Genomic DNA, 57,671 nt, shown 5'->3' with positions numbered 1-57,671 from the left:
TACGAGTATAAAAATGTCGGCTGCAATTATCATTTGCGTATAACATAATACCGGGCTGGTATGGTGTACCTGCAGTAAATGTAAAGCATTGATAAAAATAACTGATGCGGCAATAAAGTGAAGCACACGGGCACTGCGTTTTAATAATTCAAAGGCAGGATGTACAATTTGCAGGGAGTATTGGGTTGTTGGCATAACAGTAGGTTTTTTACTGGGATGCAGGAGTTTTAGAATTCCATAAAGAAAGCCCAGGAGTTTAGGAGTTTAGGGTTGAGAGGTTTAGGAGTTTAGCTGGTGGAGGCAAAATTGATTGAATGAGGTTTCATCAATGCCATAACTCTCCGGCATTATTTCCACCTGTACCAGGTGATTATTTTTAAGATCGACAGAGAGCAGATGATCTTTTAAAACTACGTTTTCTACCTCCGCCCAGCTGTATTGCTTTTTAAATAATGACCTGGAAACAATAATACTGCCTGTTGCAAAAACAGCCGTACTTTTCTTTTTTACTACCAGGTAACTAAACACAATCACTGCTATTACAACAATAGCCGGTAACCACGCTGATTGTAATGGCCAGAAGATAGCCATTAACACAAACAGCAGCAGCTGGTAATTATGCAGTTTGAATTTATTTTTAAAAAGGTAGAAAATAGCTGTAAGCAAAAGGAACCCTGTAAAAATTCCGATAGCAAAATATTTTTGCTGCTGGTTATTGGTATTGATGATAATTACTGATGCTGCAATTAAATGGAGAAAGTATAAGAACCAGAAAAAAGAATTGAACGCTTTTTGAGTAGTATCTTTTAAAATGAAAGTAAACTGCTGCATCAATACATAAATTAACTATTCGCTGTCATCAGCATATTGCACAATTTGAATAAACACCTTGCCCCAACATTTTCATCATACTCGCTGTGGCTTACTCCCACTTCTACTAAATCGAAACCAATTAAACTGCGGCCGCTCTGTTTTATTTTTTTAAAGAGATAAAAAACCTGTTCGGTTTCAAAACCACCTTGAACCGGTGTACCCGTATGCGGACAAAGTTTTGGGTCCAGGCCGTCAATATCAAAGCTGATATGCACATTCTGTGGCAGGTGGCTGATGATCTCATCAGTAATAGTCTTCCAGCTTTCTCCTTCGTACTGGCGTTCCTTAATATTCTTATCGAAATAGGTGATTATTCTTTCGCCGCTGCTCACCATATAATCAAACTCTTCATCACAAAAATCCCTCACTCCCACCTGCACCAGTTTTTTTAATTGCGGAATTTCTTCCAGTGCATTGTACATGATGGAGGCATGAGAATATTTAAATCCTTCGTAGCCTTTTCTTAAATCGCAATGGGCATCAATGTGCAGAATACCAAAATCGCCATGCTTTTCGCCAATGGCTTTGTAAAAACCGAATGGAGTGCTATGATCGCCGCCTAAAAGCCCTACCAGTTTTCCCTCGTGCAATAATTCTTTGGTTTGTTCATACACCCAGGTGTTTAAAAAATTACTTCCCTCATTAATTTCTTTAAGGGTTTTGCACATGAACTTATTCTCCGCCACTATCTCGCCCTGGGCAATGTAGTTAATGTATAGCTCGGCTTCTTTACGCAGGTAATCACTCTTCATCAAAACCTTTTTATCGCAAGGCCTTAAGTAGTAGCCCTGCTTCCAGGCATCCCTGTAATCAGGATCAAACAGGTCTACCTGCAGGCTGGCATTTAAAACATGTTCCGGGGCCCTTGCTGTGCCGGCGATATAGCTCACCGTAACTTCCCACGGTACAGGCAGGATCACCAGCTTTGCATCTTCTTCAGGAAAAGGTAAACTGAATATATTATTGTTGGGGTTACCAACAGAATTAGGATCAAACTGAGAGAGGTCGGTCATTGCTAATTTTTAAAAAGGTGTGCAAAGATAGTAGTAGCAGACCAAAGAATTTTAGTTGCTTTAAAAAAGAAATTAGTCTGTTAAATAACATGGACAAGGGTTTTACGGGAATCTTTTATGCAGTGGTTTAAAGGCTGCACCTGACCAAAGTTGGCTAAACCTGTTATAATCAGGCCTAAACCTGCTTAAAATCACTTAATAATAACGATAGCAGAAGCGTTTTTGTTTTACCTTTGCCAATAAATTTAGAACTATGAAAAAAACGCATATTTTCATACTGGTTGGAATTGCAGTTGCCATTGTAGCATTAATTGTTTTTGGCTTCCCTTCTTCTGATTTTTCAACCTATGATACCATCAGTTCGGCAAAGGCCAAACAAGGCAAGTATGTTCATTTAATTGCCAAACTGGATAAGTCCCAGCCCATTCAATACGACCCTATTAAAGACCCTAACTATTTAAGTTTTAGTATTGTAGATAGCCTGGGTTCTCAAACAAAAGTAGTTTACCACGATAGCAAACCTACGGAACTGGAACAGAGTGAGAGAGTGGTGTTACAGGGCAAAATGCAGGGTGATGTTTTTGAGTGCAAGAGTATTACTTTAAAATGCCCCAGCAAGTATAAAGACGATAAGAAGCAACTTGAAAAAACAGTAACCGGCAGCGAGGCGCAAAACACGGCTTATCCTGCAGCAACAAATAATGCTTACCCTGCCAAAGATTCCATAGGAATAAAATAACTTTTTTAGACAAGAGAAAAAACGATTATGAAGTTTGACGGTGAACACTTATTACCAGGACAGATAGGACATTTTTTTGTGATTCTTGCTTTTGTGGCTTCTATTATTGCAACGATCGCTTATTTTAAAGCCAGCTTTGTAAAGGATAGTATCGAAAAACAATCCTGGATACGTTTTGCAAGGATTGCTTTTATTACACAGTTGGTTTCTGCCTTCGTTATCTTCGCTGTTATTTTTTATATCTGCTCTCATCATTATTTTGAATACATGTATGCTTACAAGCATGCTGCCAAAGAATTAGAATCAAAATATTTATTAGCCTGTATCTGGGAAGGCCAGGAAGGTAGTTTTTTGTTATGGACGATATGGCACAGCATTATCGGCCTCTTTATAATCACCAAAAGTAAAAAACCATTGCTGGAAGGCTGGGAAGCCCCGGTAATGACGGTAATAAGTTTTGCCCAGTTTTTCCTGGGTATGATGATACTGGGTATTTACTTTTTTAATGTAAAGATCGGCAACAGCCCTTTTACATTAACCCGTAATGAAATTGATCTGAATGGCCCCGCATTTATTGATATACAAACCGGCTTGCTGAAAAAAGATTACCTGGCATTGATACAGGATGGTGTAGGCTTAAATGTACTACTGCGCAATTACTGGATGGTAATTCACCCTCCGGTTTTGTTTTTAGGTTTTGCATCTACCATTGTTCCTTTTGCATTTGCCTATGCAGGCATACAAACCAAACGCTTTGGCGACTGGGTAAAACCAGCCATCCCTTTTGCACTATTCTGTGCCTGTGTTTTAGGTGTTGGTATTATGATGGGAGGAAAATGGGCCTACGAATCTTTATCTTTTGGTGGCTATTGGGCATGGGACCCTGTAGAAAATGCTTCGCTGGTGCCCTGGTTAATTTTAATTGCAGGATTGCATACTATGGTTATTTATAAAGCCACCGGGCAATCTTTAAGAGCCAGTTATTTATTTGCCATTCTTGCTTTTGCATTTATTTTATATTCCACCTTTTTAACCCGTACAGGTGTGTTGGGCGATACATCAGTGCATGCTTTTACAGATGCAGGCGCAGCAATTAATATTATGCTCATCGTTTTTATGGCTGCATTCACTTTACCGGGCCTGGTATTGTTTTTTAAAAACTATAGCAAAATACCTTCCATAGAAAAAGAAGAAAGAACAGACTCCAGGGAATTCTGGATGTTTATTGGTTCCATAGTTTTCTTTTTATCTGCCATATTCATCAGCGGCAAAACATCTGTGCCTGTTTTTAATAAAATATTCGGCACCAGGATAGCGCCCCCTGAAGATGTTGAATTTTCCTATAACAAAGTAATGGTGCTGGTGGCTTTTATCATTGGTATTTTAACCGCCATCTCTCAATATTTTAAATACAAGAACACTCCTGCCGCCTATATTTTAAAAAAGATTGCCGTGCCTACATTACTGGCTGCCTTAGTTACTGCAGCAATGGCCATCTTCTATCCTATTACCTATTATAAACAAGGAGCAGGATTTTTAGGGGCTATTTACATAGCATTGTTTGCAGCTATTTACGCTGTATTTGCCAATGCGTTTTATATATGGTCTGGATTGAATGGTAAATTAAAAGCTGCCGGCGCCTCTGTGGCGCATCTGGGTTTTGCAATTATGTTATTGGGTATGCTGATTGCTTCGGGTAATAAAAAAACCATCAGTGATAATACGGTTACCGGCATTAATATTCCTTTTGGTAAAGAGAGTAAGGAAAACCCTTTGGAAAATCTTACGATGATAAGAGATATTCCAACAAGGATGCTTGACTATAGCGTAACCTACAGCGGCGACTCGGCCGGTAATGAGAACGGAAGGATATTTCACAAACTGATTTTTGTAAAAAAAGATTCCAGCGAAAAATTTGAATTAACACCGGATGTGTACGTAGGCAAAAATGAACTGAAGAGCAGTAACCCCGGCACCAAACGTTATCTTACCAAAGACATTTACACGTATATCTCCAGCATTAACCCCGATGGCAGCAGGAATGATACTGCAAAATTTAAAATCAAAGAACTGGCTGTAGGCGACACCGCTTACTACAATAAAGGATATATGATCCTGAATAAAGTGGTGAGTAATCCTGACAATGAAAGGTTTCATTATAAATCTACTGACGCTGCTTTAATGGCCGATATCACATTGGTGAATAAAGACGGAATGCATTACAAAGGCTATCCCATCATCCAGGTAAATATAAACGGGCAGGATTCATCAGCCATCAATATTGATGATACTGTGTATGCACAGAATTTGTATTTAAAATTTGCCGGTGTTACCAACGACCGTAAAATAAAATTAGGTATCAAGGAATCTGATAAGATCATTGACTTTATCACACTTAAGGCCTATCTCTTTCCCTACATTAATTTAGTTTGGCTGGGGCTTGTAATTATGGCCATTGGTTTAGTGATGAGTATGATCAACAGGGCAAAGCTTACACCACTGTATGCTGTGGCAATATTAGCTTTTGTAATTGTGGCGTTGTCGTATATGTTTTTTGTGGCAGGGGGATAGGAAGTTGCAAGGGAGAAACTAATACTATTCTATACTTTTTTATACAGAATAGTAAGCCATAAAATAACTAGAGGAAGTAATGAACTGCCTTTGCAGCTTTTCCCCTCGTTGCTTCTCCCCTTTTTTACTCACTCGGCTTCAATCCATGCACCGGTAACCACATCGTTTTCCACTTCTACATAAATGTGTTCGTCTAAGGTGGTAGAAACAGAAAGGCCAACATAATCTACATCCACAGGAAAAGTTTTGTGGGTACGTTCTACCAATGCCAGTGTTTGTATCTTTTTAGGATATTGTTCCAGCAAGGGTTTTAAAGCATACAGCATGGTTCTGCCGCTGTTGGCCACATCATCTATCAATACAATTACTTTATCATTAAAATCCATTGCAGCACTTAAAGTAACAGCTGCAGGATGTTTTTTATCGATACCTAATTCCATCACCAGTACTTCGCCTTTAAAATTAGTTGCCAGGTAATCACGTATTTTTTTAGCGATCACAGTGCCATGGTCTTTAATACCAATTAATACCAGTTGGGGTTCATTATAATTGCGTTCGGCAATTTCCAAAGCCATACGGCGTAACTTCTTTTCCGCTACTGTGGCATTTAATATATATTTCTTGTCGCTCATATTATTTGTACTAATCAGGATAAAATTACACGAATTACAGCAATTATTTGTTTCCCAAAATACAGTAAAAAACATTCCTCAAATTCGATTTCGTATAACTTGTGGAATTCTTTTCATTTACTAATAAAAATGCCGTCACGAAATTCGTGTAATTAGTGCAATTCGTTTAATTTGTGTACAAACATTGCTTATGCATATTTTCTTTCAAATAGTTTTTGTTGCCTGTGCAGGCTTTGCCAGTTGGTTATTTGCAAAAAACATCATGCAGATACGCCGTAATATTTTATTGGGCAAAGATGAAGACCTTTCTGATAACAAACCACTTCGTTGGAGAAACCTGGTATTGCTGGCCCTGGGGCAAAAAAAGATGTTTAAAAATCCATTGGTGGCAGTAATGCACCTGGTGATCTATGCCGGCTTTATCATCATTAATATTGAAGTGCTGGAAATTATCCTGGATGGTATTCTTGGTACACATCGTTTGTTCTTTCCATTCCTGGGCGGCTTTTATACCTTCCTCATTAATTTTTTTGAAATACTGGCGGCAGGTGTATTACTGGTTTGTATTATTTTTTTAGTAAGAAGAAATATCATCAAACTAAAACGCTTTATCAGTAAAGACCTGAACGGCTGGCCACGCAGTGATGCCAATTATATTTTACTGACCGAAATTATTTTGATGACGCTTTTCGTTACCATGAATGGCGCAGACAGGGCTTTGCAATTATCCGGCAGCGAACATTATCACGATACCGGTAATTTTATTTTTTCCGGCATGATCGCTCCTCTCTTTAATGGTGTAAGCGAAAGCAGTTTAATTATAATTGAAAGAAGTTGCTGGTGGCTGCACATCATTGGTATTTTAGCTTTCTTAAATTATTTGCCTTACAGTAAACACCTGCATATTATGCTGGCATTCCCTAATGCCTATTATGCAAGGCTGAATGTACAAGGCAAAATACACAATATGCAAAATGTACAGAATGAAGTAAAGTACATGATGCAACCCGAGCTTGCGCCGGCCGGGGAAGCAGCACCGCAAAAGTTTGGTGCTAAAGATATTTTTGACCTGAGCTGGAAAAATTTACTGGATGCTTATAGTTGTACTGAATGTGGCAGATGCAGTGCCGCTTGTCCAGCTAACCAAACAGGCAAATTATTAAGCCCGAGAAAAATAATGATGAGTACCCGTGACCGCCTGGAAGCGGTTGGAAAAAACATCAACGCCAATGGCGAATACAAAGATGACGGCAAACAATTACTGAACGATTATATTACCGTGGAAGAATTGCGTGCCTGCACCACCTGTAATGCCTGTGTGGAAGAATGCCCTGTTTCCATTTCTCCTTTAGATATCATTATTGAACTGCGCCGCTCTTTAATTATGGAAGACAGTAATGCGCCACAGGAATGGAACGCCATGTTCAGCAATATTGAAAATAATTTTGCCCCCTGGAAATTCAGTCCTGATGACAGGGATAAATGGGTAGAGGAAATGAAATGAGTTTTAAATAAACCCCGCTGCCATGACGATCATTACCTGGAATTGCAATATGGCTTTCAGAAAAAAGGCCGCGGTTATTTTACAGCACCAGCCTGATATTGTAGTGGTACAGGAATGCGAACATCCTGATAAATTAAAATTTACCGATGATTCCATAAAACCAAAAAGTATTTTATGGATCGGTGAAAATAAAAACAAGGGGCTGGGCATATTTTCTTATTCTGATTTTAAATTAAAGCTACACAAAAGCTATAACCCCGATTTAAAACTTATTGCGCCGGTGAGTATTTCCAACGGGCAAACAAAATTCATGCTGTATGCTATCTGGGCCAATAACCCCGGGGATAAAGACGGGCAATATGTAACACAGGTATGGAAAGCTTTAAAACATTATAACAAGCTTATCAGAAAAAAAAACACTATCCTGGCAGGTGATTTTAACAGCAATACCATTTGGGACAAACCCAGGCGTGAAGGCAATCATTCTACTGTTGTACAACATTTGGCAGCAAAAAATATTTATAGTGTGTACCACACCTATTTTTTACAGGAGCAGGGAAAGGAATCACATCCCACCCATTATTTATACCGGCACCAAAACAAACCTTATCACCTGGATTATTGCTTTGTTTCAGGCAATATGCTGAATAATCTGCAATCAGTTGAAGTAGGAGATTATAAATTCTGGAAACAATACAGCGATCATGTACCTGTGATTATTCATTTCTCCGAACCTGAAAATTAAATGCTGCACGCAAATCTGAAATTACAGATTCATTTAGCAGAAGCTGCAGGAGTTTTGTATATTTATAAACCAACACTGCATTAAACACTTTCAAAATGATCTTAAAAGAATTCCTTCCCGATCCGGCATTCAGGGATTTTGTACGGTGGTACAGGATCGTTCATTTTGAATTTGATAAGAAAGCAGCGCTACCTTTTAAAGCTTTTCCGCCCAAACCAGAAGTATGTTTACATTTTTTTTTGCGTGAAGGCGAAGCTATTGCATTATTGAACAGCCCTAAAAAAGACCACCAGTTTCCAATGGTATTAACAGGCCAGCAAACAGGGGTAATGAATCGATATTCCGGCAGAAATTTCCTGAATTTCCAGGTAGTGTTTCAACCAACAGGCTTGCATCTTTTAACAGGTATTCCTGCAGAAGAGCTCACCAATAAATACATTGATGCCACCACTGTTTTACCCGGTAATATCCGTTTTACGTACGATGCATTGCAACATGCAACAGACTATGCTGCAATGTTATTAATTGCAGACAGCTATATTGCTGAGCTTGTTAAAAAACAAAAAAAACAAATGCATCTGCTGGATGCTGTAAGCAAATTAATGTTACGTAACGACAGTAATGGTACGCTCGATTGGCTGGCTAAGGAAAGCTGCCTTTGCACAAAGCAATTCAAAAGAAAATTTAACGAGCGTACAGGTGTGAATCCAAAAACCTATGCCAGGATCGTAAGGTTCACTAAAGCATTCAATACCAAAAATGCGTTCCCCCATTTTGATTGGCTGCGGATCGCATTGGAGTGCGGCTATTTTGATTACCAGCATTTGGTAAAAGACTATAAAGATTTTACAGGATTAACACCGGTTGAATTGCATTTGCTGGAAAATAATTCTCCTGAAAGCAGGCTGGGACTAACGGGTGAATTGTATAAAAACCGTCATCGTATGCAGGCATTATAAAATGTCCCTTTTTTACCACCGCCTGCCATGGTATACGTTTTAGCTTTGTGCAACACAACTAACTTTTATGAAACGTATCATCAGCTTATTCATTTTAATTTTCAGTATGACAACAAACAGTTTTTCACAATCCGCCAGTAAAACATACATCCTTGTTCACGGTGCATGGTATGGTGGCTGGTGCTGGTATAAAGTAGTACCGCTTTTAGAAGCCAAAGGATATCATGTTATAGCCGTTGACCTGCCGGGCTATGGCAATGATACAACAGCTGCCGCAGCTGTTACACTTAATGATTATGTACAAAAAGTTGCAGCAGCGGCCAATACAGTGAAAGATAAGGTAGTACTTGTAGGGCACTCTATGGGTGGTGCCGTTATTTCTCAGACTGCAGAATTATTAGGCCCGGGTAAAGTGGAAAAACTTGTATTCCTGGATGCATTCTTTTTGAGAAACGGCGAATCTATATTTGCGCAGGTAGCCCAGATAAATGAAGCTGGTAAAACCGTCACCGATTTTAAAGTTGAGCATCCGGCATCAGAATACCTTATTTTTTCTGACGATAAGAAGACCGCTTTAATGAATCCACTTATGATCAAAGATGTATTTTGCCACGATTGTGCCGCCGCAGATATTGCACTGGCGCAGGAAAAGCTCCGTTGGCAGCCGGTTGCCTGCCTTGCAACGCCTATAACTGTAACGGATAGCCGTTATGGTGCTATCCCCAAATACTATATCCGTTGCACAAAATCCAGGGACCTGGACAGGAGAAGTATTTTACACAATATGCCCTGTAAGAAGATATATGAACTTCCCAGCAGTCATTCTGTATTCTTTTCAATGCCAGAAAAGCTGGTCGACATTTTAGCCGAGATATATTAACTCCATTTTATTAAATATTGCAGCAGTGAGCCCATGGCCAACTGCTGCAATATTTTTATTGTTTAATAAAAACAGCCGGTTCTTTGCTGCCTTCTTTTAATACTGAAACATAGTACATCCCATTTGCCAGGTTACCGATATTTACCTGCAATTTATTGATACCCCTGGCCATATTTTTTGTTTGTGTTGCAACTAACCGCCCTGTTGCATCAGTGATAATAATATTACAGGATTCATTTTTAGCAGCCACCATCTCTATGGTTACTGAAGTATTGCTAACGGCCGGGTATAATTTTATCTTTGCCTGGTTATCCTTAAATGATACAGAGATGATCGTACTTAATTCTTCGTTACCATTTATCTCAACCATTACCAAACGATACCAGCATTTAGCGGCAGGTTGCCTGTCTGTAAACTGGTACGCTTTTGTACTGCTGCTATTGCCTGCTGCTGCTACGCTTCCTATTGCAGTAAATGCAATGCCATCCAATGATCGCTCCACTATATATTCTTTACTATTAATTTCATCTGCAGATTGCCAGAGCAGCACATTACCATCATGGCTATGTACACCGGTAAAGGAAATAATTTTTATGGGCAGTGGACCTGCAGATGGTAATATTTTTGATGTAGCTATCCATAATTGTGCATGCGACGTAGCCGAATTAGGAACAATATAAGAAAACTGCCCTGCAAACAAATAATCATCATTGCCCCACACCAGGATATCATTTGCCTTGTCTCCCTTTGCATCGCCAAATGTTTTACTCCATATGATATTGCCGTTTGACGGATCTGTTTTTACTAGCCAGGCATCAGATACACCGGCATTGCTTATGATATCTCCATCGGTGCTGCTGGTTTCTCCTGCCGCTAGCAGGTTACCATCCTGTGTAAGTGTGAGCGCATAAAACATATCGTTACCTGTGCCGCCAAAAGTCTTTGCCCATACAATATTAAGGTCTGCATCTGTTTTTACTATCCATCCATCGTAAGCGCCTTTCAGGCCGGTTACATCTCCGTTATTAGCATTTACTCTTGCTGCCATTGCAAATCCGCCAGGTAACACTACCATTCCATTTCCAATATCCTGCCCGGTACTGCCAAAACATTTTTGTTTTATCAACACCCAGCTGGCATCTAATTTTAATACCCATGCATCTGTTGCACCATGATTACCCGTAACATCTCCATTGATACTACCGGTACTTCCTGTAAGCACCCAATTATCATTACCATATTTTTTTACATCAAATACATCGTCTTCGGAACTGCCACCAAAATTTTTGGTACGCATAATAGTACCCGTAGCAGAAATCTGTATCATCCAGATATCCCTGCCGCCTTTTCCGCCAACAAGGTCCTTATTATTGCCATTAGAGTAGCATCCTAAAACATAACTGCCATCGGCCATAAGTGTAATTGACCGGCCACCATCTAATAATGTGGTACCGTAATTCTGGTGCCATTCTAAATTTCCGTTGGCATCATATTTTGCTACTACAATATCTTCTCCTCCTTTATTGTTGGTGATATTACCATCTGTACTACCGCTGCGACCTGTTGCAATTGCACCGCCATCGGGCGTTGCTTTTACATCAAAAAATTCATCGGGATTGGTGCCGCCAAAACATTTCTGCCATACTATATTGCCAAACTTATTATACTTTACTATCCATGCATCGGGGGATAAAATATCAGGCCCGGGATATTGCATTACAAAATCGCCGGTGCGGCTGCGGATAAAACCGGCAGCAAACATATTGCCATCTGTACTGCTGTCTACTGCGTTGGCATATTCAGTATCGGTGCCACCGATTTTGGTTTGCCAGCTAACGGGTGATTGTGCAAAAACATGTACGCTGATCGCTACGCACAAAAGAGTAAATATTTTTTTCATAATTTAGTTGATTGAGTTTTTAAGAAATGATACGGCTATTTTTAATTGTAGTGCAAATATTTATTGCCAGGTGCTTTAAAAATGTACAGACTGCAATGAATTGTAGTTTAGCTTTAATGAATTGCACAATAATTTAAAAAATTGAAAAAAAGGACCGGTAATAGTCACTCTCCTACCTTTAACTACTGATAATTACTTTACCTATGCAGCAACTTTTATCCCATATAAAAAATTACGCTCCCTTAAGTGAAGCAGCACAAAATGCGCTGGAAGATTGTTTTGAAAAGATCACTTTATCAAAAAATGAATTCCTGCTTACACAGGGCCAGGTGTGCAGGCATTTGTATTTTGTAGAAAAAGGTGCATTACGAGGATTTTATAATTCAGATGGTAAAGAAGTTACGCATTGGTTTGGTTTTGAAAATGACTTTGTCACTTCTTTTCACAGTTTTATTACACGAGAACCTGCTGTAGAAAATATCCAGTTATTAGAGGGCAGTATTTTATGGTGCATTGCAAAAGAAACATTAACTGCATTATTTAACGAGTATCACGAAATTGAAAGATTAATGCGGATTGCTTACGAAAAATATTATATCCGGCTGGAGGAGCGTTTTGTAAATGCCCAGTTTAAAACTGCCGGTGAACGCTACGAAAATTTACTTTTGCAAACGCCGCATATTATAGAAAGAGTGCCGTTAGGCTATATCGCTTCCTACCTCGGCATCAGCCAGGAAACACTGAGCAGGATACGGAGCAGGTTTTAGGTTTTGCCACGGATAAACACGGATGATTTTCCCGCAGTTTAAAGGCCTTATGCCCTTTCGTGAATTTCCGGTAAATCTATTTTGTACTATTAAACCGTATAATCCCTGGTACGCTTTTTAACATTTACTATTCTGCTTTTTGACAATTGTCAAAAATTACCACAACCAATGCTGATAGTTTTGTTGCATAAAAAAAATCATTATGGAACAAAAACAAATTCAACCTCCGTCGGCAGCTTTTATAGCGGCATCATGGCTGGCCTTATGTATTGGTATAATTGCATTCAATACCGGCTTATGGAACGCCGGTATGCAGCTGAATGAAAAAGGCTATTACTTTACCGTATTAATGTTTGGTTTATTTGCTGCCATCTCGGTGCAGAAAGCGGTACGTGACCAACTGGAAGGCATACCCGTAACCAACCTGTATTATGGCATAGCCTGGTTCTCTACCCTGCTTTCTATTGTATTACTCACTGTAGGTTTATGGAATGCCGACCTGGAGAAAAGTGAAAAAGGATTTTATGCAATGTCTTTTGTATTGAGTTTGTTTGCAGCAATTGCAGTACAAAAAAACACCCGGGATATGAAAGCATCCAAATCCTCAGAACTATTGTAATAAATCAGCTATAAAACAAAAAAGCTGTTTCATATTTTGAAACAGCTTTTTAAATATCCTATACCGTAATTATTCATCAAAGTATTCAACGCCTTCTGCATTAACATAACCCATCTTTCCGGTTGCAGCAGTTTTTACCAGTAAATAGTTACTGCCTCTGATGGACCTTACCTCGCTGTATTTTGGAGCAATGAATTTTTTATCCAGGTAATAGTACCCCCTGGTATTGTCTGCCCCGGTTAGCACAAAGCCACGGTTCTCATCATATACAATATCAGAAAAATTAGCATTGATAATATCCTGTTGATTGGCATCTTTTAATTTAGTCATGCCATCTTTCGATTCAATAAAATACGCAGTACCTGTTCTTGGAACAATGTACGATAGCTTAGCCTGTTCCACCGGTATAAAAGCTGTACCATTGCCACTAAACATGCCATGCAGATTATTTTTTGATGCCAGCAAAAACGTAATTCCGTTTACCTCAATTTTTTTTAGGGAATCATATTCAAATGGCACCAACACATCAAAAGTATTATTGATCAGACCATAGCGATTGTTTTTTAAACCAATGTAATAAGTGTGCTCATCTCCTGGTAATTTGTAATCGTCGGTTATCTTATCATATACACCGGTATTTGCACCAAGGCTATATTCCTTCTGCCGGGTAATAGTAACCAATTCTTCATTGTTACCCGGCCTGTTTTCATTAATGGCAGGGCATTTAGACATTACCAATCCTCTTGTATCAATACACACTTCGGCCCCGTTTGGTTTTAACGAAGCACCTGCAAATAATACCGTGTCTTTATTTTTAATAAGCTTACCCCCGGCAGTATGTTTTCCTTTATCATCAAAGTAGCCATAGGTAAATGGCTTAGCCGAATAGAACTTAAAGGGTATCACCAGTTTACCCGTCTTGTTAATATAACCATACTTGTTGCCCTTTTTAACAACTGCATACCCTGCAACAAACCAGTTGGTTTCGTTATAAATGGGTTTGATGGCAATACTTTTGTCGGGATTGGCGTACCCCCACAGATCGCCATGACGGTATGGTATTAAAGAGGGATCGAATTGCTGTGAAAAGGCTGTAAAAGTTGCGGCAGTAAAAATGGCCGCAAAAAAGAATCGTAGTTTCATAATACTTGTTTTTTAACTAGTAGGCAAAATCCTCTCCAAAGTAACAACAAACGGTAAAAAAACGCAATTGTATAATGATCAATAGTTTTTAAAGATTTTCGAATTTAAATAAATCATTGTTTAAAATCAATGCAATCGGTTGTATAAAGCTTAAAGCCCTGCATAATATTTATTCATTTCATTAGAATAAAACGAATTACAAAATAATCGATGTTTGTTAAACAGAGTTTAATTTATAATTTCAACAGGATTTTAACCGCTTTAAATACATATTCTATAACTACATATTTAATCTGTTTATGAAAATTGGTGTTCCGAAGGAAATCAAGAACAATGAGAGCCGTGTGGGCATAACCCCGGCCGGCGTATTTGAATTGGTAAAGAACAACCATACTGTTTACGTGCAAGCAGGCGCCGGAGAAGGCAGTGGCTTTACTGATGAAGATTATACTACTGCAGGCGCTACCCTTGTTGCTTCAAATACCGAAGTATATGGCCTTAGTGAAATGATTGTAAAGGTGAAAGAACCTGTACAGGAAGAATATGCCCTGGTAAAAGAAGACCAGGTTTTATTTACGTACTTTCATTTTGCATCCAGTAAAGAACTTACACAGGCTATGATTGCCAGTAAAGCCGTTTGTATTGCTTACGAAACTGTTGAAGATGAAGATGGAACCCTGCCTTTGTTAACCCCCATGTCTGAAGTAGCAGGAAGAATGGCCATACAGCAAGGTGCCAAATATTTAGAAAAACCAATCAAAGGAAAAGGCATACTACTGGGTGGCGTACCCGGTGTGCCTCCCGGCAGGGTATTGGTTTTAGGCGCAGGTGTTGTAGGTTACCAGGCCGCAAAAATGGCTGCAGGCCTTGGTGCCCATGTAACTATTTTAGATATCAATATGAAAAGGCTGCGTTATGTAAATGATGTAATGCCCAGCCATGTGGTAACAGAATTTTCAAGCGAATACAATATCAGGCGGCATATTAAAACGCATGACCTTATTGTGGGCGCTGTTTTGGTGACCGGTGGCAAGGCTCCTAAATTAATTACCAGGAGCATGCTGAAAGAAATGCACCCGGGAACTGTAATGGTAGATGTAGCGGTTGACCAGGGCGGCTGTTTTGAAACCACCAAACCCACCACACACGAACATCCCACTTATATTATTGATGATGTGGTACATTACTGTGTTACCAATATGCCTGGTGCTGTGCCCTACACTTCCACATTGGCATTAACGAATGTTACTTTACCTTATGTACTTAAAATTGCAGGCATGGGCTGGCAAAAAGCCTGCGAATTAAACAAGGACCTGGAAAAAGGATTGAATATTGTTCATGGTTCAATTGTGCACGAAGGTATCCCGAAGCCTTAGTTTATTTTGCTCCTACTAATTGTCCTTTAGCTATCACACCATCGGTGCCGCTTATACGATATGTGTACATGCCCGGTGGCAGATTACCTGTTTTGATCTGCGTTGAATTGCCTGCTATCTTTTGGGTAAATGCCATTCTTCCATCAGCATCAAACAATTCTATCCATATGTTTTGTGAGGCCGGTTGTTTGGCAAATGTAATTACCAGGTAACTATTAAACGGATTAGGATAAATACTGACTGCAACAAGTTTATCGTTGTTATTTTTTACAGGTTGCAAAGCAGGCGCAACTGCAATTGATGGCGCTTTAACAACTGAAGTAAATGAAGACGCACTTAAAACCGGAGTTTTCATTACCAGGTTAACACCCTGGCCCTGTAAAGGCAATTGTTTTTCTGCTACCAATGGTTTTAATGCTGTTCCCTCTTCCTCTTCTGACAGTTTATTCAATTGCACAACACGTATGTCGTCGTCATCCCAGGTATTGGTATTGTTAATGCAGTAAGCCAAAACAGAACCGTCGCCATTTAAGCAGGGTTGCAGGCTTGCCTTGGTTACATTTAATTTGGCAGGTAATTCGTAGGCTAATTTAAACGCACTGTTTTTATCTTCACGTTTAAAGCAATACAATTTTTCAATTTGATCAGAAATATTTTTAAGGCTGCAATAATAGGTTAAGCCATCTTTCCCTAACTGACCTGGCCCTATAACGGTATTATCCGGCGCCACCAATTTTTCTTTCCTGATAAAGATACCGGCTGCATTTTTCACGTACCTGATCGTACCATCGGATCTTTGGGATTTAATATCTTTTTCCCCTGTACAATCAATAACCATCAGTTCGCTGCCATCGGCAGATATACCCGGAGCATAGAGCATGCGGTCTTTTAATTCTTCTATCAGCTTTGGTGTACTGAAATTTTCGCTCGTGCTTTTTCTTGTAGCAATATATAAGGTATAGCCTTCCAGTGTCAGTACCATGGTGAGCTCATCTGCAGTAAGCGATACGGCGTAATATTTATTTTCCAGGGCAGGGAAAGCTTTATGCGGTGTTTCAAAGGGCTGGTCTGCCGAAGAACGTTGAGAAAAATAAATATTTCCATGCCCGCCATCACGGTTAGAATTAAAATACAGGCGCAGACCATCTGAAGATATCCATGGATAGGCATCACATTTATCAGCATTATTTATAGCCTTTGCCAGAGCGCAATCAGGCTTTGGCGATGCATTAATAGCACCTTCAAATAAAATATTACCCGGGATGGACTTCTCCGGTTTTGAGTTCACCCTGGCAAAGACTGTACTGTCGTCTGCTGGTTCATCCACTCTTATTGATAAGCAATGCGGCACAGCTGTCTTTAGTTTTACTGAAGAACGCCTGGTGGCGGTTCGCTGGGCAAAGGTTTCTGTTGAAATAGCTGCTAAAAGAAAAAAACACATGGCGAAGGTGGAGAGTTTGCTCATATTATTTCAGTTAAGTGGTGGTTACAAAATACAAAGCCAGATCAAAATGAATTGTTAATTGTATGTATCTGTAATATTGTTAAGATTCAACAACCAGCCTTTTTGCATAAATCTTTTTTTTATTTCTCCATCGCCAACCTTACAACCTGTTATTTAAGCCTCTGCAATAAATTTATTACCTTCGCCCACTTTAATTAAACAGCAATACCATGAGTTTTGAAAGAGAACTACAGAAAAGGAGTAACAATATTTGTGAATTGTGTGGTTCTGACGAAGCCAGCATTGATTTTGCTGTTCCCTCCAGCCCGGGCAATAAGTTAGAACATCATATATGGATATGCCCTGCCTGTAACGATCAAATGGAAAATATTGAAACCGCAGATGCCAATCACTGGCGTTGCCTGAATGATAGCATCTGGAGTGAAACACCTGCTGTAAAAGTAGTTTCGTGGCGTATGCTGCATAAATTAAAACAGCTGGATTGGGTGCCCGACCTGTTAGATATTGCATACCTGGATGACGACACCCTGGAATGGGCCAAAGCCTCCGGCGATGATGTGAACCCCGATGACCTGGTAAAACATGTTGATTGCTTTGGAGCCGTATTGCAAAACGGAGATAACGTAGTGCTTACCAAAACCCTCAATGTAAAAGGAGCCACATTTAACGCCCCGGTGGGTACCATAGTACGTAAAATACATTTAGTGGCTGATAATGCCGAACAGATAGAAGGCAAAGTAAATGGTTCAACAATTGTGATACTGACAAAGTATGTGAAAAAATCAAGCAACTGATTGGCTTAGTTCTTCCCGGCCCAGTTCACTTTAATATTATGCTTTGCTGCGTACAATTTGCCAGCTGCAATCAGTTTGTTGTATAGTACTTCGTATTGTGCAAAATATTTTTCATGAATGTTTTTCGCCTGCACTATCACCTGCTCTTTTGCAGCACCATTATCATACGCTGTTGCCAGTTGTGTATATTCATTTTTATATACCGGCAGTACCAGGTTGTATAAAGCCTTTGAACTTTGCAAGATATCTTTCGCATCTTCTGTTTCTTCCAGTGCCTTTATTTTTTTGTAACTCTCTTCTATATATTGGATCTTAGCATTAAGTTCTTCGGTTCTTTTAGCGGCAACCACCTGGCCTTTGTCATCCATTTTTGCAGAAGGAGATTCCATTTGCCTTAATTGTCCTTCACTTGCAAAACCACTCAGCATATTACTGTTTAACACAGCCTGGTCAAAATATTTTTCGGGTGTTGCGGTATTGCAGGCTGTAAAGAAACAGCTGCAAAATACAATTGCTGCTGAAGCGATATATTTTTTCATTGTATTTATTTGCCGGCGAAAATAGTATGAAGAGCGCCAAAGTAAATGTTGCAGTTTACAAACGGCGGCTGTTTTTTATTTAACGGCTAAAATTTTAACCCGATCCCGTTTTTTATTATGTAATGGTGTATAAAACTGCATCCTGATAATCATAAACAAAAACTAATGCCAAAATACTCCAGGTTTACTAAAGCACTCACGCTTTTTAGTTTTACATTTTTAATCTCTGCTTTTTTATTATATCGCTCCGGTAATTTTGATACATATTTCTCAGCTAATGGAGCCAGCCTGCAAACCAGTCATTATGGTGGCACCATCAAGGCAGCAATGCTGGATTCAGTATTACATGTTGCCATGGATTCCTCGGAAAGATTAATGCTGTACTCTTCCAAGTCGATGGTATTGTTGAAACCAAGAGTAAATTATTACGATAGCATAAAAAAGAAGAAAAAAGTGCAGGAACTGCCAACCCCACCTGTAATGATGAGCAGCTCAAAGTCGGGTATGATATTTACACCAAAGGAAACCAAACTTTTTATTGATACCACCAGATTTGATATCAAAAAATTTAAACGACTTAAAAATTAAGCCATGTCATTTTTAAATTTATTATTAGCTACAGGTGCCAGTTTATTATTTCTTGTTTTGGTATTTATTCCAATGGAAAAAGTATTTCCTGCAAAACCCGGTCAAAAAATATTCCGCAGGCATTGGGTATTGGACCTCTGCTATTTTTTTGGGCAATATTTAGTGTGGAGTGGATTGGTGTTAACCCTGTTGAATTATTTCAGCTTTTGGTTAAATGATCTTATTGATCCCAATTTAAGGGCATTAATACAAAAACAACCTTTGTGGCTGCAATCTGTTGAAGTATTAGTACTGAGTGATATATTAATTTACTGGGCACATCGCCTGCAGCATAAAGTAGATTTTTTATGGCGCTTTCATAAAGTGCACCATAGCGCCGAACATTTGGATTGGCTGGCGGCACACCGTGAGCACCCGCTCGATTCTATTTACACCGTTGGCCTGATCAATCTTCCTGCCTTTATTATGGGCTTCCGGCTAGAAGCACTGGCTGCCATTGTAGCTTTCCGTGGTATATGGGCTATTTATATTCACTCTAATGTAAGGTTACCGCTGGGACCTTTAAAAATATTGATCGGTTCACCCGAATTACATCACTGGCATCACGATATAGAAAGAGATGCCGGAAATTATGCCAACATTTCTCCTATCATGGATAAACTTTTTGGCACTTATATTTGCCCGCCACAGGAACCTGATAATTTTGGGATAAAAGAAAATTTTCCAAAAAATTATATCGGGCAATTATTAAAGCCGGTATTACCCGATGTGGTTTGGAAAAAAATTGTGCTTAAAAAAATGAAACCCGATCTTTGAATCAACAGGATAATAATTGAAAACGGGTGCAAACAATTACAAAAGAAAAATGAAATTTAGTTTTACCATATGCCTGGTGTTCCAGAGCCTGTTCTCCTTTTCGCAAACCGGAAAGATAAAACTTGATGTTACCATTACAGATACCAGCAAACCCTGTTCTTTAGAAATATACGTCAACAGAAAATCGGCGATTGTAAAAAGACTCACAGTAAATGAAAGCGGAACTTATCAAATCAATGAACTTGAGGAAGGATATTACAGCCTGAAACTTTTTTCATTTTATTCAACAGCTCATAGCTTAACCATTGACAGTGTATATATTTACAAAGACTCGTTAATAAACCTTACGGCAACATACCCAGTACCATGCAGGTATAATTATCCCAAAAACCACATACCCAAATGCCCCTATAATCACGTTGATAAGATTGTACGGATAGTGTATGGCAAGCCCGGCAGGGAAATGATTAAAAAAGCCGAAAAAGGCGAGATTCATTTAGGCGGTTGCCTTGTCTCGGGCTGCGACCCCCATTTTTATTGCACCATTCATAAACTGGAATTGTAAGTGCCGGAATTTATTATTCTTCAAACCATTCATTATGCTGTTCCTGCACCCGTATAAATGTGGTACGCTTGGTCAATTCTTTTAAATACGAAGCGCCTACGTAAGTACAGGTGGAACGTAAACCACCTAGTATATCCAGTATGGTTTCTGTTACCGGCCCACGGTAAGGCATCTTAATTGTTTTTCCTTCTGACGCCCTGTATTCGGCTACACCACCGGCATATTTATTCATGGCTGTTTCTGAGCTCATGCCATAAAACAATTTGAATTGTTTGCCGTGTTCGTCCTCCACCAATTCGCCGCCACTTTCTGTATGGCCGGCCAGCATACCACCCAGCATAACAAAATCGGCACCACCACCAAAGGCTTTGGCAATATCACCCGGTACTTTACAACCACCATCAGAAATAATTTGTCCGCCTAAGCCATGCGCTGCATCGGCACATTCAATAATGGCAGATAACTGCGGGTAGCCCACACCGGTTTTAACACGTGTGGTACAAACAGAGCCCGGGCCGATGCCTACTTTAATAATATCTGCACCGGACAATAATAATTCTTCCACCATCTCGCCGGTTACCACATTGCCGGCAATAATTATTTTATCAGGATAAGTTTCTCTTGCCCATTTTACAAAACCCACAAAATGTTCGGAGTAACCATTGGCCACATCGATACAAATAAAACGTAACGAGGGACAGGCTGTAACAACCTGGTGCAATTTTTCCTTATCTGCCTTTGTGGTTCCAGTACTTACGCAGATATAGTTTATTATTTCTGCAGGAGATGATTCTATAAATGTTTTCCATTGCTCTACACTATAATGTTTATGTACTGCAGTAACAAGCTGGTGTTGCGCCAGCACAGTGGCCATTTCAAAAGTACCCACAGTATCCATGTTGGCAGCAATGACAGGTATCCCCTCCCATTGATTACCGCTATGCCTGAAATGAAATTTTCTTACCAAAGAAACTTCTGCACGTGATTTAAGGGTAGAACGTTTGGGACGTATCATTACATCTTTAAAGCCAAGTTTAATATCATTTTCTATACGCATCCTTAAAAATATTTTAGAATAAGTAAGTTAAGTAAAACATTAATGTACCTGCAAAAGAGTTTTCAACCAAAGTAAAATACATCCATCAGCTTTAAAAAATTACTAATAAATGACAATAGCATCAATTTAAAAAAAGTACACTGATACAAGGCATTATTACCAATGACAGGAGTCACTACAACAGCTTTTCTTCTTTGATAACTTGGGCCACTTATTAATTAACCCTAAATAAAAAGCAAGATGAAAAGTTTAATTGTAATATTCGGTAGTACCATATTTTTAGTAACTGCACCTGCATTTACCCGGCATAGCGAAGACCCCTGGAAAGTGCCTGAAAAGTATAAGAACATGAAGAACCCGGTTACTGCTGATAAAGCCTCTGTTATGGCAGGCAAAGAAGTGTATATGTCTTACTGCATTTCCTGCCATGGAGAAAATGGTAAAGGGGGTGGTAAACGTTCAATCAACCTGGATATACCTCCGGCCGACTTCACTTCTGCTGAATTTCAAAGCCAGACCGATGGGGCATTACTTTATAAAGTTTATTTCGGTCACAAGGAAATGCCGGGATTTAAAAAAAGACTTCCGGGGCAAGTAGGTATTAATGAAGAAAGTTTTGGAAAAACGAGAATACCGGGTGACCTGATTAATTTTCTGCGGAGCTTTGCTAAAAAATAAAGTAACAGAAACATGTTGCTGCAACTTCAGTTGCAAGGTTTACAGGAAGCACCATATTCCTGGTTTTGCCCGACGTAATTTTATACAATAGCAGGTAAGTATTTTTATTTACCTGCTATTTTTTTCTCTTCCCGCCCTGTACATTTTCATTTTTTCCCCAGCTTAAGTATTTTCCTGTAGGTAAACTACCTGGGAAAACTACGATAATGAAGGTTTATTTTTACCACTGCCGCCAATAAGGGGAATGTGGCAAAATATTTGCTCCTGTTTATGTGCAACCGCCTTATCCAATATCTATGACAAGAACTACTATCCCCATTAGATCTGTTTTGTCGTTAGTCTTTTTCCTGTTAAGTCTTCAACCCATGGCGCAGCCGAATAGCTGGCTGCCCCGTGGCGTTGGTGGTGGTGGCAGTATGTTTTACCCCACTATTAATCCAGCCAATGATAATGAGTTTTATGTAACCTGTGATATGAGCCAGCTCTTTCACAGTACAGATTATGGCGCTACTTACACACAAGTACCATTTACAAAATTACAAACCGGCAATATTTCTACCTATGAATTTACCAGTAACAGTAACACGGCATACTGTATTGCAAACGATGGCAACATCAATTATGCTGTACGCACTGTAGATGGTGGCAACACCTGGAATGCAGTACCCGGCAATCCATTGGCAGGCGAAGATGTATATGCGTTTAAAGCAGATTACAATAACCCCGGCCGTGTTATTATTGGTTATTACGGTGCGCTGTATATTTCCAATGATTACGGGGTAACTTTTTCTTTGATAAAAAATGCCGCCAACAGCGGAGCAGGCATCACCATTGCCGGTGTATTTTTTGATGGCAGCAATATTTATATTGGAACCAACGAAGGCATTTTATATTCTTCCAACGGCGGCACCTCATTTTCTTTTCTTGCCACCACCGGCATGCCCGCTGCCGAAACCATTTTTTCTTTTGCAGGTGCAAAAGTGGGTGCCGTAACAAGATTTTTTTGCATCACTGCAAATACAGCAGATGTATACAACGGCATTTTTCCATGGGATTATTATGGCTTTGCCAAAGGAGTATATGCATTGGATGCCGGTACCAATGTATGGACATCAAAAATGACAGGCATTAATATCGCCGGCGATTTTGTGATGTATGTGAGCATGGCAAGAAACGACATCAATACCGTATACCTTGGCGGCAGTGATGATAATACAGGTGGTAACCTGGTTATGAAAACAACTAATGCAGGCGCATCATGGAGCAAGGTTTTTATAACTGCCAATAATCAAAATATAAAAACCGGCTGGTCGGGCCAGGGTGGCGACAGGGGCTGGGGCTATGGAGAAACCTGCTTTGGAATCAGCGTTGCACCCAATAATGCCAATAAAGTATTATTTGGCGATTTTGGTTTTGTACATAAAACCAGTGATGGCGGTAGCACCTGGCAACAGGCGTATGTAAATGCTGCAGATGAACATCCGGCCAATGCCCCCACACCTCCCAAACAGTACTACAGAAGTATAGGGTTAGAAAATACCACCTCATGGCAGGTGTACTGGCAGGATGCCAATAATATGTTCAGCGCATTTTCTGATATCAATGGTATCAGGAGTACCAATGGCGGCACATCGTGGAGCTTTGATTTTACAGGGCATACCGCCAATAGCATGTACCGCATAGCAAAGCATAGCAGCAACAGCACCATGTTTGCAGGTACATCGGGCATACATGATATGTACCAGAGTACAAGATTGCAGGATGCTATTTTAGATGCAGCTGATGCAGGAGGAAAAATAATATACTCTACCAACAACGGCGCTGCATGGCAATTGCTGCATTTGTTTAACCACCCCGTGTTTTGGGTGGCCACAGACCCTAACAATATAAATCGTATGTACGCCAGCGTTATACACTATGGTGCAGGCGCAGGCCAGGGTGGAATATGGATGACGAACGATTTAAATAACCTGGCCGCTTCTGCATGGACTAAATTAGCCAACCCTCCACGTACAGAAGGGCACCCTGCAAGTATTGTGGTATTGAATGATGGCAAGATGGTGTGTACCTACTCGGGCAGAAGAAATGCCGGCGGTACGTTTACAGCAAGCTCCGGTGTTTTTATTTATGATCCTGTTGGCAATTCATGGACGGATGTCTCGCATGCCGATATGCAATACTGGACAAAAGATATTATTATCGATCCTGCTGACCCTACACAAAATACCTGGTATGTTTGCGTATTCAGTGGCTGGGGCGGCGCTCCCAATGGCAGGGGTGGATTATTCAGAACCACCAACCGTGGTGCATCATGGACAAAATTAACGGGCACACAATTCGACAGGGTTACGTCCGTTACTTTTAATCCTGCACAATTAACACAGGCTTATCTTACTACCGAAACACAGGGCCTTTGGCTGAGTAATAATATGAACGCCGCAACACCCACCTGGTCGTTGGTAACAGCCTATCCGTTCCGCCAGCCGGAAAGGGTTTTCTTTAACCCGTTTAATGCAAATGAAATATGGGTGAGCAGTTTTGGCAATGGTTTAAAAATGGGATTACTCAGCGGACCGCTTGCCATAAAATTGCTGTCCTTTAATGGCAATCGTAATAATGATATCAGTCAATTGCAATGGCTGACTGCCAACCAAAGCAGTGGCGATAAGTTTGAAATTGAAAGAAGCAGTGATGGTATCCATTTTAACACAACAGGAACAATACATGCCGGCAGTAATACACAATACCATTTCATTGATACTGTTATTGCAACAGTATTATATTATCGTATTAAAATGATCGCATCCAACGGCACCATCACCTACAGCAATACTATTTTATTTAAAAGCAGTACTGCGTTGCAGAATGACATTGTGTTGCTGAGTAATCCTGTAAGAAATAATACTATCGAAATAAAAATAACCAGCACTACTGCAGGTAAACTACAACTGCTGGTAACAGACATGAGTGGTAAAAAAATATTATTACAGGATGTCACCATTATGCAGGGCATAAATCAATTGACCATCCCGTTACCCGCCACCACAGCAAAAGGAATTTACACAATGCAGATAGTGGGTACAAATGTGGCAAAAACATTCCGTCTGCTGCACTAATGGCGCCTGCTGCAAAACTTCTTTTAAAGCCTTACAGAAGGTTTATATTTGCATCCTTAACTACTATAAATGGATGCAACACCCGAGGATATCGCAATACAATTCAGTAATTCCTGGACGGAAACCGTACAATTTTACAATGGACTGATTGATGACAATCCTGCCTTTGATATGCTTATCCCCTTTACAATTTTTATCCGCAAATTAAAAAGAAAAGACACTGATAAATTTTTCAGGCTGGGACGCTCTATGCAGGACCTTATCTTTTCCCGTTCGATAGCACCCGGACTGCGGCCGGAACAAAAGTTTGTTGCCGTGCAGGCCATACGCAACTCATTTGTAGTTTCTTTAAGAGATGGCAAAAAATTGTACAAGGAGTATACAATCAAAGACCTGGAGGATGAAAGGCTAAACGAATTATTACAGGTTTTAAAAGATATTGCAATTGATTAATTGTATACAATGATTAAATCACAAACACAGGTTAACTTTTGATCATCGCTATTATTGAAGAATAAAATACTGCAGCCTTACTCGGTCACGATCCTTTTCAAATAAAATCCTGCAGCATCAATCACCGGGGGAAATGTGCTTTTGATCTTTATCTTTTTTTCTTTCACCAGCATGTGTTGTGCTCCTGCATCCGTTAAAATATCAATCGGCAATTCCATCGGCAGGTTTTTAAACTGTACCATGTATTCATTATAGCCGGTGCTTGAAATGGCGATATCAAGTTTTTCAGTTGTACGAAGATAAAAGTCAAATAAAGGCTTCAGCTCTTTTTTTGATTCCTTGCTGAAAAGTTGTTCCACATCATCAGTAGTAACAAAATGATGGTAGGTATAATTGGTATCTGTGGCCAGTTTTTTTAATGTTGGAAAAAATATTTCGTCGCCGATCACATGCCTTAACGTATGCATAAAAAATGCCCCCTTGGTATAAATATCACCGGTGTAAGTATCGGCTGTATTTACTGCATCACCCTGTACTATCGGTTTTTTATTGGCAATACTTAATTTAAAACGATTGATCACGGAATCATAGGCACGCTCTCCTGCCACTTCCCTGAAGAATAATGCTTCTGCATAGGTATTAATGCCTTCCTGTATCCACATATGCGCCCAATCTTTATTGGTCACTTTATTGGCCCACCATTCGTGGCCAAATTCATGGTAAAGATTATCAGAATAATCCTGCCCGTTTACATTTTTATAAGTAAACCTGTCACCATAGGAGATCATTGTCTGGTGTTCCATTCCCGGATTGGGTACATATACAATGCCCATTTTTTCTTTTATCCATGGATATTCACCAAAATATTTTTCCAGGATATGGCAGTCCCTGGCCCGTATTTCCAGTACATGAGCAGCTTTTGCAGTATCCGCTTCCAATACATAAAACTGTATGGGCACTTTATTACCATTAACGGTGGTATAGGTGCTGTTGTAAATTTTGTATTTAGCAATATTAAAAAGTATGCAATAGTTGCTGATGGTATAATTTGTTTTCCAATGAAAAGTCTGCTTATTGTTTTTGGGTTTACTTACAGATTGCAATAACCCCGGCCCTGCTACAGTTAGCCCTGCAGGAACAGTAATGATAAGGTCCGCTCCTTCATCAGGTTCATCACTGGGATGATCTTTACAGGGATAATATACTTTGCCGCCTTCCAGCTGGCAGTTAATGGCCACCCAGGGATTACCATTGGTATCTTTTGTAAAAGTAAAACCGCCTTTCCATGGCGGACGAACGGCGATGGGAGGTTTTCCCCCGTATTCAATTTTTATTTTTTGTTTACCTGCATTAAATCCATTGTTATTGGTAATAAAAATATAATCTCCTTGCTGAAAGAAACCGGTATTGCTATTATTAACAGTTATTTTTTTCACTTTTAAAAAGTGTACCAGGTCAAATAAAAGTGTATCTGTTTTACGGCTCAGCAGCAGGTCAATTTCTGTATACCCATCAATAGATTGCTGATCGATATTTACATCCAGCGCCAGTGTATAATGCCTGATGTCCATAATAGCCTGCAATGGATTGAGCTTACCACCTGAACTCATATAACTGATATCCATTTTTTGCGCCTGCAAATGAATACTGAAAAATAAAAGAAATACGATCCGGAGGGATGGTTTGTATTGCATAATAAGTAAGTTAAGGTTGGTGCTTCAAGTTAGCGAATTAGTTTTAAATTCCCAACCTTTGGCAAACCTGTTATTAAAGCTGTTGACAGAGTGCTTAAATAATCAGGAAAATGAAAACACCGCATATTTAATTCCCGTATCTTAACAGCATAAAAAATGCAGTATGAAACAGGAAATCATAAACCTTTACGACGAATATACCCACAAGCCACTCAGCCGTAACGAATTTATAAAAAAGCTGGTATTGCTAACCGGTAGTACTGCTGCTGCAATGTCGGTATTACCATTGATTGAAGTAAGCTACGCCAATGCCTCCGTTACTGACCAGGATGACCTGTTTACAGAAACCATTTCTTACCCGGGTGTGCCCGGTACTATGCAGGCTTATGTGGCAAGGCCCAGAGCAGAAAAAAAATATGCTGCGGTTATTATCATTCACGAAAACCGTGGACTGAATGCCCATATTGAAGATGTGGCCCGGCGTGCAGCTAAAGCCGGTTATTTAGCCATTGCACCTAATGCCTTATCTGCACTGGGCACTTTGCCTGCCAACGAAGATGAAGCCAGGACAAAATTCCAGGAGCTAAAGCCGGAAAATAATTTAAAGAACTTTATTAACGTATTTGATTACCTGGCTACAAGAAAAGATTGTAATGGTAATACCGGTTGTGTAGGTTTTTGCTGGGGTGGCGGCATGGCCAATAACCTGGCTGTTAATGTTGCTTCATTAAAAGCGGCTGTGGCATTTTATGGCAAACAACCTGCAGCAGAAGAGGTTAGTAAGATAAAGGCCGCTGTACAGTTGCATTATGCAGGTCTTGATGAAAGAGTGAATGCGGGTACAGCCGCCTATGAAGAAGCGCTGAAGAAAAACAATATTACCTACGAGATCTACCAGTACGAAGGCGTTAACCATGCTTTTCACAATGATACCGCTCCTGCCCGTTATAACGAAGCTGCAGCAAAATTAGCCTGGCAAAGAACGCTTGATTTTTTTGGCAAATACCTAAAGTAACTTTTATTTATTAGTGTAACAGCTCTACCTCTATCAGCCGTTGACAGTAAGGTGACTGCCGGTACTGCTTTATTTGCAGTGTTACTACTATGTGTATTTTCCATTTCCAAATTCCGATTTTCTTTTTTATTTTGTTAGCCTTAACCTAAAACTTCTGATATGAAAAAAACAATCGTGGCTGCCCTTGTTGGTGGCATTATTATTTTTGCATGGCAGTTCCTTACCTGGGGGGCACTTAATCTTCACCAGGCGCAGCAGCAATATACGCCAAAGCAAGACAGCATACTGACTTACCTGGGCACGCAATTCAATGAAGACGGGGCTTACATGATGCCTGCGTTTGCACCCAACACTCCACGGGAGGAAATGGAAAAACAAATGAAGGCCATGGAAGGAAAACCATGGGCACAGGTAGTGTATCATAAAAGCATGCCCGGCATGAGCCATATGTTTGTGAACATGGGACGCAGCCTTTTGATTGATATACTGGTAGTATGGTTACTTTGCTGGCTGCTGGTTAAAATACCTTCGCCTTCTTTCGGTACTATATTTTTAGGAAGCCTGGGAACGGGGCTGATCGTTTTCTTTAATATTCCCTATACCATGCATATCTGGTACGGTAGTTTCGACCTGATGGCACACTTTACAGATGCCTTGATATCATGGGGCGTAACAGGCCTGTGGCTGGGCTGGTGGCTGAGAAGAGGGAAATAAATTCCGGGCAAAATATCTTTATAAAAAAACCGTCCCCAATAAGTTGGGAACGGTTTTTTTAGCAATGGAATACCCTATTATTCCAGTACAAATTTTACAGGTAATGTAAACCTGGTCTTAACATTTTTACCTTTCAGTTGCCCCGGATTCCATACGGGCATTTTATTTACCACACGCAATGCTTCTGCTTCCAGGCCATATCCCAATGGTTGCCCCACTACCTGCGGGCTGGTAAGCTTTCCGTTTTCATCTACCACAAAACTTAATTCCACTGTTCCTTCCACGCCATTAATGCTGGCGTCTTCAGGATACTCTAAATTTTTATTGAAAAATCGTTGCAATTCTTTATTGCCTCCGGGGTAAGATGGAAATACTTCGGTATTCGTATATACGCCGGCGTTATCAGCTTCCATTTTTGCCCCGGCCGCTGCTGCAGGCGGAGGTAATACGGTTACTTTTCCCTTCAATCCTTTTTTTGCAGGGTTAGGTTTTGCCATACCTGTTTTATTTACAGCAGTACTGTCCATCACTTTCATTTTTGAAGTATCCGGTGCTGCAGGTGCAGTTGCTACTGTGGCAGAAGTGTCGTCAACAGGGGTTGAGGCACTCTTGGTGTAATCATCACTATTGCAACTTAAAACAGCAGTGCCAAGAATAACAGCAGCGCTTAACAGGCGCAACCCAAAAAAACTTTTATTGATCATAACTCTTTATTTAGTGGTGCGTATTTATTTATCAGGAATTAAATCTTAAATTATTCAACAACCTTATTTTCATAAATGCGCATTCTATAGCATACAGCTGAAAAGTAATTATTGCTTTAAGATTTTTTACAGGAAGATTTTCTTCCAGCACAGCTTCGTAAAATTTATTGAAATAGGTTTCGCAGGTACTGCATAGTGCAACAATCTCACTGCCCTTTGCACTACCGGCCTGCTCCTGTATATTCAATTCAATTTTTCGCCAGAGCTGATCTGTATCTTCTACCGGCACGGTAATATTGCATTGCTGCAACTGGTCATTTATTTCTTTTGCGTATTGCTTACTTTCTACTGCTACAGCCATCATCGCTGTTTTCAGGTTGCTGCAATCAATTTCTTCTGCAATGGCATCAAAGCCTTTATTAACCTGGCCCAGGAACGATACCAGGCTTTGCAATTTATTTTGCAACATTTGATTTATAGTAGCAATCATATACTTAGTTTATAGCAATGCCTTAAATACTGTTACTGGTTTTACCGGTAAATTCTTTAATAGTATTCAGCACGGTGGTAATGCCGTTGGCTTGTTGCAACAACAGCATGGTAACTTCATCATTGCCGTGCAGTTGTTGCAGCGCCAGTGTATAATTTTCAAGTGCAGTCTCCTCGCCTTTTATGCAGGCAGCTATCACCGCTTCTTTCTGCCCGAATTTAAACGCTGCCTTTAAATGCATCCAGCTTCGGTGCAGCAGATTCAGCGTAAACTGATCAATGGAAGAACTGGCACCTGACTGACGCAGCAGCTGCTGCAATTCTTTACTATACCTGCCCCGCTGGTAACCAAACCTTTCCAGCAACACTGATAATACCTCATCCTTGATTTTTTCTGCTGCTTTTAAGTATACCCTCTTGGTATCTTCCAGAATTGCAATAAGATGGTAGATAGGCTCGCTGTTATTTTGATTGATATTTACCATAATTATTTTTTTATTGATCATATAAAACAAGACTAAACCCTTACAACCGATTATAAATCTAATGGACTTACCGGTAAAAAAAATCTTTACGGTGATTTATTTGCCCTAATCTGTGAATGATGTAACCTTTTATAAAAATTGTGTAAAAAAATTGCCGGTAAAATAACGTTCGGTCTGCAATCTAAATGCTGTGGCAAAAAAAATGCACAGTAATATATTCACTTCATTATTTTTACAATCATGGAAAATATTGCGATCATTATACTCTTATTATTTGGTATTGTATTTTTGGGTTTATTAAGCAACAAATACAAATTCCCTTTACCTATTGCATTGGTATTGGGCGGCGTTTGCATCAGCATTATACCCGGTTTGCCGGTAATTGCATTAAGCCCCGAAGTAGTATTCATTATTTTTTTGCCGCCATTGTTGTATGCCTCTGCATGGAATACCAGCTGGCACGAATTTAAAGCCAACCTGCGGCCTATAAGCCTGGCAGCAATAGGGCTGGTTATTTTTACTACAGCACTGGTAGCAATGGCAGCGCATTGGCTTATTGATGACCTCAGCTGGCCTGCTGCATTTCTTATCGGCGCTATTGTATCGCCGCCGGATGCGGTAGCTGCCACTTCTGTTACCAAAGGTTTAGGATTGAATCCACGAATGATAACAATACTGGAAGGCGAAAGCCTTGTAAATGATGCCAGTGGTCTGGTAGCGTACAAATATGCACTGACCGCAATTACCGCAGGCAATTTTATTTTGTGGAAGGCAGGACTTAATTTTTTAATGGTGGCAGCAGCCGGTATTGCCATTGGTCTTGCAATAGGCTATATCATGTATATCATTCACAAAAAATTTGTTTGCGATTCGGTGATAGAAGTAACACTTACTTTTTTAGCTCCCTTTGCGTCTTATTTATTGGCCGAGCAATTTCATTTTTCCGGTGTGCTGGCTGTGGTTACCACGGGCCTCTATCTTTCTTTTCGTTCAGGAGAAATATTCAGTAACCAAAGCCGCATTATGGCTTACTCTGTATGGGAGGTGGTGATATTTATTTTGAACGGACTTGTATTTGTACTCATTGGTTTACAATTACGCAGCGTAATGCAGGGCATTGGTGATTACCCCGGCAGTGCGTTGGTACTGTACGGGCTGGTAATAAGTTTTGTGGTGATCATCGTACGTTTTATATGGGTAATTCCTGCTGCTTTACTACCCCGCTTTTTAAGTAAACGCATCAGGGAAAAAGAAGCTTTTGATCCACGCAACATGGTGGTATTCGGGTGGTCGGGCATGCGTGGTGTGGTATCGATGGCGGCTGCATTGGCCTTACCGCTTACCTTGCCTGATGGCAGTGCGTTTCCACATCGCAACCTTATCATTTATCTTTCTTTTTGTGTGATATTATCCACGCTCGTGCTATTGGGTTTAACCTTACCATGGATCATTCGTAAAATGAAAATTGAGCCCTACTCCGCTGTGGCACAGGAATATGAAGTACGCACACAGGTGGCCACCAATATCATTACGCATATTGAAGAAAACCTGTCGCTGCTGCAGGACGAATTACTGCACAACATTAAAAGTAAGTACGAGGTAAAATATAACCGCCTGCAAAGAACCGACCTGCCAGCCAATTATTTTGGCAAAGGAAAAACATTGGCCGGTAATGTGTTTAACGAATTTACCAAATTACAGATTGACCTTATTGGCATGGAAAGACAAACACTGGAAAAGATGCACAGGTCGGGAGAAGCCAGCGAAGAAGTATTACGTAAGATAGAACGTGAGCTGGATCTTGAAGAAACAAGATTGCAGATGGAAATGTATAGTGGTTAAAAGGATATTGCTATTTGTATTGCACCAGTATTTTTTGTAATTGTGTTACGTAGTCCGGGTTTTCAGTTATCCCGTTATGCCCCTGCCCTGCAAGCGTAATTAAAGTATCCTGTTGCTTAAATTTTGTTTTTAGTTTTAGTGAAGCGCCATAATAAATAACTTCATCAGCGTCGCCATGAAAAATTACCACCGGCATTTTGCAACCGGCAATGTACTGATCTGTTTCAAATTTATACTTTAAAATAAAAGCAGGAATACCGGGATACCTGTGTTGCATCATATCTGTTAAACTATAGTAAGGTGCCTGTAAAATCAATAACCGTGGATCATTGGCTGATGCTAATTTTGCTGCCGGGCCGGTGCCTATTGAATACCCCAGAACAATAATCTTATTTTCCTTGTATAGCTGTTTGATACTGTCATAAGCTGTTTGCACATCTTTAAATATTTGTTCCTGCCCGTTAATGCTGCCTTCGCTTTTGCCATAGCCCCTGTAGTCAAGCATAAAAACGTCGTACTTTAAACCGGTATAGGTTTTGGCTACATCGCCCCAGGAATTTAAAGCGCCGGCATTACCGTGTAAATAAAAAATCAATCCTTTAGAACTGTCTGTTGTAAACAATAGCCCGTTTAATTTTTTATTGTCTTTTGTTGTGATGTTAAGTTCTTTAAAAGGCTGATTAAAACCAAACCGGTATTGCGGGTCTAATTTTACGGGAAAGAAAATCAGTTTTTCCTGGAAGAAGTATAAAAGAATGCATAGAGCAATATAAAGTGCAGCAAGTATTTTCAATAATGTTAAAATACTTTTTTTCATAGCAATTTTTAAAAGCAATTTTAGAAATTAACTTTACAGTATTTTATTACGACTTAATACTTTTTACTGGTAAGTGTTGGGCAATATCGGCATAAATACTAAGCAGAATATTATAATCATCTTCAATCCAGTTGCCCACACCAGCCCCCTTATACCGGCCGTTTTTTAAATAGTCTTCATACATGCTATAAGCTGTTAACGCATCTGAATCATTGTAAAAACAGTTTTTCCATGTTTCAGGCACAATAGTATATGGATGAGCACCTATACCTCCATTATAGATCTTTATTGGCCCGAGAGAGAATTCAAAAGAGACGATATCCTGCTTTCTTTCCTGTGCAGCTTTCAAAATTAAAGCAATATGTTTTAAATAATTAGCCAGGCGGATAGTAAGCTGAGCAGAATCTTCCGGTTGTTTGGCTTTTATTCTCCATTGATTATTTGCAGGATAAAACGGATCGCTTGCAAGATCTTTCATCGGCTCTGATTCTTTAATAAACTTTAAAGTAAGTTTCTGTTGCAGGTCTGTTACAGCTAATTGTTCCTTACCATTAACATTGGTTTCAATATTTATTTTTACAGATCTTACCGGATGAGCCGAATCTTTAAAGGCTATCGATTTATTTTCACCTGAAAAATCCCAACTCCCGGATCTGAAATCTTCTTTGCCTTTTATTTCGGTATAGGTTCCATTTTCAAAAAAGCAAAGTACATGCCCCTCTTTCACAGTTTGCTTTAACCTGGCATCTTTATCAAAAGTATCTTCTTCTTTTGATTGGGCTGTGGTTGCTGCTACATCGTAGAGGCGCCACGTACCGGTTAAAGCAGTTTTATTGGTTTTATTAAATGAACAACCACATAAAAAAAACAGTACAAAGGGAAAGAAGAATTTTGTTTTCATTTTTTAAATTTAACATATTTATCAATCAGGGTAAGTTATAAAATAAGCTACTGAAAATAGTATTAATACCCGGCACAGTTTTTCAAACGGAGAAGGAGTTGCCTTCAGACAAATGACTTTTCCTCAATGCATCTTCACCCTCGGGTCCACCACACCATACAACAGATCTGCTACAATATTGATAGTAATAAAGATACAGGCACTTAATAATACCGAGCCCATTACAACAGGGTAATCTAATTTCTCCAGGGCATCAACTGTTATTTTGCCAATACCTTTCCAGCCAAAAATATATTCTACAAAAAAAGCGCCTGCCAATAATTCTGCAAACCAGCCGGTGATAGCAGTAATAACAGGGTTTAGTGCGTTGCGTAAAGCATGTTTAAAAATTACCGTTCGTTTGCTGAGGCCTTTGGCATAAGCCGTGCGGATATAATCCTGGTTCAATACATCCAGCATAGCACTGCGGGTGAGTTGAGTAATGATAGCCAGTGGCCTTATACCCAGCGTAAATGCAGGCAGGATAAGGTTCTTAAGTGTAATATATTTTTCGCCGGTCACTTCATCAATTTCAAACCAGCTACCGGTTAAGTTTAAACCGGTATAATCATGCAAAACCACGCCGAAGAAATACGCAATGATGATGGCCATAAAAAATGATGGTGCTGATATACCGGCAATACTTGCAAACACAGCGCTGCTATCCAGCCAGGTGCCACGCTTAACTGCGGCTACTACTCCCAGTAAGATACCGATGATGGTGGCAAATAACATAGCGGCAAATGCCAGCAACAAAGTGCCGGGCAAGGCTTCCATCAGCAACTGCCCTACTGCTTTTTTAGTTTGGTAGCTGCGGCGCAGGTAAGGCATTTTTAAACCCACCTTATTTTCGCCACCAATAAAAAAACCTTTCAGTTCTTTTTTATCAATATCGGCTTGTGTATGCACACAGACGGGAGACACATCGTTGAGGTATAAAACAAGTTGCTTCCATTTGGGCTGATCGAGATAAAGGTCTTTACGGATATTATCCATCGTTTTTTTATCGCCGCTCTGCCCTACTATCATTCTTGCAGGATCACCAAAACCCTGGAACATGATGAATACAAGCAACACCACGCCAAGAAGGACGAGAAGGGAATAAAATATTTTCTTCAGGATGTAAAACAAGCTTTAATGAATAATTAAATAATGGATAATTAACAATGCCAGCTGTTTGGGCTCTATAAACTATTGTTTAATGCCTATTTTATAACAATTCAAGTCACTAATATTCAGCAAATGCAATCAGGCGCCTGGTTATTACAAGTTTCTGATCGTACTATCTGCGGTCTTTCTTACCAGGTTCAGATTTTTAGCATCATTCCAGCTCCATTTATTTTGTACCACAGCGCCTTTCATCAAAAACAATGTCGGGTTTACTCTTGCTGCAGTTTTAATGGCAGTACCATCGCACGAAAATATATCCAGTTTAAAGTCACCGGGTACCTTAAATATTTCATTTGCAGTTTTGGTATCAGCAGTAATAAGGTAAACACGGGGTATTTTATTAGCATAAAACTCTTTAAACTCATTATACCATTTATCTTCACTTTTATTAAAATCTTTTACAAACAGTAAGTAGTATTCGCCTGGTTGACTGAGGATGGCTTCAGTTGTATCATTACCGCTTTCGGTAGTAAAAGTAAAATCATTAATAAGCGGAGTGTTATTTTTTCCTTTTACTATCAGTGTTTCTTTACGCTCCACAAATTTCCAGGTACTATCAGGTAATGCAGTTACTTTAAATTCCTTTTTCTCTCCGTTTTTTTCGTACATAAAACTGTACTCGTATTTATCCTGTATAGCATCCTTTGGCATTTTACGCAGTTCTAAAATATTGTTGCCTTTTTTATAAGGCAGGCAATCTTTTACAGGCAAATGTTTTAACACATAAAACTGTAACCATAGCACCCCGATTAAAGAGAGCAACACAATAACAGATCCAATCATTGTTTTAAATAATGGCTGAATATATTTCTGTCCCGCAAGGGTGCAAATGATGAGTATGGTAAGTATAATATCTTTACTAAAAGTTTGAATGGGCGTAAGCGGAATGCAATCGCCAAAACAACCGCAGGCTCTTATTTTGCCACTGAATAAAACATAGCTGGTTAAGAATGTAAAGAACAAAGTGAGTAATAATAATAACCAGGTGGTTAGTTTTTTCTGCCATCCGATTAGCAATGCCACACCCAATACCACTTCCAGGGCAATCATAAAAATTGAAAAACCCGTAGCGTATTTATGCAACCAGTCCATTAGTGATTTAAAGTAACCGTCTGCTGCCCACACTTCAAAAAACTCCTGCATTTTATATGCCAACCCCAAGGGATCTATTGCTTTTACCAGGCCGGAGAAGATAAATAATGCGCCCACTAAAATCCTGGATATGTTTACTGCTACTTTCATTTTCAATTTTAATTAATAAAAAAATACTGCGTTTGGCAGATTTAATTTTTGCCACAGATTTTCAAGGATTTGTATTATCCGTGCTAATTCTCGTGGCAAAGACTATGCACTATGAACTGTTTCTTCTATCAATATCAACCCAAACACAGCGTAATTAATGATGTCGTAAAAATTAGCATCAATACCTTCACTGATGATGGTTTGCCCTCTGTTGGCAATAATTTGTTTGATGCGTAATATCTTTGCCAGTATCAGGTCCACAAAACTTTCCTGGCTCATGTTCCGCCAAGCTTCACCGTAATCATGGTTTTTATCCAGCATTAATTTTTTAGCGGTATTAACTTTTTCATTGTAGAGTTGTGCCACTGTTTCAACGGGCAACTCTTCCAGCTCATCATCTTTAATATCCAGTTGTATCAAACCAATGATTCCATAATTCAGGATGCCTTTAAATTCGCTGATGATATCATCGCCAATTTTCTGTTCGCCTTTTTCCTGTATAGTGCGAATGCGTTTTGCCTTGATATAGATCTGGTCGGCAACAGAAATGATCCTGTACACTCTCCATGAAGTACCATAGTCTTTGGTCTTCTTTAAAAATATTTCCCTGCAGCCCTGTACTGCGCTATCGTATTGCTGATTGGTATTACTCATTATTTTCCTGTCTTTTTAGTTGCAGGTTTTGATTTAGAAACTGGTTTAACGGTTTTTGATTTCACTACCGGTTTTGGTTTTTCAGGCGTAGCTGCTTTTGCCGGTGCAGATACTTTTTTTGCTGCTTCTTCAGCTTTTGCAATGGCCTCTTCAATCGTCATGGCATCCTTCACTTCCATATCAAATACCAGTATTTCATCAGGACTGATATCCGGCATTCTGCCGGTACTGCCAAAACCTAATGTAGAAGGAACATATATTGTTGCCCTTGTGCCCTTCTGCATTTCTGCCAATGCATCTGTCCATCCCAAAATAACATTTGCCGCTGGGCTCATCTCCACCATGTAAGGCTCTACATGTTTAAATTTAGGATCGGTATTGGAATCAAATACTTTTTTGTTACTGAATGACCGGCCTGTATAATTTACCGCAGCCTGGTACCCCTGCGCCAGCTTTGGCCCTGTGCCTTCTTTTGTGATAACGATATAAGTACCCAGCTTTGCTTTTATTGCCTTCAGTTTATTCTGTGTAAGGTAGGTTTCAATGGTCTTACTGTCTTTGGCAATCAGTTCTTTGTTCTGATCAAGCATTTGCTGCATCATCTGCTGTTGCTTTTGTTCTGCTTTTAACTTAGCTTCAGCGGCATGGCTATTCTGTGCACTGTCTACCTGTTCTTTGGTAGTATATACATTTACAATTCTGTAATGCTGGTAAATGTAGGTACCTTTTTGCATAAAGGGTGCCGCCTGGCCTTTGGACATGATACTATCTGCAGCCACTTTTAAAACAACACTATCTCCGTTATTGATGTTAAGAAATATTTCTTTAAACGGAGTTGGAAAAGTTGATGTATCATACAAACCGTATTGCGGCATTGCATCTTCATAAGTGCTGAATAACACACTATCCCTGTAGGTAGCAATCACACTCAGTTCCATATAATTTCCGTTCACCAGTTTTTCTGTTTTGCCCGAAGCAAAAATTTTATATTCAGAACCGTCTGAAGCCCTTTGGTAAACTGTTGTATCCGGATTAGATTGTGCAAGGGTATTTACTGATATGCCGGTAAACAGTAAAAAAAAGAGCGCTTTTGTCATTTAATTTTTTGAAGTTTGTATATCTGTTATAAATATCAAAAATAATTGAATTACGCCAATGTTCACATTAAACTGTAAGGGTAAATTATTAATGCTGGATTCGCCTGTGGTTATGGGTATTATTAATGCTACGCCCGATTCGTTTTACAAAGGCAATATTAACGAGGATATGATTGCACTGGCAGCTAAAATGCTTGCCGATGGTGCTGCCATTCTTGATATTGGCGGACAAAGCACCAAACCCGGCAGCGAAAGAATTACCGCAGCAGAAGAATTGAACAGGGTTGCTCCGGTAATAGCCGTCATCAGCGAAAAATTTCCGGAGGCCATCATTTCCATTGATACCTACAGCAGTACGGTTGCCCGTGCAGCAGTGCAGGCAGGTGCAGCTATTGTTAATGATATCAGCGCAGGCAATATGGATACTCAAATGCTGGCCACCGTTGCAGGCCTGCGTGTACCTTATGTGTGTATGCATATGCAAGGCACACCGGAAAGCATGCAAAAAGATCCTCAATACAATGATTTGACCAAAGAAGTACTTGATTTTTTTATTGCTAAAATACAGCAGTGTAAAAAAGAAGGCATCAACGATATTATTATTGATCCCGGTTTTGGTTTTGGTAAAACCGCTGCACACAATTTTTCTTTATTAAAAAAGATGGCCGTTTTACAACAGTTAAACCTGCCTGTGCTGGCGGGTATTTCCAGGAAAGGTACTATCTACAAAACATTAGGTGTTACCGCTGCTGAAGCCCTTAACGGCACTACTGTTTTAAATACAATCGCATTGATGAACGGAGCGTCGGTACTGAGGGTGCATGATGTAAAGGAAGCTATGGAAGCCATCACACTTTTTAATGCATACAAAAAAGCGCCCTGATAACCAGGGCGCTTTTCAATATTTCAATTGCTGGTATTATTTTTTAGGAGCAGGTGCAGCAGTGTTCTTCTGCGCTTTCTGAATACTGTCCATCATTTTTTGCTGTGCTTCCATTTGTTGTTTTTGCATAGCCTGTTGTTTTGCCTGCAATGCTTCTTCGTTCATTACATCAACCACTTCCATATCAAAAACTAAAATATCGCCTGGTTTAATATCCGGCCCCCTGCCTTCTTTACCATAACCTAAAGCCGAAGGAATATATACAGTAGCTTTAGTGCCTTTTTTCATTTGTGCAATGGCATCAAACCAACCTAAAATAAGTCCGCTTAATTGCCCCATGTTTACATCGTACGCACCAATATGTTTAAATTTAGGATCGGTATTAGAATCAAAAACTTTGCTGCTGTCGAATGTTTTACCGGTGTAGTTAATAGATGCAGTTTCTGAAGTGGTGATCTTTTCGCCGGTACCTTCATTTTGTACAGCTATATAAGTACCCCATTTGGTTTTAGTGGCTTTAATGTTGTTTTTAGCAAGATACTCTTCAATTACCTTGTCATCTTTTTCAATATCCGCCTTGCTTTCACCGATCATTTTTTCTACCTGTTCCAATTGTTTTTTGTAACCTCTTTCCCTCGCTACTTTCATGTGCGTTTTTTGTGCGCTGTCTACCTGTTCTTTGGTTGTATAAGAATTGGTGATGGTATAATACTGGTAAATAAACTGTCCTTTTTTCATGTAAGCAGGAGGCGTTTGGCCGGGTTGGGCCTGGCTTTTTGCCAATATGCTGTCAGTTGGTATTCTTAATACAATACTATCTCCTACGTGAATATTTTTAAATACTTCTTTAAAAGGCATCGGAAAATTTGCGGTATCATACAAACCATACTGCGGCATTCCTTCTTCAATGGTACTGAACAAAACAGTATCAATGCTGGCATCTTTATATTTGGCCAATACATTCAGCTCCATAAAATTGCCGGTAAGTAATTTGGCTCCTTTTGTAACACTGATTATTTTATACTCAGAACCGTCTTTATTTTTTTTAAACGGTGTTGTACACGACGCTAATGCTATAACGCAAATAACCGCTGCATTAAGAAATTGTTTCATTGTTTAATGGTATTATGTTTTTTAAAATTGATAACTACTTAATTGGGCTACATTCTCTTTCATAGCCTGTTTAAATTTTGCCACTACTTCTTCTAGCGGCTCTTTATTAAAACCACCGGCAGCATTAAAATGCCCGCCGCCGTTAAAATATTTTCTTGCAAAAGTATTTACATCAAAGCCTCCCTTGCTGCGGAAAGAACTTTTACGTTCTTCTCCCCTGTCTATTATTACAGCGGCCAATTTAATCCCTTTGATACTTAACGGGTAGTTAACGATACCTTCTGTATCTCCTGTACGCATATCGTATTTTACCAGGTCGGTTTGCGGTATGGCGATCAATGCGGTATTGTATTCATAAAATATTTCCATCCTGTTCAGCAATACATTGCCGATAAACCTGAAACGGTTCTCCAAAAAATTATCAAATAATTCTTCATGCACATGGCTGTGTTCCAATCCCCTGTCTTTAAGGTGTGCCACCATTTTATGTACACTGGCCGTGGTAGAAGGAAAACGAAAAGAACCTGTATCTGTCATGGTGCCGGCATAGATACATTCAGCAATCTCTGCTGTTATTTTATCTTCATTACCCGAAGCCATAATAAAATCGTAGATCATTTCGCAGGTAGAACTTTTTCCGGTATCGCTGATGCCATAGGCAAATACTTCTGTTTGTGGCTCCCGGTGATGATCGATCAGTATGCGCTGTGCTTTGGCCGCCATTAATTTCTCCTCCATTCTTTTGGTACGGCTGAGGGTATTAAAATCAAGGCAGAATATCCAGTCGGCCTCTGCAATGGCTGTATTGGCTTTTTCGTTAGGCGATTCAAAATCCAGCACACTCTTGCTGCCCGGCATCCAGCTTAAAAAAGTGGCCCAGTTGGTAGGCGATACCACGGTTACCTGGTGGCCGAACTGATTTAAAAAATGGTACAAGGCTAAAGATGAACCCATCGCATCCGCATCAGGTTTCTGGTGAGTGGTGATCACTACTTTTTTAGGTTGGCCAAGCAACGGGAATATATCTTGTATGGGCTGCATAAATGAGGCGCAAAAGTAGGGGAAATAGCTGATTTTTGATTTCTGATTTTAGATTTTGGATTTTTTTGAGCCCGCTATCCTGTAATATTAACACAAACTCCACATAAATCATAAATCCTGAATCAAAAATCTGCAATCCTTTCCTATCTTTGCGGCCTAAAAAAACGAACCAATGAGTAACAGAACATTCACAATGATCAAGCCTGATGCAACTGCCAAAGGAAATACAGGGGCAATTTTACAAATGATAAATGCAGCCGGTTTTAGAATTGTTGCTATGAAAACAACACACCTTAGCGCAGCAAAAGCAGGTGAGTTTTATGCAGTACATGCAGAAAGGCCTTTTTATGGCGAATTAGTGGAGTTTATGAGCCGTGGCCCTATTACCGCTGCCATTTTAGAAAAGGACAATGCAGTAGAAGATTTCCGTAAGCTGATAGGTGCAACCAATCCTGCTAATGCAGAAGAAGGTACCATCCGTAAACTATATGCGGCTTCTATTGGCGAAAACGCCATCCATGGCAGTGATAGCGACGAGAATGCAAGGATTGAAGGCGACTTCTTTTTCAGCAAACTGGAGCAATTTTAATACCTTCCTTAATTAAGATACCGGCCGTTGAATATTCAACGGCTTTTTAATGCTTTTGTTTGTGCTACATGAAAAGCCCCCCGAAAAATCAGGGGGCTGTTTCTTAACTAAAAGCACAAACAAACTAAGATCAGGGTAAAATCAGTGTATACTTATTAATAACGTAAAAGTTTGAAGTATATTGCATTTGTAATTGATATGACAACCACACTCACAATAATCAGGTACCGCAAACGCTTTGTATTTTTTGCCTTTCTGGCCATGGTGTTTTTTCGTTTTCCTTTATGGTTTAATAAAAGAAGCCGCTTTTGGAAATTAATGGGCAGTGGCAAAAACGGCACATTTGATAAAAAGCCCGATTTTCAGCAATGGGCCATACTCTCTGTATCTAACATAAGATTTAAAGAAGTACAATTAAAGCATTATAAACCAGACCTGTTACTACGTAAACTGTACGGGCCGTTTATCAGTGGCTGGATAGGTTTGTTTAATTGCGAAACCATCACTTACCTGCTCGATTCAATTGAAGGGCACGGTTTATGGGATGGGAAACAGGTATTTGGCGACCTGCCCAATAAATCTGATTATGAGGGGCAGATCGCCATACTCACAAGGGCAACCATCCGCCTGTCCCGGCTTAAAGCATTCTGGAAAAATGTAAACGGAGTGGCTTCCACTATGGCCGGCGCCAATGGCTTTATCACTTCCTATGGCATTGGCGAAATTCCGTGGATAAAACAAGCCACCTTCAGCATCTGGGATAGTAAGGCATCCATGAAAGCATTTGCCTATCAAAGTAAAGAGCACCAGGAAGTAATACAAAAAACCCGTAAAGAAGACTGGTACAGTGAAGATATGTTTGTACGTTTTAAAATTACAGGTTGCGTAGGCACCGTTAACGGCACTAATCCGTTGAAAGGAATAGTGTAATTTTGAACGAATACAGCTGGCTTCCTATAAACGGTCATTATCAGAAAATATCACTGTAATGATACTAAAAAAATACTGTAACGCAATGAAACTCTTTTATAGCACCGTACTGCTTTTCTGTATTATTATTTCATGCACTGCACAAAAAAGAAATGCCTATACTGATTCAATCATTGCTTATCAAAAAAAATATGCTGCAACACATGAAGTGGTAAAAGAAAATGATAAAAAATTCTTCCGCTTCTTTCCTGCCGATAAGAAATTTTTGGTACAATGCCGCTTTCAGAGATCAACAGACAGCAGTGTTGTAAGAATGAACACTTCGGGCAAAACCATTCCTCAAAAAGATTATTTTCGTTACGGTAAATTAATTTTCAAACTGCATGATACAGCATTGCAGTTAACGGTGTACCAATCCAGGTCATTAAGGCAAGATCCGCAGTACAAAGATTATTTATTTATTCCTTTTACTGATATTACAACAGGTGAAGCAACTTATGGCAGTGGCCGCTATATTGATATTTTAACCACCGACATTAAGAACAATACGGTAACCATAGATTTCAATAAAGCTTACAATCCTTATTGCGCTTACACCACAGGCTACAACTGCCCTATCCCCCCGGCAGAAAATTATTTACCCGTTGCTGTTAAAGCGGGCGAAAAAACTTTTGCCAAACCGGGAGCACATTAAAATTAACCGGCAATTTTTTACATGCAATACCAAAAAACTTTCAGGCATTATCTTTCACTGGTATTATTGTTTGCGCCTGCCATCCTTTTTGGTGTACTCATTTTTTTATTCAGAAAAGATCCGGCTCTCAGCATCGGCACCCAATTTCCTTTTTTACCCTGGCAGTTTTTTGTGATCGCATGCTGCGGCTGCATTGCCACCATTGGAGGTGTGTTGGACTGGCAGTTTCACCGTGACCCTTTACAATTAAAAATTCCTAAAAAAGAAAGAGATGCAGAAGCAAAGGCATTGGGCCTTGGCGGACTCCCGATGTTTATTATTATGTGGATGGCAATGCTAAGTGCAAAACCGGCCCACTTTCTTATCCCGATTATAGCAGTGCTTATTTATACGGTAGCTGCCATTTGTTATGATGAATTTGTTTTTCATATTAAAAGGTGCGGCAGAAAGGAAACCATTTATCACAGGATGTTGGTTTTTGGCAATGGTATTGCATGGCTGGCATGGTTTCATTTTATTTATTACAAATGAAGTACAGGCAATTACTGGAACAAAGCAAAATTTACCTGGATAAAAATCCGGCTTATGTGGATACGCCGGTAAGCATTCATATATTTACATCGGGAGCAAAATGGATGGCTGACCAATTGAATGCCACTACAAGCTTTAACAGCGCTATACATTTCGGGTGGTACGGGGTTTTAAAATATAGTGTTTGTGTACTGGCATTTTTTGCAGCAGCTATTTCATTATGGCACATCAATATTTTTTTGCTGCCGTTGGCAATACTGGTATTTTATTTTTTTGAGGTACATTTTTTATTCTTATTCCCCTTGTTGATTGATAATGTAAAACAACCGCTGCTAAAAAGTATTCAGCTGAGTTATGCTACCGGAATTTTAACCTGCATGGCAACAGTTATCCCCATCAGTATTTTTATGCTTGCCGGTGTACTGAATTTAAAAGCACCCTTTAAAAACTGGCATATCGGAAGCCTTGCCATTTTAACCTGGTATAAAAATGATATTAGAAACCGGTTATAACCATTCCTTCATCATTCGTCATGAGCAATACCACGGCTCCAGTGCTGTAAACTTCACCGTACTCTATCTTTCCGATCTTCATTTCAACAAATTCAGCGGGCCTGTTACTCAAAAAATAATTGCTGCCGTAAATAAATTACAGCCGGATATTATTCTTTTGGGTGGCGATTATGTGGATAGTAAAAAAGGTTTGGTATATTTAAACATGCTGTTGCAATCGTTTGGGCATTGCAACAATATTTTTGCCATAGCCGGCAACCACGATTATTATTTCGGGCTTAGTTACCTGCAGGAAATTATGGTTGCCAATGCTGTACACTGGATTGAAAAAGATACCATGCTTTTTAAATGGAACAATCATACCATACAAATTGATGGCAACCAGCCCTGTACTAAAAAAAGCAATGCCGATTTTTCAATTTTATGTTTACACAAACCTGTTAACATAAAAGACTTTGCCCATAATTACCATTTGGTTTTTGCAGGGCATTTGCATGGCGGCCAGTTTGTTTTGTGGCAAACACCCAAAGGGCTTTACCCCGGTAAATTATTTTATAAGTGGAATATACTTAAAACAACTATTGCCGGCTGTGCTTATTTTATCAGTAAAGGCTTAGGTGATACATTACCCGTAAGGTTCAATTGCGCCAGAGACATGATATTTGTACAGGTAAATAATAACACCCTGTTGTAAACTTTTTTTAAAACTAAATTTTCAAATTATGCGGCCCGTTATTTCCATTACTATCGCTACCGTTTATGCGCTTACCATACGTTTACTATTTGGTTTTTTTGGGGAGATTACGGGCATTATGAGTATTGGCCTGCTGATACTTTCCCCATTTGTTGTGGGTTATCTTACCATCATACTATTACCAAAAGGTAAAGCCTCCAGCCAGTCAGCAGCTTTTTTTCTGCCCTGGCTCACCAGTCTTGTTATTCTGGTGGTTACCATTTCCCTGGATATTGAAGGCAGCATTTGCTGGATCATGATATTCCCCATCTTTGCAATTTTTGCCGGTTTAGGCGGATTGATTGCCTATGGCAGGAGAAAACGTAAATCAGATATAGAAGATCTTGAAAATTACGACGACTGGACAAAACCGGATACTTTAAAAATTTCGGTACTCATACTTTTTCCTTTTGTATTTGGTATTGTGGAAGGCGACCGGTCTTTAAGCAAAAAAGAAATGGTGATCACAAAATCGGTTGTAATTAAAGCTTCACCTGCGGCTGTGTGGAAAGCATTGGGTTCCATCAACGAAATAGCTGCTGCAGAAAGACACACTTCATTTTCGGTGATGCTGGGTTTTCCTTCTCACCTGCGTACAACTTTAGATACACTTGCGGTTGGTGGTACAAGAATGGCATATTATGAAAAGGGTTTGTACTTTACCGAAACGATCCGCAAATGCGAACCGGAAAAATTACTGGTACTCGATATTAAAACAGATCCGCTTAAAATACCGCCTACGGTAATGGACGAACATATTGTGATCGGGGGCAAACATGTGGACATATTGCAGGACGTTTATACACTGGAGCAATTGCCTGATGGCAGTTCCCGTTTATCCTTATCCAGCCGCTTTTTTATTAACACACCATTCAATTGGTATGCAGGCATCTGGGCCGATTATTTGATGAGTGATATATTGCATGAAGAATTGAACCTGATAAAGGCAAGAGCTGCAAAATTATAACCTTATTAAGATCTTTATGCAGGAAATGTATCGGAATATAATTTCACTGTACCTGGTTTTACAACCCTGCTCCCATCATCGATTGCTGATGTTTCATTTTATTCAGGGAAGGATCTAATTCAATCGCTTTATCGCACATGGCCTGCCCCTTATCTTTTTGCCCTTTCTTTTGAAAACACATACCTGCCTGGTACAGTGCTTTGGCATCTTTCATATCCAGCTCCATCAGCTTCTGGCAAAACTCTAAAGATTTATCATACAATTTCTGATCGTAATAAGCCTGTGCAATATCTCTTAAAATGTCTTTGTTACCCGGCTTTTTGGCCATAATATCCAGTAAGATCTTTTCTCCTTTTTCAAACTCACCGGCATAGATATACGAATAACCCAGGTTTTCATTAAAATCGTTGCTTTGCGGAAAACCATTTGCTGCTGCTTTATTAAACGCTGTTATAGCTCCTTTAAAATTGTTATTGTTGTAATAGAGCAATCCCAGCTCATGCAGCCATACATTTTTGGTGGTATCCAAAACCACCGCTTTCTCGTAGTAACTGATCGCTTTTTTTTCCATTTCCATTTCCAGGTAAGTGCGGCCAAGTGTATATACTACTTCTGCATCGTTCGGGGTTTTGGCAACCAGTGGCAACAATGCTTTTTCTGCCTTTGCATAATCTTCCTGCTGAAAATAACAGATAGCAATTACTTTGTCGGCATTGGCACAATCCTTACATTTTTGTGCGTAGGTTACTGCTTTTGCATATTGGCGGTAACTGAAATACAAATTCATCAATTCGTTTATCGCCAGGTTATTTTCCGGTTCCAGTTCGTTGGCTTTTGTAAAATTGGTAATGGCAGCATCTGTTTTCCTCATTTCAAGGTTGGCATATCCATTATCAATATATGCTGCAGTATAATTGGGATTAAACTTTATTGCCTTATCAAAATTTTTGGATGCTGCTAAATATTTTTTAGCGGTCTTCTCTTCCATCCCCTTTTGATAATAAAAACTGGCGCTGTCTGTTGTTTGAGAAAATGATTGTATTGCGGATAACAATACAATGGCTGTTAGTGCGTTTTTCATATTAAGGTTTAAATCAAAAATTATTCCACTATTTCAATACTATAGCTGCTAACGCAGGAAGGTGCACATTTATTTCATACAACCCGGTCTTTTTATCCACCAAATGCAAGCCTATTTCCGGGTTGTAGGTATCACCCGTTCCCCAGTATTTTTTACTATCACTGTTAAATATTTCCTTCCACTCTGCTTTGCCCTGTACATTTATCTTCCAGTTGGTGCGTACTACCGGTGTCATATTCAATATTACCAGCACATCATCCTTCTTTTTCTTCCCCTTACGGCGAAATACGATCACCGATTCCTGCCGGTGATTCAGGTCAATCCATTCAAAACCAGCCGCATCAAATTGCAGCTCGTGCAAAGCCGGTTCATTTTTATATAAATGGCACAGGTCTTTCACACATTCCCTCATCATGCTGTGGCAATCAAAGGCCAGTAATTCCCAGTCCAGTTCGCTTTTATAATTCCATTCTGTTGTTTGTGCAAATTCGTTCCCCATAAACAACAGTTTTGCACCCGGGTGCATAAACATGTACGAATACAGTAAACGCAGGTTGGCAAATTTCTGCCACTCGTCTCCCGGCATTTTATATATCATCGGGCTTTTGCCATGTACTACTTCATCATGGCTTAAAGGCAACATAAAATTTTCGTCAAAATAATACATCATGCTGAAGGTGAATTTATTCTGATGATGTGGCCTGAACAAAGGATCAAACTTAAAATAATCCAGTGTATCATGCATCCACCCCATCATCCACTTCATACCAAAGCCCAAACCACCTTCAGTGGTAGGTTTGCTTATCTTTGGCCAGTCGGTAGCCTCTTCTGCAATAGTCTGTACATCCGGAAAATCCCTGTAAATAGTTTCATTAAGATGTTTTACAAATTCAATAGCTTCTAAATTTCCATTGCTGCCAAAAATATTGGGTTCCCATTCTCCTTCCTTCCTGGAGTAATCCAGTCGTAAAATGGAACTTACTGCATCTACCCTGATACCATCAATATGAAATTTATCAAACCAATACCTGGCACCGCTTATTAAAAAGGATTTTACTTCGCCCCTGCTGTAATTAAAAATATAGCTGTTCCAATCCGGGTGAAACCCTTTACGCATATCTGCGTACTCATACGTATGCGTACCATCAAACATAAACAATCCGTGTGCATCATACGGAAAATGAGAAGGTACCCAGTCTAATATCACGCCAATATCGGCCCGGTGAAAAGCATCCACCATGGCCATAAAATCTTCGGGTGTGCCAAAACGTGATGTGGGAGCAAAATAACCGGTACCCTGGTAGCCCCAGCTGCCATCAAAAGGGTGTTCCATCACGGGCATTAATTCCACATGCGTAAAACCCATCTCTTTAATGTAAGGCACCAGGCGCTCAGTTATCTGTTCGTAACTGTTTAAACTCTCTTCATCATTTTTTACAGGACGCATCCAGCTGGCTAAATTTACTTCGTATACACTCCATGCCGAATTAAGGGAATTGTTCTTCTTTCTTTTTTTCATCCAGGTGGCATCAGTCCAGTTATCGGTCATATGCCAGGCAATAGATGCCGTGTTGGGCCTCACTTCCCAGTAATTGGCATAAGGGTCGCCTTTATCTAATTGCACACCTTTATAACCAATGATGCGGTATTTATAAGCCTGCCCCTTTTTATAATGGGGTATAAATCCTTCCCAGATACCGGAACTATCCAGGCGCACCAATAACTGGTGTGCAACAGGGTTCCATTCATTAAAATCGCCAATTACACTTACCATCGTGGCATTGGGGGCCCAAACTGAAAAGTAAAAGCCATCGGTTTCCAGCACCTTACAATGATGACTGCCGAATTTGGTGTAGGCGTTATACAATGTACCGTTTTGGTAGTTTCGTATATCCTCGTCTGTAAACAAGGAGTAATTCCACACCGGTTTAGTGCTGTCTACAAAATGCTCCTCTTCGTATTTGATTGCTGTTACCACTTTTTTTGTTGTTTTCTTTTTTGCCGCTGAAGAATGTGATGTTGCCATTTATGGAAATAGGTTGATAATGAATCACTGATATGACGATTTTTGCTTTAACGTAAATTTAAGATTTGTAATCAAGGAAATTACAATTATTATTACGACCTTTAACTAAGAATTTAGTTATCGCCATAAAAAACAAAACCATCTCCTGTTTATGCTCAAACTACCTGCACTGCTTATTGGCTTACTTTGCCTTTCAGCAGCCACCTTTGGTCAAACTATTACTGTCTCCGGTAGTTTGAAGGACAATACCGAAAAAAAATCTGTAAAAAATGCTGTTGTAGCACTGGTAAGACAAAAAGATTCTGTTTTGTACAAATTTACCAGGACCGACAATGAAGGAAACTTTGCATTAAAAAATGTATTGCCCGGCAATTACACCTTATTAACTACACATCCCCTGTACGCCGATTACGTAGACAGTATTACTATTAAAGACGCTGAAACCCGGCTCGGCAGCATCGGCCTGATCAATAAAAGTAAATTATTACAGGAAGTAATTGTAAAAAGCGGCAACCCTATCCGTATAAAAGGGGATACTACTATATATACAGCAGATAGTTTTAAAGTAAAAGATGGCGCCAGCGTAGAAGACCTGCTACGTAAAATGCCCGGCTTCCAGGTGGGAAAGGACGGGCAGCTTAAAGCTCAAGGCGAAACGGTAAAAAATGTATTGGTAGATGGTGAGGAATTTTTTGGCAGTGACCCCGGCATGGCTTTAAAGAACCTGCAGGCAAATACGGTACAGGAAGTACAGGTGTATGATAAAAAAAGTGACCAGGCTACTTTTACAGGTATTGATGATGGTATAAAAGAGAAAACGGTAAACCTTAAACTGAAGAACAATAAAAAGCAAGGGTATTTTGGTAAAATTGAGGCCGGCGGCGGTACACCCGATAATTACAGTAACAGTGCCATGCTGAATGCTTTTAAAGATAAAAGAAAATTAAGCGCTTTTGGTTTTATGAGTAATACCGGCCGCACTGATCTTGGCTGGCAGGACGCTGAAAAATTTGGCGGCGGGGAAATGGATGGTATGACAAGCGGCATGGATGATGATGGTAATACCTGGTACAGCTATAGCAGTAATGGCAATAATAATGGTATTCCCAAAAACTGGAATGGTGGTATACATTACAGTAATAAATACATGGGCGACAGCCTGAACATCAATGGCAGTTACCGTTACGCTAAAGTGTACACTCCGGGAGGTACACAAACATTCAGTAAGACATATTTACCTGATACCAGCTGGTTGAATAACAGCAGGTCTACCTCTTTTAATAACAGCCAGAAACATACGATGAATTTTACCCTGGAACGTAAACTGGATAGCAACAACACGATCAAGTTTGTGAACAGGGGCGGTATCAGTCACACTGAATCCAGCAGCAACTATTACGAAGAGAGTTTAACTAACCAGAATGATTTTATTAATAACAGTACCCGTAAAACCAGTACCAAAAGCGATGCACAAAACTACCAGGGCACATTAAGCTGGAACCACAAGTTTAAAAAAGCGAGACGTACTTTTTCTGCTACTGCTGATGCCAATATTAATCACACCGACAGTAAAACATTCCTGTACTCCCTTAACAATTTTTACAAAGGCTCGGTGATATCGCAAAAGGATACAACAGACCAGGAGACCATCAATAAAGCTGACTCTAAAACTTTTACTGTTAACATGGCCTATACAGAGCCACTCAATAAATATTTATCATTGGGTATCAACTCCAGTACAGCTATCAATAACAGCAGTAACAACAGGGATGTAATGAAGAATGACGGGGTTGGCAACTACACCAATAAAGTAGATTCTTTAAGTAACAATTTTGATTTCAACCGTTTTGTACAACGCAATGGCTTATCATTAAGAATAGTGAAAAAGAAATTTTCGGGAGGTATTGGTGCTGCGCTTGCCTTTAACAGTTTTAAACAAAACAATATTTCCAAAGGCGTTAAACAGGATTATGATTTTACTACTTTCTTTCCCAATGCCAATTTCAATATTAAGCTGAAAGGCAATAAAAACTTACGGTTTAATTACAACGGTAATGCACAGGCTCCTTCCCTGCAACAGCTGCAACCGTTAACCGATAACAGCAACCCTTTAAGTGTTGTAATTGGTAACCCCGACCTGAAACAATCTTTTACCAATAATTTTTCCGGGGGATTGCAATGGTATAAACCACTTAGTGATAATGCCCTGTGGAGTTATTTCAGCTATAGTACCACCAGCAATGCATTTTCTCAATACAACCGTATTGATACCATGGGCCGGAATGTTTACCAGACGGTAAACGTAAATGGTAATAAAAATTTCTATCTGAATATTGACTATAATTTTTCAGTAGGTAAAGGCAAGAAAAAAATCGGTTTAGGTTTTGGGCCCAATATAGAATTTAACCGTAACAATGATTTTGTGAATGGTATAAAAAATACCAACAACACCACTACCTACAGCATGAGCATAAATATGAACAAATATGTAGAGAACAAATTTGATTTTTATATTTCTCCAAGAATTGCTTACAGCCAGTCTACCTCTTCCATCAACAGCAGCAGTAATACCAACTTCTGGATGTTTACCGGCTGGGCACAGGGTTCGATATATTTAAAGAAGAACCTTTCTATAAATACCAATGCTAATTTTAACTTTCGCCAGAAAGATCCCAGGTTTCCTCAAAATAACAACTATACCAAATGGAATGCGGATATAAAAAAGTATGTGTACAAAAAAGAGATCAGTGTTAAGTTTGGTATTAATGATATACTTAACCAGAACCGTGGCTACGAAAGAAATTTCAGTACCTATAAGTTTACAGAAAGTTATTATAATACACTCAAAAGATACTGGTTGCTGACCCTTACATGGGAATTTACTCACAATAAAAAACAAGCTGCTGCCCCTGCTCCTGCTGCAGCTACACCCATAATAAAATAATCATGAAAAAGATATTATTATTTACTGCCGCACTGATCACAATTTTTAGCTTTACGGGCACTGCACAGCAATTTATTGACAAAGCCACAATCGAGTTCCAGGTAACGGTGAATAACCACAAAAGCTTTGATGCCTGGTTCGATAATAATGAAAATGAAACCAGCTGGCAGGAAAACTATAAGAGTAACGTAGCCAAATACACTATATCGTATTACGACTACACTTTCAGCAACAACAAAAGTATTTATACTTTTAACCACCTGGATGAAAAGAATAAAACGCAAAGGGATAATGATGTGTTTTATGAAGGCAATGCCTGGTACTACGATTTTAATACTGGCACCAGCGCTTTCAACAGGAATTTCTGGGGCGATGATTTTAATTTCACAGATAGTATAAAAGAGATCAACTGGAAATTAGTACCTACAGAAAGCCGCATCATTGCAGGCTTTAACTGCAGGAAAGCTTATACGGTTTTGTTTGACAGTGTTTATGTGTTCGCATTTTATACTGATGAAATAACCATCAGCGGCGGCCCCGTAGGTATGCATGGTTTACCGGGCATGATACTGGGTGTAACCGTACCCCGCATGTACAGCAGCTGGGTGGCTACCAAAGTAAATGTTGCCGGTGTTGATGAAAGTAAAATTGTAAATCCTGCCGGCAAAAAAAGCAAGACCAAAGATGAGATGCTGAAAAAATTTATGAAAAAAGCCGAAGAAGATGGTAAGTGGATGCAGCGGAATATCTGGAATTTATTTCTATAAAAAAAGGCCCCAGCAAGTTGGGGCCTTTCTTTATACCTTAAGGTATCTGTTATTTAAATAACTCTAACACAGCCGTTTTATAAGTTCCTAAAGTAAACGCTTTCAGTTCGCTTTCTGTTTTTGTAAGTACATCCTTATATTTTGTAAAGCCGTTTGTTCTTTCTGTATATTTCTCAAAAGAAATTTTCTTATCAGTTTTGCCGGTATTCATTACTATCATTACCGTTTGTTTATTATCATAGCGGAAATAAACATATACGCCATCTTCAGGCACATACTGCATCATTTTACCAGTGGTTAATGCAGAAGATGTTTTACGGAAATTAGCCAGTGTTGCCAGGTGCTGATAAATGGCCTGGTCGGTTTGCGTTCTGCCGGCAATAGTAAATTTATTTACCGCATCAGCTTTCCAGCCACCGGGAAAATCCAGGCGAACGTATCCGTCATTTGGACTGGTAGTTCCTGTTGTTGCCAACTCATCGCCATAATAGGTTTGTGGAATGCCCCTGCAGGTTAGCAACCAGGATAACGATGATTTATATTTATCCAGGTTCTCTCCCACCACAGAATAAAACCTTGCCATATCATGATTGTCTAAAAAGACAACATTTCGTGTGGGATCTTTGTACACAAAATCCTGCGCCAAAGTAGTATACAAGTTATTTACACCGTCTGTCCAGCCAAAGTCCTTTGTCATAGCATCGGTTATGCCCCACAGTGTTTGAAAATCTGTAGATGCCTGTAAGTTGCTTTTAAAAGGAATATTATAATTGTTTTGTACAAAATAACTCTGGTTGGGCACACCATGTACCCAGGTTTCGCCAAACATAGTTAATTGCGGGTATTCATCCATTAATGCTTTATTACAACGGTTCATAAATTCCAGGTCGTTATAGGCATATGTATCGATACGCCACCCGTCAATACCAAAATTTTCTACTGTCCAGATTGCATGTTCAATTAAAAAATTGGCCACATAGGGATTACTTTGATTAAGATCGGGCATTTGTTTGGTAAACCAGCCATCAGCCATTTGCCTAAAGTCTTTTTTACTGGCATAGGGGTCAAATAACACCTGGTCTTTGTAAGTGGTGTTGGTATAAGTATTCCATTGGTGCAACCAGTCTTTCATAGGTTGATCCTGCACCGTGATATGATACAGGCCCACATGATTATACACCGCATCCTGTATGATCTTCATACCTTTTGCATGCGTGGCATCAATTAATTCCTGGTAAGCTTTTTCTCCTCCTAATCGCCTGTCGATGGTATAATGATCGGTAAAAGCATAACCATGTTCTGTACGATCAGGCATATCATTTTCTAAAACAGGATTTAACCAAATGGTGGTTACACCCAATTGTTCTAAATAATCCAGGTGATTTTGTATGCCTTTTAGATCGCCGCCATGACGATTAAAAACTGTATCCCTTCTTAATGACTGGTCTCTCATACCGGCAAACCTGTCATTACTCTCATCGCCATTGCTGAAACGATCGGGCAGAATGAGGTAAATAAAATCCTTTGACGTAACACCTTGTGCAAAATCCTTACCCGGATTTTTACGCCTTGGTTTTAATTCATACTCCAGCGTAATATCTTTTACAAAAGGAAAATTGAATTTGCAGGGTTTTGCTGTAGCATCAATGGCTATATCCAGGAAGATGTAGTTTGGATTTTCAACACGGTTAATTGCCATAAGGTTTACCCCCGTTGCAAGCTTTGTTCCTTTAGGCCCCATTTTTATCATAGGAAAATGATCGGCTATCTTATCGCCGTGTACCATCACCTGTACCTTATTCATCTTCATCCCCGTCCACCAATTGGTGGGATAAAATTTACAGGCATCATTGGATTGAGCAAAACTGAGTGCAGCAAAGAATATGCAGCAAACAGTTATAAAAATCTTTTTCATCAGAAAGTTTCGTTTTTTGTTTCTTTAATTATTAATGCACAAACTATTGCTGCGGAGCATAATAAGATACCGCCAATTTCTACGGCCAACAATCTGTCGTTGTGTAAAAAATTCACCATTATTTTTCCAAAGAATAAAGAGGCAATAATTTCGGGCAATACTATAAAGAAGTTGAATATGCCCATGTAAATACCAATTTTATCCTGCGGCAAACACCCGGCCAACATAGAATAAGGCATAGATAAAATAGAGGCCCAGGCAATACCTACCATACTCATGGCCACGTACAACATCCAGTGTACATGAATAAAATTTACCATTATTAGTCCGATGCCTCCCAGCAGTAAACAAGCTGTATGGGTATATTTTTTACCCAGTTTACTTACCCAGAATGGAATGGAAAAAGAGAATATAAATGTTACCAGGTTTAAAATTGCTGAAGTGGTATTGGCATATTCCACACCTTGAGTAAATACAACACTGTTAGTTTTGGCGTCACCACCGAAAATTTCTGTTGCCACGCCGGTACTGTAATAAAACCACATTAAGAACAACCCGGGCCAGGTTAAAAAATTCACTAATGCCAAACGTTTCATCTGGTCGGGCATATTGGCAATTGAAGTAATAATTTCTTTTACACCCCCGCCAAAACCTTTATTGGATTCCTTTACTTTTTCTTTCCAGTTTATATCTGATGGAGGGTATTCTTTACTTCTTAAAATCGTGTACATTACTGCAATAAAAAATACTGCCCCGCCAATGTAAAATGACAATGATATTGTAGCTGGAATAGAACCACTTGTTTTTTCTCTTGATACATGAAATACATCGCCAAGTATAGTTGGTAAATACCCGGCTACAAAAGAGGCCAATCCGATAAACATACTCTGCATAGCAAAACCAAAAGAACGTTGCTTTTCACTAAGGTTATCTGCTACGAATGCACGAAATGGTTCCATACTTACATTGATACAGGAATCTAATATCCATAAAGTTCCTGCAGCCATCCATACGGCAGATACATTAGGCATAATGAACAATGCCAATGAACTTAGTATAGCACCAATTAAAAAATAAGGCCTTCTTCTACCTAAGGTTTTATGCCATGTTCTGTCGCTTAAATAGCCAATGATAGGCTGAATAATCAAACCCGTCATCGGAGCCGCCAGCCACAGGCCGGGTATCTGCTCAGGAGATGCACCAAGGTATTCATATATAGCACTCATGTTACCCATTTGCAAACTCCAGCCAAACTGGATCCCAAAAAATCCAAAGCACATGTTGAAGATTTGCCAAAATCCTAAGCGTGGTTTTTCGCCGGTGTAAGAAGTTACTGACATAGCAATCGTTTATTTTTATCGTTAATTGTGTACAAAATACACATTATTTAAATTACCACAAAAAAAACATCCCGAAAAGGATGTTTTAAATATACTATTAATCTTTTTTATAGCTGCTTAAATTACAAATCCGTCTGGCAAAACCGCTCCTTTCTTCAACACCACAATACCATCTTTTACCACGTACAAGGAATGGTCTGCATCAGGTAAATGAGCGCCTCCGTTAATACGTACATCATTACCAATGCGGCAGTTTTTATCAATGATCACGTTTTTAATATAGCACCTGTCTCCGATACCCAGTTTTGGCATGCTTCGCTCTGCATTGTGAGTTATCTCGGCAAGGGTTTCATAATAATCGCTACCCATCATATAACAACTTACAATGGTACTACCCTGGCCAATGCGGCTTCGGATACCTACCACACTGTTCTCAACGCGGCTGGCATTAATGATACAACCTTCTGCAATTAATGTACGCTCCAGCGTGGTGCCGCTGATTTTTGCCGGCGGCAGCATACGGGCCCTGCTGTACACCACATTTTTATTGTCGAATAAATTAAACAAAGGAATTTCTAAAGTCAACGCCAGGTTGGCTTCAAAGAAAGAATAGATATTTCCAATGTCGGTCCAGTAACCTTCATACTGGTAACTGATCACCTTATGTTTATCAATAGAAGAAGGAATGATCTCCTTACCAAAATCAGTGGCATCTTTTTTATCTTTTTCCAAAAGATCGAATAATAATTTTCTATTGAAAATATAGATACCCATTGAAGCCAGGTAATTGCGACCCTGGTATTGCATATCTGCGCCGGTATCGCTTACCCATTCCGGTAATAGTTCCTTTTTGGGTTTTTCTATAAATGAAGTGATCAGGTTTTCTTCATTGGCTTTTAAGATACCAAATTCCGGTGCTTCCCTTTCCCCTACAGGAATGGTGGCAATAG

General features: G+C 39.6%; 55 protein-coding genes (2 of these 55 running past the window's edge). 29 read left to right on the top strand and 26 right to left on the bottom strand.

Annotation, left to right across the window (positions count from 1 at the left end; translation table 11 throughout):
* The 3 genes from ACYVM0_RS01825 to ACYVM0_RS01815 all read right to left on the bottom strand — a co-directional run.
* Positions 1–195: the 5' portion of a hypothetical protein gene (locus ACYVM0_RS01825; RefSeq protein WP_460551585.1), read on the bottom strand. The gene continues 414 nt to the left of window position 1, outside the view; the window shows 195 of its 609 coding nt (coding positions 1–195); its start codon is at positions 193–195; its stop codon lies beyond the left edge, outside the window.
* An 84-nt stretch (positions 196–279) separates the two neighbouring features.
* Positions 280–831, bottom strand: coding sequence for a hypothetical protein (locus tag ACYVM0_RS01820; RefSeq protein WP_460551583.1), 552 nt, complete (start codon positions 829–831; stop codon positions 280–282).
* An 11-nt stretch (positions 832–842) separates the two neighbouring features.
* Complete coding sequence (locus tag ACYVM0_RS01815) at positions 843–1,886, bottom strand: agmatinase family protein (protein WP_460551581.1); 1,044 nt, start codon at positions 1,884–1,886, stop codon at positions 843–845.
* A 253-nt stretch (positions 1,887–2,139) separates the two neighbouring features.
* Between ACYVM0_RS01815 and ACYVM0_RS01810 the strand changes: the two genes are divergently transcribed.
* Positions 2,140–2,625, top strand: coding sequence for a cytochrome c maturation protein CcmE domain-containing protein (locus ACYVM0_RS01810; protein ID WP_460551579.1), 486 nt, complete (start codon positions 2,140–2,142; stop codon positions 2,623–2,625).
* A 27-nt stretch (positions 2,626–2,652) separates the two neighbouring features.
* Positions 2,653–5,196: a heme lyase CcmF/NrfE family subunit gene (gene ccsA, locus ACYVM0_RS01805; RefSeq protein WP_460551576.1), complete on the top strand. Its 2,544-nt coding sequence runs from the start codon at positions 2,653–2,655 to the stop codon at positions 5,194–5,196.
* Between the two features lie 128 nt (positions 5,197–5,324).
* Here ccsA and ACYVM0_RS01800 read toward each other — a convergent pair whose 3' ends face one another.
* A complete protein-coding gene (locus tag ACYVM0_RS01800; RefSeq protein WP_460551573.1) occupies positions 5,325–5,828 on the bottom strand; it encodes a phosphoribosyltransferase family protein in 504 nt (167 codons plus the stop codon).
* 190 nt (positions 5,829–6,018) lie between these two features.
* On the opposite strand from ACYVM0_RS01800, the gene ACYVM0_RS01795 reads away from it, so the two are divergent.
* The 4 genes from ACYVM0_RS01795 to ACYVM0_RS01780 all read left to right on the top strand — a co-directional run bounded on the left by ACYVM0_RS01795 (position 6,019) and on the right by ACYVM0_RS01780 (position 9,916).
* On the top strand, positions 6,019–7,332 hold the full coding sequence (locus tag ACYVM0_RS01795) for a 4Fe-4S dicluster domain-containing protein (protein ID WP_460551570.1): 1,314 nt from the start codon (positions 6,019–6,021) through the stop codon (positions 7,330–7,332).
* Between the two features lie 22 nt (positions 7,333–7,354).
* The gene (locus ACYVM0_RS01790; RefSeq protein WP_460551567.1) at positions 7,355–8,077 is read left to right on the top strand and encodes an exonuclease/endonuclease/phosphatase family protein; all 723 of its coding nucleotides are present in this window, start codon (positions 7,355–7,357) and stop codon (positions 8,075–8,077) included.
* A 95-nt stretch (positions 8,078–8,172) separates the two neighbouring features.
* Positions 8,173–9,036: a helix-turn-helix domain-containing protein gene (locus ACYVM0_RS01785; RefSeq protein WP_460551564.1), complete on the top strand. Its 864-nt coding sequence runs from the start codon at positions 8,173–8,175 to the stop codon at positions 9,034–9,036.
* Between the two features lie 67 nt (positions 9,037–9,103).
* Entirely contained in the window at positions 9,104–9,916 is an 813-nt protein-coding gene (locus ACYVM0_RS01780; RefSeq protein ID WP_460551561.1) for an alpha/beta hydrolase, read from the top strand.
* A gap of 55 nt (positions 9,917–9,971) precedes the next feature.
* Here ACYVM0_RS01780 and ACYVM0_RS01775 read toward each other — a convergent pair whose 3' ends face one another.
* Positions 9,972–11,816, bottom strand: coding sequence for a T9SS type A sorting domain-containing protein (locus ACYVM0_RS01775; RefSeq protein ID WP_460551558.1), 1,845 nt, complete (start codon positions 11,814–11,816; stop codon positions 9,972–9,974).
* Positions 11,817–12,019: 203 nt separating this feature from the next.
* Between ACYVM0_RS01775 and ACYVM0_RS01770 the strand changes: the two genes are divergently transcribed.
* Together ACYVM0_RS01770 and yiaA are read left to right on the top strand one after the other, a co-directional pair.
* Positions 12,020–12,583 (top strand): Crp/Fnr family transcriptional regulator, encoded by a 564-nt coding sequence (locus tag ACYVM0_RS01770; protein WP_460551555.1) that lies wholly within the window; start codon positions 12,020–12,022, stop codon positions 12,581–12,583.
* 202 nt (positions 12,584–12,785) lie between these two features.
* Positions 12,786–13,202, top strand: a complete 417-nt coding sequence (yiaA, locus tag ACYVM0_RS01765; protein ID WP_460551552.1) for a YiaA/YiaB family protein — start codon at positions 12,786–12,788, stop codon at positions 13,200–13,202.
* A gap of 69 nt (positions 13,203–13,271) precedes the next feature.
* Here the strand turns inward: yiaA and ACYVM0_RS01760 are convergent, their stop codons facing one another.
* Complete coding sequence (locus ACYVM0_RS01760) at positions 13,272–14,345, bottom strand: WG repeat-containing protein (RefSeq protein WP_460551550.1); 1,074 nt, start codon at positions 14,343–14,345, stop codon at positions 13,272–13,274.
* A 299-nt stretch (positions 14,346–14,644) separates the two neighbouring features.
* Between ACYVM0_RS01760 and ald the strand changes: the two genes are divergently transcribed.
* A complete protein-coding gene (gene ald / locus ACYVM0_RS01755; protein WP_460551548.1) occupies positions 14,645–15,721 on the top strand; it encodes an alanine dehydrogenase in 1,077 nt (358 codons plus the stop codon).
* 1 nt (position 15,722) lies between these two features.
* On the opposite strand, the gene ACYVM0_RS01750 is transcribed toward ald, so the two are convergent.
* Positions 15,723–17,186, bottom strand: a complete 1,464-nt coding sequence (locus ACYVM0_RS01750; RefSeq protein WP_460551545.1) for a T9SS type A sorting domain-containing protein — start codon at positions 17,184–17,186, stop codon at positions 15,723–15,725.
* Between the two features lie 209 nt (positions 17,187–17,395).
* On the opposite strand from ACYVM0_RS01750, the gene ACYVM0_RS01745 reads away from it, so the two are divergent.
* Entirely contained in the window at positions 17,396–17,980 is a 585-nt protein-coding gene (locus ACYVM0_RS01745) for a PhnA domain-containing protein (RefSeq protein WP_460551542.1), read from the top strand.
* Between the two features lie 5 nt (positions 17,981–17,985).
* Here the strand turns inward: ACYVM0_RS01745 and ACYVM0_RS01740 are convergent, their stop codons facing one another.
* Complete coding sequence (locus tag ACYVM0_RS01740; protein ID WP_460551539.1) at positions 17,986–18,519, bottom strand: hypothetical protein; 534 nt, start codon at positions 18,517–18,519, stop codon at positions 17,986–17,988.
* Positions 18,520–18,684: 165 nt separating this feature from the next.
* On the opposite strand from ACYVM0_RS01740, the gene ACYVM0_RS01735 reads away from it, so the two are divergent.
* The 3 genes from ACYVM0_RS01735 to ACYVM0_RS01725 are packed head-to-tail and all read left to right on the top strand — an operon-like array spanning position 18,685 to position 20,488.
* Complete coding sequence (locus ACYVM0_RS01735) at positions 18,685–19,107, top strand: hypothetical protein (RefSeq protein WP_460551536.1); 423 nt, start codon at positions 18,685–18,687, stop codon at positions 19,105–19,107.
* 3 nt (positions 19,108–19,110) lie between these two features.
* Complete coding sequence (locus ACYVM0_RS01730; RefSeq protein WP_460551533.1) at positions 19,111–19,923, top strand: sterol desaturase family protein; 813 nt, start codon at positions 19,111–19,113, stop codon at positions 19,921–19,923.
* Between the two features lie 49 nt (positions 19,924–19,972).
* The gene (locus ACYVM0_RS01725; RefSeq protein WP_460551530.1) at positions 19,973–20,488 is read left to right on the top strand and encodes a hypothetical protein; all 516 of its coding nucleotides are present in this window, start codon (positions 19,973–19,975) and stop codon (positions 20,486–20,488) included.
* A gap of 13 nt (positions 20,489–20,501) precedes the next feature.
* On the opposite strand, the gene ACYVM0_RS01720 is transcribed toward ACYVM0_RS01725, so the two are convergent.
* On the bottom strand, positions 20,502–21,545 hold the full coding sequence (locus ACYVM0_RS01720; protein ID WP_460551527.1) for a guanosine monophosphate reductase: 1,044 nt from the start codon (positions 21,543–21,545) through the stop codon (positions 20,502–20,504).
* Positions 21,546–21,785: 240 nt separating this feature from the next.
* Here ACYVM0_RS01720 and ACYVM0_RS01715 point away from each other — a divergent pair, with 240 nt between their 5' ends.
* The 3 genes from ACYVM0_RS01715 to ACYVM0_RS01705 all read left to right on the top strand — a co-directional run bounded on the left by ACYVM0_RS01715 (position 21,786) and on the right by ACYVM0_RS01705 (position 25,792).
* A complete protein-coding gene (locus ACYVM0_RS01715; RefSeq protein ID WP_460551524.1) occupies positions 21,786–22,223 on the top strand; it encodes a c-type cytochrome in 438 nt (145 codons plus the stop codon).
* A gap of 296 nt (positions 22,224–22,519) precedes the next feature.
* The gene (locus ACYVM0_RS01710; protein ID WP_460551521.1) at positions 22,520–25,339 is read left to right on the top strand and encodes a T9SS type A sorting domain-containing protein; all 2,820 of its coding nucleotides are present in this window, start codon (positions 22,520–22,522) and stop codon (positions 25,337–25,339) included.
* A 69-nt stretch (positions 25,340–25,408) separates the two neighbouring features.
* Positions 25,409–25,792: a hypothetical protein gene (locus tag ACYVM0_RS01705; RefSeq protein ID WP_460551518.1), complete on the top strand. Its 384-nt coding sequence runs from the start codon at positions 25,409–25,411 to the stop codon at positions 25,790–25,792.
* Between the two features lie 77 nt (positions 25,793–25,869).
* Here the strand turns inward: ACYVM0_RS01705 and ACYVM0_RS01700 are convergent, their stop codons facing one another.
* Positions 25,870–27,486: a M1 family metallopeptidase gene (locus ACYVM0_RS01700; RefSeq protein ID WP_460551515.1), complete on the bottom strand. Its 1,617-nt coding sequence runs from the start codon at positions 27,484–27,486 to the stop codon at positions 25,870–25,872.
* A 163-nt stretch (positions 27,487–27,649) separates the two neighbouring features.
* Here ACYVM0_RS01700 and ACYVM0_RS01695 point away from each other — a divergent pair, with 163 nt between their 5' ends.
* Positions 27,650–28,501, top strand: coding sequence for a dienelactone hydrolase family protein (locus ACYVM0_RS01695; RefSeq protein WP_460551512.1), 852 nt, complete (start codon positions 27,650–27,652; stop codon positions 28,499–28,501).
* A gap of 159 nt (positions 28,502–28,660) precedes the next feature.
* Positions 28,661–29,215: a hypothetical protein gene (locus ACYVM0_RS01690; protein ID WP_460551510.1), complete on the top strand. Its 555-nt coding sequence runs from the start codon at positions 28,661–28,663 to the stop codon at positions 29,213–29,215.
* Between the two features lie 77 nt (positions 29,216–29,292).
* On the opposite strand, the gene ACYVM0_RS01685 is transcribed toward ACYVM0_RS01690, so the two are convergent.
* Genes ACYVM0_RS01685 through ACYVM0_RS01675 form a run of 3 tightly spaced genes read right to left on the bottom strand, consistent with a single transcriptional unit; the run spans position 29,293 to position 30,893 of the window.
* Complete coding sequence (locus tag ACYVM0_RS01685) at positions 29,293–29,919, bottom strand: energy transducer TonB (RefSeq protein ID WP_460551507.1); 627 nt, start codon at positions 29,917–29,919, stop codon at positions 29,293–29,295.
* A gap of 31 nt (positions 29,920–29,950) precedes the next feature.
* Positions 29,951–30,409, bottom strand: coding sequence for a hypothetical protein (locus ACYVM0_RS01680; protein ID WP_460551504.1), 459 nt, complete (start codon positions 30,407–30,409; stop codon positions 29,951–29,953).
* A gap of 22 nt (positions 30,410–30,431) precedes the next feature.
* Positions 30,432–30,893 carry a PA2169 family four-helix-bundle protein gene (locus ACYVM0_RS01675; RefSeq protein ID WP_460551501.1) on the bottom strand — a complete coding sequence of 154 codons (462 nt, stop codon included), beginning with the start codon at positions 30,891–30,893 and terminating at the stop codon, positions 30,432–30,434.
* Between the two features lie 240 nt (positions 30,894–31,133).
* On the opposite strand from ACYVM0_RS01675, the gene ACYVM0_RS01670 reads away from it, so the two are divergent.
* Positions 31,134–32,735, top strand: coding sequence for a cation:proton antiporter (locus ACYVM0_RS01670; RefSeq protein WP_460551498.1), 1,602 nt, complete (start codon positions 31,134–31,136; stop codon positions 32,733–32,735).
* Between the two features lie 10 nt (positions 32,736–32,745).
* Here the strand turns inward: ACYVM0_RS01670 and ACYVM0_RS01665 are convergent, their stop codons facing one another.
* The 6 genes from ACYVM0_RS01665 to ACYVM0_RS01640 all read right to left on the bottom strand — a co-directional run bounded on the left by ACYVM0_RS01665 (position 32,746) and on the right by ACYVM0_RS01640 (position 38,655).
* Positions 32,746–33,552 (bottom strand): alpha/beta hydrolase, encoded by an 807-nt coding sequence (locus ACYVM0_RS01665; RefSeq protein ID WP_460551495.1) that lies wholly within the window; start codon positions 33,550–33,552, stop codon positions 32,746–32,748.
* A gap of 46 nt (positions 33,553–33,598) precedes the next feature.
* Positions 33,599–34,453 carry a hypothetical protein gene (locus tag ACYVM0_RS01660; RefSeq protein ID WP_460551492.1) on the bottom strand — a complete coding sequence of 285 codons (855 nt, stop codon included), beginning with the start codon at positions 34,451–34,453 and terminating at the stop codon, positions 33,599–33,601.
* Positions 34,454–34,576: 123 nt separating this feature from the next.
* Complete coding sequence (locus ACYVM0_RS01655; protein ID WP_460551489.1) at positions 34,577–35,623, bottom strand: ABC transporter permease; 1,047 nt, start codon at positions 35,621–35,623, stop codon at positions 34,577–34,579.
* Between the two features lie 132 nt (positions 35,624–35,755).
* A complete protein-coding gene (locus ACYVM0_RS01650; RefSeq protein ID WP_460551486.1) occupies positions 35,756–36,904 on the bottom strand; it encodes a DoxX family protein in 1,149 nt (382 codons plus the stop codon).
* Between the two features lie 102 nt (positions 36,905–37,006).
* Positions 37,007–37,558, bottom strand: a complete 552-nt coding sequence (locus tag ACYVM0_RS01645) for a DUF1599 domain-containing protein (RefSeq protein ID WP_460551483.1) — start codon at positions 37,556–37,558, stop codon at positions 37,007–37,009.
* Entirely contained in the window at positions 37,558–38,655 is a 1,098-nt protein-coding gene (locus ACYVM0_RS01640) for an FKBP-type peptidyl-prolyl cis-trans isomerase (RefSeq protein ID WP_460551480.1), read from the bottom strand. Before ACYVM0_RS01640 ends, ACYVM0_RS01645 begins: the two co-directional genes overlap by 1 nt.
* A 58-nt stretch (positions 38,656–38,713) precedes the next feature.
* Between ACYVM0_RS01640 and folP the strand changes: the two genes are divergently transcribed.
* Positions 38,714–39,538, top strand: a complete 825-nt coding sequence (gene folP, locus ACYVM0_RS01635) for a dihydropteroate synthase (protein WP_460551477.1) — start codon at positions 38,714–38,716, stop codon at positions 39,536–39,538.
* 36 nt (positions 39,539–39,574) lie between these two features.
* On the opposite strand, the gene ACYVM0_RS01630 is transcribed toward folP, so the two are convergent.
* Together ACYVM0_RS01630 and ACYVM0_RS01625 are read right to left on the bottom strand one after the other, a co-directional pair.
* The gene (locus ACYVM0_RS01630) at positions 39,575–40,651 is read right to left on the bottom strand and encodes an FKBP-type peptidyl-prolyl cis-trans isomerase (RefSeq protein ID WP_460551474.1); all 1,077 of its coding nucleotides are present in this window, start codon (positions 40,649–40,651) and stop codon (positions 39,575–39,577) included.
* Between the two features lie 21 nt (positions 40,652–40,672).
* Positions 40,673–41,692 (bottom strand): DHH family phosphoesterase, encoded by a 1,020-nt coding sequence (locus ACYVM0_RS01625; RefSeq protein WP_460551472.1) that lies wholly within the window; start codon positions 41,690–41,692, stop codon positions 40,673–40,675.
* 172 nt (positions 41,693–41,864) lie between these two features.
* Between ACYVM0_RS01625 and ACYVM0_RS01620 the strand changes: the two genes are divergently transcribed.
* The 7 genes from ACYVM0_RS01620 to ACYVM0_RS01590 all read left to right on the top strand — a co-directional run bounded on the left by ACYVM0_RS01620 (position 41,865) and on the right by ACYVM0_RS01590 (position 46,648).
* Positions 41,865–42,281, top strand: a complete 417-nt coding sequence (locus ACYVM0_RS01620) for a nucleoside-diphosphate kinase (RefSeq protein WP_460551469.1) — start codon at positions 41,865–41,867, stop codon at positions 42,279–42,281.
* Between the two features lie 171 nt (positions 42,282–42,452).
* Positions 42,453–43,211: a spheroidene monooxygenase gene (locus ACYVM0_RS01615; RefSeq protein ID WP_460551466.1), complete on the top strand. Its 759-nt coding sequence runs from the start codon at positions 42,453–42,455 to the stop codon at positions 43,209–43,211.
* Positions 43,212–43,296: 85 nt separating this feature from the next.
* Positions 43,297–43,905, top strand: coding sequence for a DUF1684 domain-containing protein (locus ACYVM0_RS01610; protein WP_460551464.1), 609 nt, complete (start codon positions 43,297–43,299; stop codon positions 43,903–43,905).
* 21 nt (positions 43,906–43,926) lie between these two features.
* A complete protein-coding gene (locus tag ACYVM0_RS01605; protein WP_460551461.1) occupies positions 43,927–44,436 on the top strand; it encodes a hypothetical protein in 510 nt (169 codons plus the stop codon).
* Entirely contained in the window at positions 44,433–44,948 is a 516-nt protein-coding gene (locus ACYVM0_RS01600; protein ID WP_460551458.1) for a hypothetical protein, read from the top strand. The genes ACYVM0_RS01605 and ACYVM0_RS01600 overlap by 4 nt, the downstream gene beginning before the upstream one ends.
* Entirely contained in the window at positions 44,926–45,642 is a 717-nt protein-coding gene (locus ACYVM0_RS01595) for a metallophosphoesterase (RefSeq protein WP_460551455.1), read from the top strand. Before ACYVM0_RS01600 ends, ACYVM0_RS01595 begins: the two co-directional genes overlap by 23 nt.
* 28 nt (positions 45,643–45,670) lie before the next feature.
* Positions 45,671–46,648 carry an SRPBCC family protein gene (locus ACYVM0_RS01590; RefSeq protein ID WP_460551452.1) on the top strand — a complete coding sequence of 326 codons (978 nt, stop codon included), beginning with the start codon at positions 45,671–45,673 and terminating at the stop codon, positions 46,646–46,648.
* 58 nt (positions 46,649–46,706) lie between these two features.
* On the opposite strand, the gene ACYVM0_RS01585 is transcribed toward ACYVM0_RS01590, so the two are convergent.
* The gene (locus tag ACYVM0_RS01585; RefSeq protein ID WP_460551449.1) at positions 46,707–47,729 is read right to left on the bottom strand and encodes a tetratricopeptide repeat protein; all 1,023 of its coding nucleotides are present in this window, start codon (positions 47,727–47,729) and stop codon (positions 46,707–46,709) included.
* 28 nt (positions 47,730–47,757) lie between these two features.
* Positions 47,758–49,755: a 1,4-alpha-glucan branching protein GlgB gene (gene glgB / locus ACYVM0_RS01580; RefSeq protein ID WP_460551446.1), complete on the bottom strand. Its 1,998-nt coding sequence runs from the start codon at positions 49,753–49,755 to the stop codon at positions 47,758–47,760.
* Positions 49,756–49,906: 151 nt separating this feature from the next.
* On the opposite strand from glgB, the gene ACYVM0_RS01575 reads away from it, so the two are divergent.
* The gene (locus tag ACYVM0_RS01575) at positions 49,907–52,699 is read left to right on the top strand and encodes an outer membrane beta-barrel protein (RefSeq protein WP_460551444.1); all 2,793 of its coding nucleotides are present in this window, start codon (positions 49,907–49,909) and stop codon (positions 52,697–52,699) included.
* A 2-nt stretch (positions 52,700–52,701) separates the two neighbouring features.
* Entirely contained in the window at positions 52,702–53,466 is a 765-nt protein-coding gene (locus ACYVM0_RS01570; RefSeq protein ID WP_460551441.1) for a GLPGLI family protein, read from the top strand.
* A gap of 49 nt (positions 53,467–53,515) precedes the next feature.
* Here the strand turns inward: ACYVM0_RS01570 and ACYVM0_RS01565 are convergent, their stop codons facing one another.
* The 3 genes from ACYVM0_RS01565 to ACYVM0_RS01555 form a co-directional block, all read right to left on the bottom strand.
* On the bottom strand, positions 53,516–55,381 hold the full coding sequence (locus tag ACYVM0_RS01565; protein WP_460551438.1) for an alpha-amylase family glycosyl hydrolase: 1,866 nt from the start codon (positions 55,379–55,381) through the stop codon (positions 53,516–53,518).
* A complete protein-coding gene (locus tag ACYVM0_RS01560; protein ID WP_460551435.1) occupies positions 55,381–56,721 on the bottom strand; it encodes an MFS transporter in 1,341 nt (446 codons plus the stop codon). The genes ACYVM0_RS01565 and ACYVM0_RS01560 overlap by 1 nt, the downstream gene beginning before the upstream one ends.
* 117 nt (positions 56,722–56,838) lie before the next feature.
* Positions 56,839–57,671, bottom strand: the 3' portion of a protein-coding gene (locus tag ACYVM0_RS01555; protein ID WP_460551432.1) for a glucose-1-phosphate adenylyltransferase. Its footprint extends 445 nt past the window's final position; only the last 833 of its 1,278 coding nucleotides appear in the window; its start codon lies beyond the right edge, outside the window; its stop codon occupies positions 56,839–56,841.

The sequence above is a fragment of the Ferruginibacter profundus genome, assembly GCF_054783275.1.
Note: the sequence above shows the minus strand (reverse complement) of the source record. Positions and strands in the feature narration are given on the sequence as shown.

Excerpts from the sequence above, each read along its gene's own strand:
- ACYVM0_RS01770 (WP_460551555.1), top strand. The coding sequence starts at position 12,020 with ATGCAGCAACTTTTATCCCATATAAAAAATTACGCTCCCTTAAGTGAA.
- ACYVM0_RS01710 (WP_460551521.1), top strand. The coding sequence starts at position 22,520 with ATGACAAGAACTACTATCCCCATTAGATCTGTTTTGTCGTTAGTCTTT.
- ACYVM0_RS01660 (WP_460551492.1), bottom strand. The coding sequence starts at position 34,453 with ATGAAAACAAAATTCTTCTTTCCCTTTGTACTGTTTTTTTTATGTGGT.
- ACYVM0_RS01700 (WP_460551515.1), bottom strand. The coding sequence starts at position 27,486 with ATGCAATACAAACCATCCCTCCGGATCGTATTTCTTTTATTTTTCAGT.
- ACYVM0_RS01575 (WP_460551444.1), top strand. The coding sequence starts at position 49,907 with ATGCTCAAACTACCTGCACTGCTTATTGGCTTACTTTGCCTTTCAGCA.
- ACYVM0_RS01670 (WP_460551498.1), top strand. The coding sequence starts at position 31,134 with ATGGAAAATATTGCGATCATTATACTCTTATTATTTGGTATTGTATTT.
- ACYVM0_RS01725 (WP_460551530.1), top strand. The coding sequence starts at position 19,973 with ATGAAATTTAGTTTTACCATATGCCTGGTGTTCCAGAGCCTGTTCTCC.
- ACYVM0_RS01610 (WP_460551464.1), top strand. The coding sequence starts at position 43,297 with ATGAAACTCTTTTATAGCACCGTACTGCTTTTCTGTATTATTATTTCA.
- ACYVM0_RS01570 (WP_460551441.1), top strand. The coding sequence starts at position 52,702 with ATGAAAAAGATATTATTATTTACTGCCGCACTGATCACAATTTTTAGC.
- ACYVM0_RS01705 (WP_460551518.1), top strand. The coding sequence starts at position 25,409 with ATGGATGCAACACCCGAGGATATCGCAATACAATTCAGTAATTCCTGG.
- ACYVM0_RS01800 (WP_460551573.1), bottom strand. The coding sequence starts at position 5,828 with ATGAGCGACAAGAAATATATATTAAATGCCACAGTAGCGGAAAAGAAG.
- ACYVM0_RS01680 (WP_460551504.1), bottom strand. The coding sequence starts at position 30,409 with ATGATTGCTACTATAAATCAAATGTTGCAAAATAAATTGCAAAGCCTG.
- ACYVM0_RS01795 (WP_460551570.1), top strand. The coding sequence starts at position 6,019 with ATGCATATTTTCTTTCAAATAGTTTTTGTTGCCTGTGCAGGCTTTGCC.
- ACYVM0_RS01790 (WP_460551567.1), top strand. The coding sequence starts at position 7,355 with ATGACGATCATTACCTGGAATTGCAATATGGCTTTCAGAAAAAAGGCC.
- ACYVM0_RS01715 (WP_460551524.1), top strand. The coding sequence starts at position 21,786 with ATGAAAAGTTTAATTGTAATATTCGGTAGTACCATATTTTTAGTAACT.
- ACYVM0_RS01810 (WP_460551579.1), top strand. The coding sequence starts at position 2,140 with ATGAAAAAAACGCATATTTTCATACTGGTTGGAATTGCAGTTGCCATT.
- ACYVM0_RS01665 (WP_460551495.1), bottom strand. The coding sequence starts at position 33,552 with ATGAAAAAAAGTATTTTAACATTATTGAAAATACTTGCTGCACTTTAT.
- ACYVM0_RS01640 (WP_460551480.1), bottom strand. The coding sequence starts at position 38,655 with ATGACAAAAGCGCTCTTTTTTTTACTGTTTACCGGCATATCAGTAAAT.
- ACYVM0_RS01740 (WP_460551539.1), bottom strand. The coding sequence starts at position 18,519 with ATGAAAAAATATATCGCTTCAGCAGCAATTGTATTTTGCAGCTGTTTC.
- ACYVM0_RS01605 (WP_460551461.1), top strand. The coding sequence starts at position 43,927 with ATGCAATACCAAAAAACTTTCAGGCATTATCTTTCACTGGTATTATTG.
- ACYVM0_RS01760 (WP_460551550.1), bottom strand. The coding sequence starts at position 14,345 with ATGAAACTACGATTCTTTTTTGCGGCCATTTTTACTGCCGCAACTTTT.
- ACYVM0_RS01685 (WP_460551507.1), bottom strand. The coding sequence starts at position 29,919 with ATGATCAATAAAAGTTTTTTTGGGTTGCGCCTGTTAAGCGCTGCTGTT.
- ACYVM0_RS01565 (WP_460551438.1), bottom strand. The coding sequence starts at position 55,381 with ATGAAAAAGATTTTTATAACTGTTTGCTGCATATTCTTTGCTGCACTC.
- ACYVM0_RS01720 (WP_460551527.1), bottom strand. The coding sequence starts at position 21,545 with ATGCGTATAGAAAATGATATTAAACTTGGCTTTAAAGATGTAATGATA.
- ACYVM0_RS01745 (WP_460551542.1), top strand. The coding sequence starts at position 17,396 with ATGAGTTTTGAAAGAGAACTACAGAAAAGGAGTAACAATATTTGTGAA.
- ACYVM0_RS01815 (WP_460551581.1), bottom strand. The coding sequence starts at position 1,886 with ATGACCGACCTCTCTCAGTTTGATCCTAATTCTGTTGGTAACCCCAAC.
- ACYVM0_RS01585 (WP_460551449.1), bottom strand. The coding sequence starts at position 47,729 with ATGAAAAACGCACTAACAGCCATTGTATTGTTATCCGCAATACAATCA.
- yiaA (WP_460551552.1), top strand. The coding sequence starts at position 12,786 with ATGGAACAAAAACAAATTCAACCTCCGTCGGCAGCTTTTATAGCGGCA.
- glgB (WP_460551446.1), bottom strand. The coding sequence starts at position 49,755 with ATGGCAACATCACATTCTTCAGCGGCAAAAAAGAAAACAACAAAAAAA.
- ACYVM0_RS01775 (WP_460551558.1), bottom strand. The coding sequence starts at position 11,816 with ATGAAAAAAATATTTACTCTTTTGTGCGTAGCGATCAGCGTACATGTT.
- ACYVM0_RS01625 (WP_460551472.1), bottom strand. The coding sequence starts at position 41,692 with ATGCAGCCCATACAAGATATATTCCCGTTGCTTGGCCAACCTAAAAAA.
- ald (WP_460551548.1), top strand. The coding sequence starts at position 14,645 with ATGAAAATTGGTGTTCCGAAGGAAATCAAGAACAATGAGAGCCGTGTG.
- ACYVM0_RS01695 (WP_460551512.1), top strand. The coding sequence starts at position 27,650 with ATGAAACAGGAAATCATAAACCTTTACGACGAATATACCCACAAGCCA.
- ACYVM0_RS01650 (WP_460551486.1), bottom strand. The coding sequence starts at position 36,904 with ATGAAAGTAGCAGTAAACATATCCAGGATTTTAGTGGGCGCATTATTT.
- ACYVM0_RS01690 (WP_460551510.1), top strand. The coding sequence starts at position 28,661 with ATGAAAAAAACAATCGTGGCTGCCCTTGTTGGTGGCATTATTATTTTT.
- ACYVM0_RS01675 (WP_460551501.1), bottom strand. The coding sequence starts at position 30,893 with ATGGTAAATATCAATCAAAATAACAGCGAGCCTATCTACCATCTTATT.
- ACYVM0_RS01780 (WP_460551561.1), top strand. The coding sequence starts at position 9,104 with ATGAAACGTATCATCAGCTTATTCATTTTAATTTTCAGTATGACAACA.
- ACYVM0_RS01600 (WP_460551458.1), top strand. The coding sequence starts at position 44,433 with ATGAAGTACAGGCAATTACTGGAACAAAGCAAAATTTACCTGGATAAA.
- ACYVM0_RS01645 (WP_460551483.1), bottom strand. The coding sequence starts at position 37,558 with ATGAGTAATACCAATCAGCAATACGATAGCGCAGTACAGGGCTGCAGG.
- ccsA (WP_460551576.1), top strand. The coding sequence starts at position 2,653 with ATGAAGTTTGACGGTGAACACTTATTACCAGGACAGATAGGACATTTT.
- ACYVM0_RS01820 (WP_460551583.1), bottom strand. The coding sequence starts at position 831 with ATGCAGCAGTTTACTTTCATTTTAAAAGATACTACTCAAAAAGCGTTC.
- ACYVM0_RS01595 (WP_460551455.1), top strand. The coding sequence starts at position 44,926 with ATGATATTAGAAACCGGTTATAACCATTCCTTCATCATTCGTCATGAG.
- ACYVM0_RS01785 (WP_460551564.1), top strand. The coding sequence starts at position 8,173 with ATGATCTTAAAAGAATTCCTTCCCGATCCGGCATTCAGGGATTTTGTA.
- ACYVM0_RS01630 (WP_460551474.1), bottom strand. The coding sequence starts at position 40,651 with ATGAAACAATTTCTTAATGCAGCGGTTATTTGCGTTATAGCATTAGCG.
- ACYVM0_RS01735 (WP_460551536.1), top strand. The coding sequence starts at position 18,685 with ATGCCAAAATACTCCAGGTTTACTAAAGCACTCACGCTTTTTAGTTTT.
- ACYVM0_RS01590 (WP_460551452.1), top strand. The coding sequence starts at position 45,671 with ATGCGGCCCGTTATTTCCATTACTATCGCTACCGTTTATGCGCTTACC.
- folP (WP_460551477.1), top strand. The coding sequence starts at position 38,714 with ATGTTCACATTAAACTGTAAGGGTAAATTATTAATGCTGGATTCGCCT.
- ACYVM0_RS01750 (WP_460551545.1), bottom strand. The coding sequence starts at position 17,186 with ATGAGCAAACTCTCCACCTTCGCCATGTGTTTTTTTCTTTTAGCAGCT.
- ACYVM0_RS01730 (WP_460551533.1), top strand. The coding sequence starts at position 19,111 with ATGTCATTTTTAAATTTATTATTAGCTACAGGTGCCAGTTTATTATTT.
- ACYVM0_RS01620 (WP_460551469.1), top strand. The coding sequence starts at position 41,865 with ATGAGTAACAGAACATTCACAATGATCAAGCCTGATGCAACTGCCAAA.
- ACYVM0_RS01560 (WP_460551435.1), bottom strand. The coding sequence starts at position 56,721 with ATGTCAGTAACTTCTTACACCGGCGAAAAACCACGCTTAGGATTTTGG.